The sequence below is a fragment of the uncultured Cyclobacterium sp. genome (genome assembly GCF_963977555.1).
Classification (GTDB): domain Bacteria; phylum Bacteroidota; class Bacteroidia; order Cytophagales; family Cyclobacteriaceae; genus Cyclobacterium.
The window spans coordinates 173,014-230,684 of the sequence record NZ_CAXBPD010000002.1; the positions used below are offsets into that span (position 1 = coordinate 173,014).

General features: G+C 37.3%; 45 protein-coding genes and 1 pseudogene (2 of these 46 only partly in view). 25 read left to right on the forward strand and 21 right to left on the reverse strand.

The features are described from left to right. The 9 genes and pseudogenes from AAC073_RS03040 to AAC073_RS03080 all read left to right on the forward strand — a co-directional run. Positions 1–406 carry the final stretch of a nitrilase family protein gene (locus tag AAC073_RS03040; protein WP_339922360.1) on the forward strand. The gene continues 548 nt to the left of window position 1, outside the view, so the window shows 406 of its 954 coding nt (coding positions 549–954); the start codon falls outside the window, past its left edge; it ends in the stop codon at positions 404–406. A gap of 2 nt (positions 407–408) precedes the next feature. Then, positions 409–831 carry an NUDIX domain-containing protein gene (locus AAC073_RS03045; RefSeq protein ID WP_339922361.1) on the forward strand — a complete coding sequence of 141 codons (423 nt, stop codon included), beginning with the start codon at positions 409–411 and terminating at the stop codon, positions 829–831. 366 nt (positions 832–1,197) lie between these two features. Next, a complete protein-coding gene (locus AAC073_RS03050; RefSeq protein ID WP_339922362.1) occupies positions 1,198–2,499 on the forward strand; it encodes an aminotransferase class V-fold PLP-dependent enzyme in 1,302 nt (433 codons plus the stop codon). A gap of 223 nt (positions 2,500–2,722) precedes the next feature. Beyond that, a pseudogene (locus AAC073_RS03055) lies at positions 2,723–2,911 on the forward strand (FAD-dependent oxidoreductase); the annotation flags it as partial. Positions 2,912–3,005: 94 nt separating this feature from the next. Continuing rightward, positions 3,006–4,874 (forward strand): tetratricopeptide repeat-containing sensor histidine kinase, encoded by a 1,869-nt coding sequence (locus tag AAC073_RS03060; protein ID WP_339922363.1) that lies wholly within the window; start codon positions 3,006–3,008, stop codon positions 4,872–4,874. Between the two features lie 774 nt (positions 4,875–5,648). Continuing rightward, complete coding sequence (locus AAC073_RS03065; protein ID WP_339922364.1) at positions 5,649–6,065, forward strand: OsmC family protein; 417 nt, start codon at positions 5,649–5,651, stop codon at positions 6,063–6,065. After that, entirely contained in the window at positions 6,062–6,301 is a 240-nt protein-coding gene (locus AAC073_RS03070; RefSeq protein ID WP_339922365.1) for a hypothetical protein, read from the forward strand. Before AAC073_RS03065 ends, AAC073_RS03070 begins: the two co-directional genes overlap by 4 nt. A gap of 26 nt (positions 6,302–6,327) precedes the next feature. Next, positions 6,328–7,338 carry a cysteine protease gene (locus tag AAC073_RS03075; protein WP_339922366.1) on the forward strand — a complete coding sequence of 337 codons (1,011 nt, stop codon included), beginning with the start codon at positions 6,328–6,330 and terminating at the stop codon, positions 7,336–7,338. Then, a complete protein-coding gene (locus tag AAC073_RS03080; protein WP_339922367.1) occupies positions 7,328–10,231 on the forward strand; it encodes an ATP-binding protein in 2,904 nt (967 codons plus the stop codon). Before AAC073_RS03075 ends, AAC073_RS03080 begins: the two co-directional genes overlap by 11 nt. Here AAC073_RS03080 and AAC073_RS03085 read toward each other — a convergent pair. The 6 genes from AAC073_RS03085 to serA all read right to left on the reverse strand — a co-directional run bounded on the left by AAC073_RS03085 (position 10,224) and on the right by serA (position 18,074). Next, positions 10,224–11,489 carry a dihydrolipoamide acetyltransferase family protein gene (locus AAC073_RS03085; RefSeq protein WP_339922368.1) on the reverse strand — a complete coding sequence of 422 codons (1,266 nt, stop codon included), beginning with the start codon at positions 11,487–11,489 and terminating at the stop codon, positions 10,224–10,226. The two genes, AAC073_RS03080 and AAC073_RS03085, sit on opposite strands and share 8 nt — an antisense overlap. A gap of 81 nt (positions 11,490–11,570) precedes the next feature. Further along, positions 11,571–12,830 (reverse strand): competence/damage-inducible protein A, encoded by a 1,260-nt coding sequence (locus AAC073_RS03090; protein WP_339922369.1) that lies wholly within the window; start codon positions 12,828–12,830, stop codon positions 11,571–11,573. 102 nt (positions 12,831–12,932) lie between these two features. After that, positions 12,933–13,436 (reverse strand): dihydrofolate reductase, encoded by a 504-nt coding sequence (locus AAC073_RS03095; protein ID WP_339922370.1) that lies wholly within the window; start codon positions 13,434–13,436, stop codon positions 12,933–12,935. 25 nt (positions 13,437–13,461) lie between these two features. Next, positions 13,462–14,427, reverse strand: a complete 966-nt coding sequence (locus AAC073_RS03100) for a DUF4412 domain-containing protein (protein ID WP_339922371.1) — start codon at positions 14,425–14,427, stop codon at positions 13,462–13,464. 82 nt (positions 14,428–14,509) lie between these two features. Then, complete coding sequence (locus AAC073_RS03105) at positions 14,510–15,433, reverse strand: universal stress protein (protein WP_339922372.1); 924 nt, start codon at positions 15,431–15,433, stop codon at positions 14,510–14,512. A 748-nt stretch (positions 15,434–16,181) separates the two neighbouring features. Beyond that, entirely contained in the window at positions 16,182–18,074 is a 1,893-nt protein-coding gene (gene serA / locus AAC073_RS03110; RefSeq protein WP_339922373.1) for a phosphoglycerate dehydrogenase, read from the reverse strand. Positions 18,075–18,335: 261 nt separating this feature from the next. Here serA and AAC073_RS03115 point away from each other — a divergent pair, with 261 nt between their 5' ends. From AAC073_RS03115 to AAC073_RS03145, 7 genes are all read left to right on the forward strand, one after another. Then, positions 18,336–18,539 carry a hypothetical protein gene (locus AAC073_RS03115; RefSeq protein WP_339922374.1) on the forward strand — a complete coding sequence of 68 codons (204 nt, stop codon included), beginning with the start codon at positions 18,336–18,338 and terminating at the stop codon, positions 18,537–18,539. 14 nt (positions 18,540–18,553) lie between these two features. Continuing rightward, positions 18,554–18,937, forward strand: a complete 384-nt coding sequence (locus AAC073_RS03120) for a DUF983 domain-containing protein (protein ID WP_339922375.1) — start codon at positions 18,554–18,556, stop codon at positions 18,935–18,937. A gap of 112 nt (positions 18,938–19,049) precedes the next feature. Further along, positions 19,050–19,727 (forward strand): TetR/AcrR family transcriptional regulator, encoded by a 678-nt coding sequence (locus AAC073_RS03125; protein WP_339922376.1) that lies wholly within the window; start codon positions 19,050–19,052, stop codon positions 19,725–19,727. Further along, positions 19,720–21,432 carry an ATP-binding cassette domain-containing protein gene (locus tag AAC073_RS03130; RefSeq protein ID WP_339922377.1) on the forward strand — a complete coding sequence of 571 codons (1,713 nt, stop codon included), beginning with the start codon at positions 19,720–19,722 and terminating at the stop codon, positions 21,430–21,432. Before AAC073_RS03125 ends, AAC073_RS03130 begins: the two co-directional genes overlap by 8 nt. A gap of 4 nt (positions 21,433–21,436) precedes the next feature. Continuing rightward, positions 21,437–22,792 (forward strand): biotin/lipoyl-binding protein, encoded by a 1,356-nt coding sequence (locus tag AAC073_RS03135; RefSeq protein WP_339922378.1) that lies wholly within the window; start codon positions 21,437–21,439, stop codon positions 22,790–22,792. Next, positions 22,789–24,186, forward strand: a complete 1,398-nt coding sequence (locus tag AAC073_RS03140; protein ID WP_339922379.1) for a TolC family protein — start codon at positions 22,789–22,791, stop codon at positions 24,184–24,186. The genes AAC073_RS03135 and AAC073_RS03140 overlap by 4 nt, the downstream gene beginning before the upstream one ends. 2 nt (positions 24,187–24,188) lie before the next feature. Next, a complete protein-coding gene (locus AAC073_RS03145; RefSeq protein ID WP_339922380.1) occupies positions 24,189–25,229 on the forward strand; it encodes a phosphatase domain-containing protein in 1,041 nt (346 codons plus the stop codon). 124 nt (positions 25,230–25,353) lie between these two features. Here the strand turns inward: AAC073_RS03145 and AAC073_RS03150 are convergent, their stop codons facing one another. The 3 genes from AAC073_RS03150 to AAC073_RS03160 form a co-directional block, all read right to left on the reverse strand. Then, complete coding sequence (locus AAC073_RS03150; protein ID WP_339922381.1) at positions 25,354–25,728, reverse strand: response regulator; 375 nt, start codon at positions 25,726–25,728, stop codon at positions 25,354–25,356. A gap of 211 nt (positions 25,729–25,939) precedes the next feature. Next, a complete protein-coding gene (groL, locus tag AAC073_RS03155) occupies positions 25,940–27,568 on the reverse strand; it encodes a chaperonin GroEL (RefSeq protein ID WP_339922382.1) in 1,629 nt (542 codons plus the stop codon). Positions 27,569–27,621: 53 nt separating this feature from the next. Beyond that, positions 27,622–27,900: a co-chaperone GroES gene (locus AAC073_RS03160; protein WP_020890459.1), complete on the reverse strand. Its 279-nt coding sequence runs from the start codon at positions 27,898–27,900 to the stop codon at positions 27,622–27,624. A gap of 227 nt (positions 27,901–28,127) precedes the next feature. On the opposite strand from AAC073_RS03160, the gene AAC073_RS03165 reads away from it, so the two are divergent. Beyond that, positions 28,128–28,841 (forward strand): hypothetical protein, encoded by a 714-nt coding sequence (locus AAC073_RS03165; RefSeq protein ID WP_339922383.1) that lies wholly within the window; start codon positions 28,128–28,130, stop codon positions 28,839–28,841. Positions 28,842–28,892: 51 nt separating this feature from the next. On the opposite strand, the gene AAC073_RS03170 is transcribed toward AAC073_RS03165, so the two are convergent. The 6 genes from AAC073_RS03170 to miaB all read right to left on the reverse strand — a co-directional run bounded on the left by AAC073_RS03170 (position 28,893) and on the right by miaB (position 34,633). Next, entirely contained in the window at positions 28,893–29,870 is a 978-nt protein-coding gene (locus tag AAC073_RS03170) for a sterol desaturase family protein (protein ID WP_339922384.1), read from the reverse strand. 159 nt (positions 29,871–30,029) lie between these two features. After that, positions 30,030–30,395, reverse strand: a complete 366-nt coding sequence (gene secG, locus AAC073_RS03175) for a preprotein translocase subunit SecG (RefSeq protein WP_339922385.1) — start codon at positions 30,393–30,395, stop codon at positions 30,030–30,032. A gap of 14 nt (positions 30,396–30,409) precedes the next feature. Beyond that, positions 30,410–31,285: a hypothetical protein gene (locus AAC073_RS03180; protein WP_339922386.1), complete on the reverse strand. Its 876-nt coding sequence runs from the start codon at positions 31,283–31,285 to the stop codon at positions 30,410–30,412. A gap of 40 nt (positions 31,286–31,325) precedes the next feature. Beyond that, the gene (locus AAC073_RS03185) at positions 31,326–31,859 is read right to left on the reverse strand and encodes an LptE family protein (RefSeq protein WP_339922387.1); all 534 of its coding nucleotides are present in this window, start codon (positions 31,857–31,859) and stop codon (positions 31,326–31,328) included. Beyond that, complete coding sequence (locus AAC073_RS03190; RefSeq protein WP_339922388.1) at positions 31,846–33,159, reverse strand: sigma-54 dependent transcriptional regulator; 1,314 nt, start codon at positions 33,157–33,159, stop codon at positions 31,846–31,848. The genes AAC073_RS03185 and AAC073_RS03190 overlap by 14 nt, the downstream gene beginning before the upstream one ends. Positions 33,160–33,169: 10 nt before the next feature. After that, entirely contained in the window at positions 33,170–34,633 is a 1,464-nt protein-coding gene (gene miaB / locus AAC073_RS03195) for a tRNA (N6-isopentenyl adenosine(37)-C2)-methylthiotransferase MiaB (protein ID WP_339922389.1), read from the reverse strand. A 292-nt stretch (positions 34,634–34,925) separates the two neighbouring features. Between miaB and AAC073_RS03200 the strand changes: the two genes are divergently transcribed. The 3 genes from AAC073_RS03200 to AAC073_RS03210 all read left to right on the forward strand — a co-directional run bounded on the left by AAC073_RS03200 (position 34,926) and on the right by AAC073_RS03210 (position 43,889). Further along, the gene (locus AAC073_RS03200; RefSeq protein WP_339922390.1) at positions 34,926–36,437 is read left to right on the forward strand and encodes a catalase; all 1,512 of its coding nucleotides are present in this window, start codon (positions 34,926–34,928) and stop codon (positions 36,435–36,437) included. Between the two features lie 107 nt (positions 36,438–36,544). Continuing rightward, positions 36,545–41,569, forward strand: coding sequence for a translocation/assembly module TamB domain-containing protein (locus AAC073_RS03205; protein WP_339922391.1), 5,025 nt, complete (start codon positions 36,545–36,547; stop codon positions 41,567–41,569). Continuing rightward, the gene (locus AAC073_RS03210; protein WP_339922392.1) at positions 41,556–43,889 is read left to right on the forward strand and encodes a BamA/TamA family outer membrane protein; all 2,334 of its coding nucleotides are present in this window, start codon (positions 41,556–41,558) and stop codon (positions 43,887–43,889) included. The genes AAC073_RS03205 and AAC073_RS03210 overlap by 14 nt, the downstream gene beginning before the upstream one ends. On the opposite strand, the gene AAC073_RS03215 is transcribed toward AAC073_RS03210, so the two are convergent. From AAC073_RS03215 to AAC073_RS03235, 5 genes are all read right to left on the reverse strand, one after another. Further along, positions 43,886–44,080 (reverse strand): hypothetical protein, encoded by a 195-nt coding sequence (locus AAC073_RS03215; protein WP_339922393.1) that lies wholly within the window; start codon positions 44,078–44,080, stop codon positions 43,886–43,888. The genes AAC073_RS03210 and AAC073_RS03215 overlap by 4 nt on opposite strands. Positions 44,081–44,346: 266 nt before the next feature. Beyond that, a complete protein-coding gene (dinB, locus tag AAC073_RS03220; RefSeq protein ID WP_339922394.1) occupies positions 44,347–45,423 on the reverse strand; it encodes a DNA polymerase IV in 1,077 nt (358 codons plus the stop codon). An 8-nt stretch (positions 45,424–45,431) separates the two neighbouring features. Further along, positions 45,432–46,781: an NADP-specific glutamate dehydrogenase gene (gene gdhA, locus AAC073_RS03225; protein WP_339922395.1), complete on the reverse strand. Its 1,350-nt coding sequence runs from the start codon at positions 46,779–46,781 to the stop codon at positions 45,432–45,434. After that, a complete protein-coding gene (locus tag AAC073_RS03230; RefSeq protein WP_339922396.1) occupies positions 46,782–48,062 on the reverse strand; it encodes an anthranilate synthase component I family protein in 1,281 nt (426 codons plus the stop codon). Between the two features lie 84 nt (positions 48,063–48,146). Beyond that, on the reverse strand, positions 48,147–48,869 hold the full coding sequence (locus AAC073_RS03235; protein WP_339922397.1) for a YceI family protein: 723 nt from the start codon (positions 48,867–48,869) through the stop codon (positions 48,147–48,149). Between the two features lie 690 nt (positions 48,870–49,559). Between AAC073_RS03235 and AAC073_RS03240 the strand changes: the two genes are divergently transcribed. Next, positions 49,560–50,075 (forward strand): gamma carbonic anhydrase family protein, encoded by a 516-nt coding sequence (locus tag AAC073_RS03240; protein WP_339922398.1) that lies wholly within the window; start codon positions 49,560–49,562, stop codon positions 50,073–50,075. Between the two features lie 88 nt (positions 50,076–50,163). On the opposite strand, the gene aceK is transcribed toward AAC073_RS03240, so the two are convergent. Next, positions 50,164–51,891 carry a bifunctional isocitrate dehydrogenase kinase/phosphatase gene (aceK, locus tag AAC073_RS03245; RefSeq protein WP_339922399.1) on the reverse strand — a complete coding sequence of 576 codons (1,728 nt, stop codon included), beginning with the start codon at positions 51,889–51,891 and terminating at the stop codon, positions 50,164–50,166. Positions 51,892–52,106: 215 nt separating this feature from the next. Here aceK and AAC073_RS03250 point away from each other — a divergent pair, with 215 nt between their 5' ends. The 4 genes from AAC073_RS03250 to AAC073_RS03265 all read left to right on the forward strand — a co-directional run. After that, positions 52,107–52,748 carry a CoA pyrophosphatase gene (locus AAC073_RS03250; RefSeq protein WP_339922400.1) on the forward strand — a complete coding sequence of 214 codons (642 nt, stop codon included), beginning with the start codon at positions 52,107–52,109 and terminating at the stop codon, positions 52,746–52,748. A gap of 50 nt (positions 52,749–52,798) precedes the next feature. After that, on the forward strand, positions 52,799–53,998 hold the full coding sequence (locus AAC073_RS03255) for a DUF819 family protein (RefSeq protein ID WP_339922566.1): 1,200 nt from the start codon (positions 52,799–52,801) through the stop codon (positions 53,996–53,998). A gap of 12 nt (positions 53,999–54,010) precedes the next feature. After that, positions 54,011–54,259 carry a (2Fe-2S) ferredoxin domain-containing protein gene (locus AAC073_RS03260; RefSeq protein WP_339922401.1) on the forward strand — a complete coding sequence of 83 codons (249 nt, stop codon included), beginning with the start codon at positions 54,011–54,013 and terminating at the stop codon, positions 54,257–54,259. A gap of 325 nt (positions 54,260–54,584) precedes the next feature. Next, positions 54,585–57,671, forward strand: the 5' portion of a protein-coding gene (locus AAC073_RS03265) for a PAS domain S-box protein (RefSeq protein WP_339922402.1). It continues 867 nt past the right edge of the window; only the first 3,087 of its 3,954 coding nucleotides appear in the window; it begins with the start codon at positions 54,585–54,587; its stop codon lies off the right edge, out of view.

The following is a 57,671-nucleotide window of genomic DNA, read 5'->3' on the forward strand; positions in this document are numbered from 1 at the left end:
TGCTGGATTTGTAGCCCCTGAGCTATGGCACAATAGAAAGAAAGACCCAACTTCATTGAGGTTAGAATTTGATGGGATGAAAGGAAGGCAATGGCTTATGAAATGGCTTCCTGCCCGCGCTTATGACAATGGTATTTATGTGGTTTTCTCCAACCCGATCGGTATGGACGATGACCAGCTGAAGAATGGCTGTTCAATGATCCTAGATCCTTTCGGAGATATCATTGCTGAATGTAGGAAACTCGATAACGATGTGGTTATTGCAGATTTGTCAAGAGAGAAACTTAAACTGGCTGGGGGTTATCGCTATAGGAATGCCAGAAGACCAGCTCTTTATAAGGATATTATAGGACAGGAACATAATGCCACCCAGAAGGTGGCCTGGCTAGGCAAAGAAGATCAATAAATATGGAAAAGCAAGTTCCGGAATGTTTTTATAGACTGAGCGTTAAAGCATTAATTCGTGATGAAGAAAATCGGTTTTTACTGGTTAGGGAAGACAATGGTTTTTGGGAGTTACCAGGAGGAGGGTTGGATTTTGGGGAGTTTCCTTTGGACGGGCTTAAGAGAGAAATTTGGGAGGAAATGGAATTGAAAACCAACCACATTTCCACTCAACCAGCCTATTTTTTCACAGTGAAAAACCACAATAATGTATTCATCGCCAATGCGATGTATGAAACCCGTTTAGAGAGTTTTGATTTTGTTTCTACAAACGAATGTAAAGAAATTCGATTTTTTTCACCTGATGAAGTATTTGCAGAAAAGTGCGTTTACCCAAATGTGATCGCCTTTGCTGAACTGTATCAAAAAGAACCGTTAAACCATTGATCTACTTACTAAATGATGGATATTTCATGTTTAATGAAATCCCCAAAAAATAGAGAATCCTATTAGCAGCTTTAATTTTTTAGCTGAAACCACTTCATAACCAAGAATTGATTATTACCTACTACAATCTTCCAACTTTTTAAATGTCCTAATGCCTTGATTTTATTTGGATTACACCTTGTTTCAGTAAATGGAAGGCGAAACTATGGGTCAATTTATTACCTAATATAGGATAAGTCTGGTATTTATAAATCCCTGCATTTTTGGATTAATTATAGTATTTTGCACTTCTGAACCGCCCAGAAGCCTATTAACTTTATTCAGTATGCCCCGGAAGATGATTCTTCCGGTATTTAAAAGAAAAACATGAGAAATAGTCCCAACAGAAGAAATTTTTTTAAAAAATCAATTGTACTAGCCGGCGCATTTTCATCAGGAAGCTTGTTTAACGAACTTCATGCGAAAGACTTTGAAGATAAAGCCATTATTTATAAAGATCTAAGTGCTGCGGAAATTGCAAGTAATGAGGATTATTGGTCGTTTATTCAACAGGCTTATCCAGCAAGTTCTTCACCTATATTAAACCTTAACAATGGAGGCGTTTCCCCAAGTCCCCAACTGGTTCTTGATGCGGTAGACCGGTACAGTAAAATGTCCAATTTGGCACCATCCTATTATATGTGGCGGATTTTGGACCAAGGAAGGGAGCCTTTAAGAGAGAAACTTGCGCAATTGGGGGGCTGTGACCCTGAGGAAATAGCAATCAACAGAAATGCAACAGAAGCCCTTAATACCGTTATCCATGGTTTGGATCTGAATAAGGGAGATGAAGTCATCGGAAGTATTCAGGATTACCCTAACATGATGAATGCCTGGAAACAGCGTGCCTTGAGAGAGGGGATCGTGTACAATCAATTGTCTTTCGATTTTCCAATAGAAGATGAAGATTTTATTGTGGACATGTACCGGCAAGCGATTTCTCCAAAAACCAAAATAATTCATGTTACTCATGTGATCAACTGGGTAGGACAAATCATGCCGGTCAAGAAAATCTGTCAGATGGCGCATGAAAGAGGGATAGAAGTAGTAGTGGACGGAGCACATTCTTTTGGTTTGCTGGATTTTGACATTCCAGACTTGGAGGCAGATTACTTTGGTACTAGCCTTCATAAGTACCTCTCCGCACCTATAGGGACAGGTATGATGTGGGTGAAAAAAGAGCATATTTCTAAAGTTTGGCCTTTATTCTGTGACCAGGATCCGACCAGAGGAGACATCAGGAAATTTGAGACGTTAGGTACCAGAAGTTTTCCAATAGAACAGGGGATTGGTGAAGCGATAAACTTTCACAATGGAATAGGGAGAAAGCGCAAAGAAGAGCGAGCGAGGTATTTGAAAAACTATTGGGCAGAGAAGGCCAAGGAAATCCCAGGGGTAAACATTCACACTTCATTAAAAGATTCTTTTAGTTGTGTGATAGCCGGTGTATCCATAGACGGGATGACGCCAAGGGTGTTAGAAAGTACTCTTTTAAAAACCTATAAAATTCATACTTCACCTATCAGTTATGAAAACATAGATGTTGTCCGCGTTTCTCCTCATGTTTATACTAAGCCATCTGAATTGGACAGGTTAGTTAAGGCACTAGGTGAATTGGCAACGAAATAAAGTTGTAGAAATAATTTAATTAAATGGTGGAAAAAAATTATGACGCAATAGTCGTTGGTTCAGGCCCAAACGGCTTGGCGGCGGCTATTGTGGTCAATGATCTCAATGAATTACCCCAATCGAAAGCAATATTGTTTGATGTAAGTCCTAGAAATTTGCAAAAAATAGCCGGTGATCAATTTTCTAAATTGTATAAATGCCAGCTTGGTAGGTATAAGTATGGGGTGGGGATATTAATGCTGGTGTTCAGGACATTACTCAGATCTTTACCCGCCCGGCGATGAGGGTGTCTCCCTACAGGGCTTCTGCAAAAGGTATTTATATCTGCTCTTCATCTACCTCACCTGGTGGTGGAATGCATGGGATGTGTGGATTTTATGCTGGAAAGCAGGTGATTAAGGATTTATTTTGATGGTTGTTTTAGTGATTTGTTTATCTTTAAAAGATTATGCTTTTTAATATTTGAATCAGTTTTTGTGAAAAGTTCACTCCGTAATTGTAAAGTAATGCCCTATTTAAATATTGTATTTTTTTTTGCTATTGTAATTTTGCCATTTCAGGGGCTATTTGGGGCTGATTTAAAAGACATTGACTCCTTACTGCATGAATCGATGTCCGCTCAATATGATCAAAAGGAGATTGCAATCGCCCATGTAAAAATGGCAAAGGAGTTGGCTAAGGATCTTGATGATCCCAAATTAATGGCTCGTATAAATAATCAGGAAGGTACTGTTTACTATATTTCAGGTGATTACGAACTCGCGCTTAGAAATTTTTTGGAGGCTTATGAATACGCAATTAGGGTTAATTCCATTCCTGAGAAAGTATATGCGATGAATGGGAGAGCACTCGTTTTGATGGTGGAAAGAGAGTTTGATGTGGCGAAGGATTTATTTGAGGAGTGTATACGGATAAATGCCACAAATAACGACAGTGTAAAACTAGCAAAAAATCATTTTAATTTGGGGATTCTTTATAATGAACAAAAAGACCTTGATGAATCAATGAGGCAACTAAATACAGCGCTGGATTTTTTGACAAATTACCCGAAACAAGGTTTGAATTTAATGGTCAATAATAGAATGGCCAAGGTTTATCATGAGATGGGGGAGTATGAGAATGCCCTGGTCAAGTACAATGTTGTTTTACAAGATAGCCTCTCCCTTACGAATTGGGAAAAAACATTTGCCCTCACTGGCTTGGCTCAATTGAAGTTTGAAACTGGGCATACTAAGGAAGCATTGGCACTCGGGAAGGAAGCATTTAATACGGCTAAGATTCATGGAGCAAATTGGGATTTACAAAAAATCACAGAACTTCTAAGTGTTATTTACAAAGAAGAAGGGTTATTCCAGAAAGCGTATTATTTTTTGGAGTTAAGCCAATCCTATAGGGACAGTCTTTATAATGAAGAAAAAAGCAGGCAAATTGCAAGGCTTCAGTTGAAAATATCTCAAGTAGAAAATGAAAAATTAAGAGCCGAGAGTGAAAAGGACCAGACTACTTTAAGGCAGAACAACAGACTCTTCATCTTTCTTACCCTTCTAATATTTTTTCTTGGGTTTACCATTTATTTTTACCGCAAAAGCATAAAGCTAAAGGAGAAGTTTAATAATTCTCTGAAGAAGAAAAACAGGGCGATTCAAAAAAACAAAAACCTCATTGACCAACAAAACAAAAATTTAATCGAAATAAATGCCGTTAAGACCAAGCTTCTTAGTGTTGTCTCCCATGATCTGAGGTCTCCCATTACCTCAATAAAGCAACTTTTAGAAATGAGAGGTAAAGGTTATTTTACCAAGGAAGATGAAAACGAAGCCTATGACCACCTGACAATCCAGATTCAAAATACCGAGACAATGCTAAATGATCTACTAGAATGGGCAAACAGTCAGTTGGATGGTTTAAAATCAAATCCATCTACAGTGGTGCTTTCAGAGGTGGTTACTGAGGTTTTGTTGGGGTACAGTTTTCAGGCTAAAACAAAATTTTTAAATACGGAGCACCAAGAAAATCAAAGCATACAGATAGAAATCGATCGGGTTCAATTAAAGATTATCCTTCAAAATTTATTAGGAAATGCAATAAAGTTCACCCCCGAATATGGCACTATTAAAGTGTACTATGAAGTAAAGAATGCCTTTGTAATTTGTCATATTGAGGACTCAGGCGTCGGAGTTGATGAAAATTACCATGACTTGATCAATAGTGGGGATTACGCAAGAATTCCATCTATGATAGGTACATCCAATGAGAAAGGAACTGGTTTAGGTATTCTGCTGGTGAAGCAATTTCTTGACCTAAATGGAGGGAAGTTACAGATGGAAAGTGAGCCTGGACTTGGTACACACTTCATTTTGTACTTTAAGCGATAGTGGAATTGATTCATGCCCAACTCTAATCTGATCTTCTTTACTTCATGCGCCCTTCGGTACCGGTTTTTCCCAGAAAGGTAAGCAAGTCCGTAATAGGTTATTAGGCAATGAACATGCGAGCAAGTAGTGACAACGCCTTCGTCATGCTTTAAAAAAGGAGCAATTGGATTTGCACATTACCCATGGTTCTGGGCATTTGATTGTTGATTTGAGTAATTACCATACGGGGGGTATCCACTGCAGGTCTTTCCACACCCACTGATTCACCCAGAAACAATAGGCATTGGGGTCGGGTAGAGAAAAAATGGTATTAGTTACCTCTATTGGCATTACGTTTTTTAAGCTCAAGTTTCTTTTAACCATGAAAATTGGTGCAGTTCTAATTCCGAAAGTTTGACGGTTTTCAAAAAGGGTATTGCGTAGCTTTATAGAAGTGTATTTTAAGTTAAATTTGTTTCGAATACGTTAATATTTATTAATTCTGATTTCATTTGTTTCCATAAGGAGCTATTTTTTTAATCTTGGAGTTGTAATCCTTTATTATAAGTTTATCGTTACTTACTTTTGTTGCTTTGCCCCGAATGCTGCAATTGGATCTCCAAAATCTGTATTTAGTTTTTCAATCCAAATTAATCGGTTCATTGAAAACTTTGTTATAGTCCCCTTTTAGGGAATGAAAATTAGTTGTAAAATGATTTCATGGCAGGATAGAATGTTTAATTCAAATTTCGGGTTTTAATATTGAAGTAATTATTAATCACCAAATCAAATACAATGAATAAGAAAGAGATAACACTTAGGATGATTGCTGACAGGGAGTACGAAACCGTTAATCCTGAAGGGAATAAAGTTCAAATGGACATGTACAATGGGGAAGACAAGAAAAATCAAAGCCCAATGGAGTTATTGCTATCTGGATTAGCTGGATGTTCGGCTGTTGATGCGGTCCTGATGATGAAAAAGAAAAGAAAGCTTGTTGAGAATTTTGAAATAAAGGCTGAGGGATTAAGAAATGAAGGAACACCTGCATTCTATAAGTCAATTCACTTGCATTTTATTCTAACCTCCCCTGATGCGACAGAATTGGAGTTTGAAAAAGTTATTAAGCTGGCGGTAGAAAAGTATTGTTCAGTTGCCTCAAGTCTGAAATCAGACATTACTTATTCCACGGAAATAAAAAAGGCTTTATGAGGGTAGTTAGAGAGAGCAGTAAAGAAGGAATCAGAATCAGCTTATTTGAGTGGAACAATAAGTATATACTAAAATTCGAGGCTGGTAATTTAGAACAAACTTATAAGGTTCCAGCGATGGATGTCCTTGAAGAAAAAGATTTAGATACCTTAACGGAGGGGGATTTTTACCAAGAAGTGAAAAAAAGGTTTGATGAAATGCATCAATCACTTCAAATTGCTACAAAAAATTTCTAAATTTGTCTTAATTTAATTATTTAAAGATGAAATATTTATTTTTTGTATTGATTTTGATATTTTTGTTATCTTCTTCTTGTCAATCGGATGTTAATGCGCCGATTGATAATCATTTATTATTATTAGATTCTATAATTCGAATTGTTGAAGCTGAATTATCTCCTTTAGAAGATGATATTACGAAATTAGCAGCCTTTTCAACTTTTTTATATGAACAGGAGTATAATAAATCATTACCAGTACAAAATTTAAATTCAAATAAATATGTAACACTTCAGAATGGTTTTATCTACAACCCAAATCCAGAAAGAGAGGTAAGTACTGTTTTTGTCTCTCTCTCCTCAGAAAATAAAGATTTATCCATCAAGGAGGTGTATTTGACAGAACAGATGGATAGTGTATTTAAAAGTATTATTGAAAATCGCCATTTGGTGAGTCAGGTTTACTTTAATTCAACTAATAGATTCACCAGGCTATATCCTTCCAATGATTTGAATACGATTGATCCTGCTATTGACCTTACGTCATTTAATTTCTTTTACCTTGGGGATGCACTCAGGAATCCAACAAGGAAATCAGTTTGGGTAGAAGAGGTTTATGTTGATCCTCTAGGAAAGGGTTGGATGCTTTCATTGATTCAACCTGTGTATTTTGAGGATGAGCTAAAAGGTGTTTTAGGTTTTGATATAACAATATTGGATCTGATGCGTAAATTCTTAAACAATTCAGATAAGAAATTAATCATTATAGATGGCCAAGGTAGCATTGTAGCAGGAGGGGAAGAGGTCATTAAAGCGCTAAATATGCCCCCACTTAAGAATCATGCTTATATTCAAACGGTTAACTCGGAAAGCTTCCGAAAGGAAGACTTTAATCTGTATAAAAGTAAAAGCAAAGAGATTCGTAGAATGGCCTCTAAATTTTTATTGGAGAAAGTGAGTTATCAAAGCTTTGAAATGCAAGGTAAAGTATTCGAAGCTTACAGTAGGAAAATGGATGTTTTGGGCTGGTACTTATTAGATATTCATGACGAATAGAAATTATAATCAAGACGATGATGTACAAGTGCCAGCTAAGCCAAAGAGGCTTTGGTGGCTGATAGGACTTGGGTGTGGCGCGATTTTAATCACCCTGACCTTGGCCCTATTTTTTTATAAATCCATTTCCAATAACCAGATAAACAATCGAAATTTTTTTCTAAACAAACAACTCGAATTTGCAGCAAATGAAGCGCAAGGTTACCTAAACAATCTAAATGAGGATTTAATCTTTTTTGCCAACAGTCAGGAAGTCAATGCACAGAAAAAGACAACGATTGGTACCGCTAGGGAATTAGATGAACTAAGGGCTAGAAAATTGCTGAACAATTACATGGATTTGATCGATACTCTCATTGTAAGAAAGGGAGATTTCGAAAAACTGTATAGTGTTAATGAATTGGATCAGCTGAATGTCAATTCATCGAAAACGAGTCTGATCGAGCCTAAGCATACAAATGAAAGTTTCAAAGTGGTATCAGATAAAGGAGATGTTGAAATTATTATCAAACTAAATCTCAATAAGTATTTCAATAGGCTTTTAGATAACTATTACCTGGGATCAAATACATATAAATTGGTCTATATGGACAATGGTTTTTTCAAGATCAATGAAGAAGGCCAGGTATTTTTTCTAGACGAGTCTTTTAAGACTAAAATCATTGATGAAATTGATGGAGGTATAAGAGGCGATTATTCTGGTTTTATTTCCGGTACTATTGATGCTAAAGCAAAAGAATTTCTTCTCGTACAGTACCCATTTAAATTGGTGCATTTGAATGAAAACTATGCCTTTGCTTTTGCTCAGGAAAAGACCACCATTGATTCAGCTATCTTCGAAAATTACTTTCACTTGTTTTTAGTTTTATTTGCCTTGTTGGCTTTAGTAATCCTTTTTATCTATAAATACTTTAAAATCACAAGTGAGAACAATCGGTTTCTTGAGGAGAAATCCAGGCATCTTAACCAACTTTTAAAACAACAAACCATACTGCTTCAACAGTCTAAAGGATTTATCTACTACCAAAATGCAGAGGATACAATTTATAAGGTTAGTGAAAATGTGAAAGAGGTGTTGGGCTTCCAACCCAATGAATTGGTAAAGCAAAACCTAAGTAATTTTATAATTGGAGGCAGCGAAGATTTTTCTGAGACAAGAGGGGATTGCATTGAGCAGAAAAAAGAGGTTTACGCGTATGAATTTAACTCTGAAAAGAAAAATGGGGAATCCATTAGGGCGAGGATTTTCGAGAAATTAATCTACAAAGAAGATTTAACTTTTGAAGGTTCAGTAGGGATTTTTACTGATATCAATGATAAATACAAAGCGGACCAGGAATTGGTTAAAAGTGAAAACAGGCTTCGGTCAGTGTTAAATTGTTTGCCGGATATAATTTTCATATACAATAACGAAGGAATATACCTTGACTATTATGTTCAACATGAAGAGTTGTTATTTGCTTCTCCTGAAGAATCCATGGGCAAGAAAATAGATGAGGTGTTATCTGGTCAGGCAGGTGAAAAGGCCATGCGCGCATTTAATAAAGTCATTTTGACGGGCAAAATGCAAACCGAGGAACTTGATTTACTTCTTGATATTGGTAGAAGATATTTTGAGGTGAGGTTTTTTAAATTGGATGAAGACCGGGTAATTTCTGTAGGGCGGGACATTACAGGTCAAAGGCTTTGGGAAAGAGGACTTAGTGAAGCCAAAGAAGCAGCTGAATTGGCAAATAGAGAAAAATCCAGCTTTTTGGCCAATATGAGCCATGAGATCAGAACCCCGTTAAATGGTCTATTGGGAATAACAGGGCTGCTGTTCAAGACACCATTGTCAACAAAGCAACATGAACTACTTTCTATCATTGGAGATTCTGGTGAATCACTTTTAAACATAGTTAATGATATTCTTGATTACTCAAAAATTGATGCGGGTAAAATGGAATTGGATCCTGTAGCGATGAACTTTGCTTCTGAAATGGAGAAAATTGTCAATGTCTTTTCAGGGATGGCAATCCAGAAATCTTTAAAAATTAATTTAGAAATAAAAAAAAGTGTTCCCAGGACCATTATTCTAGATAAAGATAAACTGGCTCAGATCTTTTTCAATATCATTGGGAATGCCGTCAAGTTTTCTAAAAAAGGTGGCCGTATTGATATCGCTATTAGTGGTGAATTTATTTTTACCCAAAACCTAATACTGACATGTACAGTAAAGGACAATGGAGTAGGCATCTCCCAGGATAAGATCCCTCAATTGATAAAACCTTTTACGCAGGCAAGTGAGGCTTCAAATGGTGATTATAAAGGCACAGGTTTAGGTCTTGCCATCGCCAATAAGCTAATTGAGTTAATGGGAGGTGTGCTCCACATTGAAAGTGAAATTGATCAAGGATCTACCTTTACCTTTGCGCTTATTTCTCTAGCCAGTGAAGAGGAGTTAACCATTTCAAAAAGCACTTCACATGCAGCTGAAAATCTAGCCATTGAAAATTTGGCTGATAATCATCCCCTTGAAATTTTGCTTGTCGAGGACAATGACATAAATCTGAAATTCATGGTTATGCTTTTATCGCAAATGGGCTATACTCCTGACGTCGCTTTAAATGGAGTTGAAGCAATAAAAGCGGTGGAAAAAAAGAAATTTGACCTGGTTTTTATGGACAATCAAATGCCTAGAATGAATGGAATGGATGCCACAAAAGTAATCAGAACCATGCCAAATGGTAAGAAAATGATGATCATTGGTTTGTCAGCGAGTGTGTTCAAGGAAGATATCAAACTGGCGATGAACATCGGAATGAATGATTACCTGACCAAACCCGTAAGAATTCAACAGATCGTAGAGAGAATAAAGAAATGTATCTTGTTAAAAGAAAAGGCAGTTAAATAATCGTTTCTGTATCAAAGGACTCGAGATAGTCTGCAACTTTTTTCACAAACATTCCTCCTAATGCTCCATCTACCACCCTGTGGTCATAGGAATGGGACAAAATCATTTTGTGACGTATCCCTATCATATCCCCAGTTGGTGATTCTATCACAGCAGGTTTTTTAGTAATTGCTCCTACTGCCATAATGGCCACTTGAGGTTGTACTATGATAGGAGTCCCCATAATATTTCCAAATGACCCTATGTTTGATAGGGTATAAGTACCCCCCTTCAGCTCTTCTGCATTCAATCGGTTTTCTCTTGCTCTCAGTGCAAGTTCATTGATTTTTTTGGATAACTCAGCCAGGGTCAATCGATCTGCATTTTTGATTACAGGAACAATCAGGTTCCCATTTGCCAAGGCTACAGCAACGCCGATGTTGATGTTTTTCTTTTTAATGATTTTATCTCCTTCAACAGAAATATTCATCATTGGATAGTCTTTCAGGGCCTTAGCAATCGCTTGAATAAAAAACGGGGTAAAGGTGATTTTTTCGCCTTCTTTGGCTTGAAAATCATCTTTGATTCGGTTCCTATAAAACACGATATTGGTTAGATCGGCCTCCATGAATGAGGTGACATGCGCTGAAATGTTTTTCGAATCCAGCATCCTTTGAGCGATCATTTTCCTCATCCTGTCCATCTCCAGGATTTCATCATTCTGATCACTAGGAGAAGACACCAAAGGTGCTTTCCTTTTTGAAATATACGCTAAAATATCTTTTTTAGTAACCCTTCCACCTTTTGCACTTCCAGCTATTTCTGCTAATTCTGAAGAATTTACATTCTCTTGATTGGCAATACTTTGAACCAACGGGGAATAAAATCGTTTTTCCTCAATGCCTACTGGTTCTGTATTGGATTCTTTTCCTAGGATTATAGAAGTAAATTCGGGGACGTCCTGAAAAAGCTCTTTTCCATTTCCTGGAGAGGGCTTGTTCGGTAAATCAGTTGCCTTAGACTCCTCCATGTTTTCGAGTTTTACCTCTATAATGGCGATAGGCTTACCAACTTCTATTATTTCTCCTTCCTTGGCTAGGATCGTTTTTAAAACGCCAGAGTGTGTGGCAGGCACTTCAGTGTCTACTTTATCAGTAGCTACTTCAAGTACAGATTCATCTTGGTCTATTTGGTCTCCTTCTTTCTTTAGCCATGAAAGAATAGTGCCTTCCATAATGCTCTCTCCCATTTTGGGCATCACCATTTCCACTGTTGCCATAGCTTTTGCTTATTTTTTTAAACTCCCTAGCTATAAAACTAAAATTTAGTAGCTGGTTTACAAAAGGAAAATCCCTAAATTTTATTTTCTATTGTATAAGATTGTCTCTCTCAATAGGTTTAAAGAAGCGGTACTTGTCAATTGAATATTGATTAGCCGATCTTTTGTGAGCTGCAACATACGCGTCCAGCATTTTTCACCATCATGACAAGCGATCCACACCATTCCCACAGGCTTTTCATCACTTCCTCCTCCAGGACCTGCTACTCCACTTGTTGCCAGGCCATAGGTGGAATTGAATTTAAGCCTCACTTGTTTGCTCATTTCAATAACTGTTTCCTCACTCACGGCTCCTTTTAAAGCAAGTGTTTCAGGACTTACACCAAGCAAGTGCTCTTTAAAGGTGTTGTGATAGGGTGTAATTGATCCATTGAAATAATTACTTGCTCCCGGGATACTAGTAATAACGTGGGACAAATATCCTCCTGTACAGCTCTCCGCTATGGCAATGTTTTCATTTCTTTGATTCAACTCCTGACCCAATGCGGATGCAATTGTATCTGTATTATAACCATAAATGTATTTAGCGATTAAAGGTTCCAATTTTGCTATTTGTTCATCTACTTCCTTGACAATAGGAGGAAGTGACACTCCAAAACCAGTTAACCTCAGCTTCACTTCTCCCAATGATGGCAAATAGGCCAAGCGTATATGGGGAGGCAGTTGATCTTCCCAATCTGAGATGATATCTGACAACCAACTTTCACCAATTCCTATGGTCTTTACAAGCTTGTGATAGATAACAGGTAATTTGTATTTCTCTTTAATTTTTGGAATCACGGCATTTTCCATAAGGTACTTCATTTCGTGAGGTACCCCTGGCATTGACATCCAAACTGATCCATTTTCCTCAAACCACATTCCAGGTGCTGTGCCTACAGCATTTTGAATATAGGTACAATTGGAAGGTAAGTAAGCCTGACTTCGATTAGTGGGGGATAATTCTCTACCTCGGCTTTCAAAGAACTTGCGTACATCTTCAAGTGCATTAGGAAATAGCTTCATTGATGAATTGAAAAAATCTACTAGTACATTTTTCGTCAAGTCATCCTTAGTAGGTCCTAGCCCTCCAGTCATTAGGATAATGTCTGCTTTTTTTGAGGCTGATTTAAAAGCTTCAATCATTGCTTCCGAGTCGTCACCAATAGTGGTTTTCCTTACCACTCTCACCCCAATCTTGTCCATCTCTTCACTCAACCATTTACTATTGGTATCAAGGATTTGGCCATAAAGTAATTCATCGCCTATGGATATGATTTCAGCTGTAACAGGTTTATTCATGTGACAAAGTTTTAATCTTTCGGAAATTCAAAATTAAAAGTTTCCTAGTAGCAATCTTGAATAAGGAGTAAAAATTATAATTGAAATGATAAAAATATCACTCTAGGGAGTGGTTTTTCTTTTGTAGGTCACAAAAGCATAGTCAAATCGGTTATTCTCGTCTTTATTATGACTGCTAGTATCCGTAATCTCCCAGTTCTTAGTGTCAAATATAGGGAAGAAGGTGTCAGCATCTGGCATTGCATCTATTTCGGTAATGATCATTTCTTGGCTGTAGGGCAAAGCTAATTTATAAATTTCTGCCCCACCCAAAATAAAAATTTTCTCCAATTTTTTTTTCATTCCTATAGCAAGCGCTTCTTCTAAGCTATGGACTACTAGATGACCATCGGGAACGGTATAATTTAAATTACTTGTAATTACAATATGAACCCTGCCAGGCAAAGGTTTATTCAAAGATTCAAATGTTTTTCTACCCATGATCACATGGTGACCTGCTGTAGTGCTTTTAAAATGTCTAAGGTCCGCAGGAAGTCGCCAAGGCAAATCGCCGTTTAGACCTATAGCATTATTGGTCGCCTTGGCAACAATGATAGATGTAATCAATTTTGGTACAGGTGTTTATGGTTTATTAGTTAGCTGCTTTCATCGGGTTAGGATAGTCAGCTAATTTATAGCTTGTGCTTTGTGAATTGTCGATTTTTATTATTTTCATCTCTGAGGAACTTTCGTCCTCTTTGCTTTTAAAAGTCATTTCCATAATATTTCCTTCAGGGAAATTACCAAAAAAAGTACTGTTTTGCTCTTTCATTTTCTTAGTTACGAATGGACTGTTTTTACTCCAAAAGCCTTCCAGGCCTTCAACGGACTCTTCGCTTATCCAATACGTCCCTTCACCATCTTCAGACGCCATTCGAAATTCTTCGCAACTGTATCCATGAATGTCTTTTTTGTTGCCGGTTTTTTCAAATGTCATACTTTCGTAGGGTTGGTGGGCTGCAGTGTCAGCATAAGTATCAAGCATTCCACTCCAATCCATCCCAAATGCCATGCTTGATTTTTCCTCCTCATTCTCCATCAACATGACGGTGGCTTTATTTTTATGGTCCATGATAATAATGGACTTTTCATTTGCATCCTTTCTATCTGGATCAATGAATTCCATTCCAAAATAATCGGGATTCTCAGATAAAAAGGAATTGAATAACACTGGGTCTTCTTCTTTTCCCTTTTTACTAGTACTCTTGATCTCCATCACTGCCACGCCAGAAAAGTTGTATTCACTTTCCGTATCCACATTCATGTTTATGGAACCCATGATTTTAGAGATGTCATAAGACTTGCCTTGTTGGTTTGTGCTATCTCCATCAATGTTACCACTATCATAATCTCCGTAGAGGTTTTCGAAAGCCTTTTCAAGCTGCCTTTCCGTGGCTTTCTCCATTTGTTTAGCAACTGTCTTTTCTACAGCTCTAGATACACCTTGTGAGACACCCTCGGATGCAGCCCTTTTTAATTTTCTCAATAACTGACATTCGGCATCAAGACTTAAAAAGGACAGCGCAATTACCAATAAAAATAATGATTTAACTTTCATTTCATACTTAATTTTAGAGAACATTTAAAGTTATGAAATATTCATAAAAAGTCCTAAACAATATTTTTGTGTATGTAAAAACCTAAATATCAAGTATGTATTCAATTATACCAGCATTTTTACCCTTCGGTCTTGTGACTAAAAGAGGAACCTTATTGTTAGTTTGAATGAGCCTTTCTGCTAAGCTACCTATGAACAGTGCGGTGGCGGCTGTTCTTCCTTTGGCTCCTATAATAATTATATTTGCTTTTATTTCTTGCGCCTTGTTGATGATGTCTATGACTGGATCATCATCTTCATCTCTAGTGTATAGTGGGGTGATTTCATGCCCTTTAGTATCTATCTTTCGGATGAATTTTTTGTAGTTAACCTTCGCATGCATCAGCATGATATCACTAAACTCATCATAAGATTTTCCTGTGAAATGATAACCAGAAGGAACAGAGAAAACATTTTGGCAAATAATTTCTGATTTCCCGTCGTATTTTTCTGTTATTTCAATGGCTTCCTCCATTGCGTCTTTGGAATAGTCTGAAAAATCACTAGGGACAAGTATTTTTTTAATTTTTGGGAGACTGTTTTCTGGGACAATTAAAAGAGAGCAGGAGGCTCTTCTTGCCAACCGCTGAGTAATAACGCCTGACCCATTGATGGTTGTTTTCTTCCCGACAAGAATTAAATCAGCGGATTTTTCACTGGCCAGTTTGAGTATTTTTTTTGAAAGTTGCCCTTCCCTTACTACAAAGGTTGTACTTATATTCAAATCTGGATCTAGGTTTTCTTTTACAACCTGTTTCATCTGACTTTTTCGTTCCTCTACCATATTATCGATAAGGTTTGGGAACTCAGCCAAAACATCTTTAGGAATACTTAAGTTTCTAATGATATTTGTAAAGTAAATTTTTTTGGACTGGTTGCTCTTCGCTATAAAGGTGGCAAATTTCACGAGCGTTTTGTCCATCTCTGATTGATCAAGGCAAACAATTATTTTTTTGATTTGATACATTATGTAAAATAATTATAGATTCTATCCGATAAAAGCTGTTTAACCTGAATATGTAATAGGATTCGTGATAGCTTTTTCCAGTCCTTGTCTGGAAGTGATTCTGTCATGGAATAGCGTCCTACCGCCTATTTCTATTTTTTCTATTTTTGACGTCTAACTTTAATTGCCTACAATTTTTAAATTAGCAAAATAATTTCTTAATACAATTTTTTGCTTTCTCTTTTTGGAAAGATAGACCATCCTATTTTCAATTTATTTTTTTCAAATGCTTACTTTTTCTTTTTTTAAGAAAATGTTGTAATCCCAAGGTAACAAGCCATTTAGAGAATAAAGGAGTATACTAGTGCAGAGTAAGAATTTAGCATTGAAATCGCTGATTTTGACGTAATTCCATCATGAAATAGAATGGCTATAGGAGCTGAGGTGATAAAGGGATTTTGGGTTTCAAAATTCAAATACAGTAAGATGAGGTTTGAGGTTTCCTCATATTGATTGTATATTTACATTGTGGTTCGGGTCAGCGACATGTTCAAACTTCACAATTTAATTAATATACCGAGTGAAGCACATTTTCAAAACCAGGCCTCATCTTTCATTTGGAAGACCTCGTAGCTTTATTGATGCAGGATAACAGTGGAAGGTTGCGAGAAAGGTGCAGCTCAAATCTTGTTTTACCGGAGGTTTGTAACACTCCATGATTCGGACCATATTTTAAGGGGACTGCTAGTCAGTCCCCTTTTTTTGTTTCCTAGTACAATACTCTAAACCTGATCGTCCCGTGAATGGCTTTCAGTTCGTCTATCACTTTGCTGCTGTAGGCTTTGTCTATATCAGTGATGACATAACCAATTTTCTCGTTTGTTTTAAGGTATTGTCCCACAATATTGATGTCATAATCAGCCAATATTTTATTGATTCTTGCCATTATTCCTGGCTCATTTAGGTGGATATGGATCAACCTGTGCGCATCATGCAGGAAGGGCAATTGGATATTAGGGAAGTTGACACTATTATAGGTGTTACCAGTATTGATGTATTCAATGATCTTACCCGGCACAAATTGGGCAATATTTTGTTGTGCTTCTAAAGTGCTTCCGCCAATATGAGGAGTAAGGATAGTATTGGGAAGTCCCCTCAGTTCTGATTCAAATGGCTCTGTATTGTTTTTTGGCTCCTTAGGAAATACATCTACACCAGCACCAGCCAGGTGCCCTGATGTCAAAGCGTCCCGAAGTGCAGGCACATCCACTACATGTCCTCTACTTAAATTGATCAAATAAGCCCCTTTCTTCATTAAGGCAATCTTTTCCTTATCAATCAATAACTCATTTTCTTTCCTTCCATCAACATGAAGAGAGATGACATCACAAGTTTCAAGTAATTCATCTAATGAATCAATTTTGGTGGCATTGCCTAAAGCAAGTCGCTCTATTACATCATAGTAATAAACATTCAGGCCCATGTTCTCAGCCAAAACTGACAATTGAGAGCCAATATTACCATAACCTATTATACCTAATTTTTTACCCCTGATTTCAAAGCTACCATTGGCACTTTTATCCCATTTACTATCATGCATACTGGTGGTTTTATCAACCATTCCACGCATTAAAAAGATTATTTCAGCAATGGCAAGTTCTACAACTGATCGGGTATTGCTGAATGGAGCATTAAAAACAGCGATTCCTTTCTCCTGGCATGTTTCCAAATCGATTTGATTGGTGCCGATGCAAAAAGCCCCTATGGAAATTAATCTGTTGGCATTTTCTAAAACTTTTTTGGTAACCTGAGTTTTAGATCGGATGCCAAGTACAGATACTTTTTTTATTTTTTCTGCCAATTCTTCTTCAGAGAGTGCTGAACTAATCACTTCTACATTGTAGCCCTCAGCTTTCATTAATTCAACGCCAATAGGATGTACATTTTCCAATAATAGTACATTGATACGGCTTTTTGGATAGGAAAACTTTTTGTTCATCTTATTCACATATAAAATTTCATCCAGACTTGGTGCAATGTGATCCGCCTTAGACGATACCGCAGGGCGGTGGATATTTTCTGTAAAAGCGTAAAATTTATTGGCTACTCCTGAGGCCTTGATCTCATAATCAGTATATCCATCACCAATGACATAAATGTCACCGCTTAGGTTTAATTTCTTTATGGTATCAGGCTTCCCATTGTTTTGTGAAAGTGGGTTTTCTTTGTTAAAGCCAGTGATTTTGCCGGATTCATCGTAAACGAACTCATTGGCAAAAACATTTTCAGGCTTGATTCCAAAACTTGTTACTATAGGTGCTACAAAATCTTTGAAACCATTAGAAATAATATAAATGTCATTCCTGTTTTCTAGCAAAAACTCTTTGTTCCTCTGGAAAGAATCCGACACTTTCTTCATCAAAGCAGTAATCAATTCTGAAATTTGATCCTTATTGGCATTCAAAATTTCTACCCGTTGAACAAGGCTCTCCCTAAAAGTGATTTTACCTTCCATTCCCTGGTCAGTTATGTCCTTTATTGATTGTAGCTTTTCAACTTTTAAAGGGTCATCCTTTAAACTAATTTCACCTAAAATATCCAAAGCTTCAACCTTGGTAAAAGTGCTGTCAAAATCAATAATAAACTTTTTGGTGGCAGTCATTCTAAAGCAATTTTTATGAGTTGCAAAATTAATAGATTATTGGGGAATTTGAAGGTATTGATATAAAATAACTCAATTACAGATTTAAATATTTTAGAGCATCAGGGAATTCAGTGGGAGGTAACTTTAAATTCAATGAAATGACAAAGGTTTTGAGCTCCAAGCGGATTTTGAAGATAAAACAAATTAACTTTGGACTCTTTAAGGGCAAATTCTGATTTACTGTTCAAAAATAATATTCCTAATCAATATAAATTCCGTATGCCATTAGCAATAGACAATATAAGGGTAGGCCGTGTTTACAAGCTTGTCAATTATGGGGAAATCAGGTTTTTAGAAGCCATGGAAAGAACCGGAAGGGAAAACTTTAAAATGAAGGATTTGGATACCTTGGAGTATTATGAAATTGATGAGCTATTACGGTGGGGGAAAGGTAAAGATTATGATTTGGACGAAGTCCGTTAATAAAGTAAAATGGTATGAATGAAAAAAACAGTTTAGCAGGTGCTATTCTCAAGGCTCAATGCCCTAAATGTAGAAAGGGAAATATTTTCCCGGTTTCCATTATTAGTTTTAGAAAATTAACCCAAGTAAATCAATGCTGTCCCAATTGCGGTGTCGAACTTGTCCCTGAACCAGATTTCTACTATGGAGCGATGTACATCAGCTATGCATTGTCAGTGGCATTGTTTATTAATGTAATGATCATCCTCAATTATGTCTTCGATGACCCAGAACTGGTGGTTTATATTGTCTCAGTAGTGTTTTTTAACATAGTATTACTGCCTGTGATGCTGAGGTACTCCAAGGTTTTATACCTGTATGGTTTAGGTAAAATTTCCTACGACCCTAAGCAAAAATAAGGGAAACCAGCCTCAAAAACCTTAAAGAAAATTTTTTATTTTTTTTCAGTTAGTAAAACTTACTGTTATTTAGTTCGTATAACATAAACATTATACTTACTTTTCTTTTGTCATGCACCGTATATTGAATAACACTATTATTCCTGTCAAGCCAGGTATTTTTATCAAGGATCCTTTAAGTTCCGATTTAGGAAAAAAGGTGCTTGAAGAAAGCCTTGTCTTGATAGATGAGCTTGGAATGGAAGCTTTTAATTTCAAAAGACTTTCTGCACATGTTGGAAGTACGGAAGCCGCCATCTACCGGTATTTCGAAAACAAACACAAAATATTATTGTATTATATAAATTGGTATTGGGGATGGCTCGAGCATAATCTCGTTTATGGTACTGCCAATATGGATAGTCCCAAAGACAAAATAAAAATGGCGGTAAATCTATTGGTAGTAGGACCTTCGTTTCATAAAAACTTATATCTAAACATAAGTTTGCTTAGAAGAGTTGTCACTGAGGAATCATCCAAAGCATTTATGACCAAAGAGGTTGATAGCGAAAATAGCAATGGTTTTTTTGATCAATTCTATAATTTTAGTGAGCGAGTGGTTAACATATTCCTGGAATACAATCCCAATCATCCTTTTCCAAAGGCCTTTGTATCCACGCTCATCTGGTCAACGCTTCTTAACTCATTCTGTTCTAAGCATGTACCAGATTTAATTGAAGATGATTTCATTGGTCAAGATAAAGTGGACTTTTATTACAATTTGGTTTTTAATTCGCTTATAAATGAATGAAAATTTAATAAATACACCTTTAAAAAGGTTCTTCGGTCTTTTAAAGAGTGAGAAGAAAGAAATTTATGCGATTTACTTTTACGCCGTTCTGAATGGACTTGTATCGCTTTCCTTGCCTCTGGGAATACAGGCAATTCTTAATTTTATTTTGGGAGGTAGGCTTACCACCTCCTGGGTGATTTTGGTGATTATTGTAGCACTCGGGGTTATTTTTGGTGGTTTTTTACAAATTAGCCAGCTCTATTTATCTGAGAAGTTGCAACAGCGTGTATTTAGTAATTCGGCCATTGAATTTGCTTATCGTCTTCCTAGGTTGAAAATGGAGTCCTTGCGCGGTAAATATGCGCCTGAGCTGGTCAATAGATTTTTTGATACAATTAACTTGCAAAAAGGGTTGTCTAAATTACTGATTGATTTCAGTACTGCATCTCTTCAAGTTTTTTTCGGTTTGATTTTGCTGGCGATTTACCATCCGTTTTTTATCATTTTCTCCTTTATATTGGTACTTACCATCTACCTCATCTTTAAGTATACAAGTCCAAAAGGGATGAAAACCAGTTTAAAGGAATCCTCTGCAAAATATGAAATCGCGTTTTGGTTGGAAGAGATTGCGAGGACATTAGAGACTTTCAAGCTTTCAGGTTTTTCTCCTTTACCTTTTAAGCGTGTGGATGAATTGGTGAAAAAGTATGTATCCTTTCGAAATGCTCATTTTTCGGTATTAATATTTCAATACAAGGTCCTAATAGTTTTTAAAGCACTTATAGTGGTTATATTATTAGTAGCAGGAAGTTTATTATTGATGAACAATGAGATCAGTATTGGTCAGTTTGTAGCGGCGGAAATCATTATTGTTTTAATCATCAACTCAGTAGAGAAAATCATCCTAAGCCTTGAGACGGTATACGATACCCTTACAGCCACTGAAAAACTTGGGCTTATAATGGATATGGATTTGGAGAGGTCCACTGGAAAGGTGAATGCTTTAAAAGAAGAAAATTCAGGATTGTCCTACACCTTTAAAAATGTATCTATTTTCTCTGAAGACAATGATAAATCTATACTCAATAATTTCAACCTTGAAATACAGGAAGGTGAGAAAGTCATCGTCACTGGTGAGAGTGGGGCTGGTAAAAGCACATTATTACAATTGATGGCAGGGTTGAAAGAGGAATATGAGGGAAAGGTGATAGTAAATAAATTGCCTATGGATACTTTGTCTTTGGAGAAATTAAGGTCTTTGATAGGGGATAGTTTGTCTAGACAATCTATTTTTCATGGGACCATCAGGGAGAATATAACTGTAGGGAATGAGGAGGTTTCCGAAGCCATATTAAGAAATGTTTTGGAAGTTGTTGGTTTAAACGATTATGTTTACAGACTTAAGGATGATCTTGAAACAACTCTTTTGCCAGAAGGAAAAGGCCTTAATAATTCTTATATAAGTAAAATCATTTTGGCGAGAAGCTTATGTTTTTCCCCAAAATTACTTTTGCTTGAAGAGGAACTTAATTACCTAAACCAAGAAGAATCAGACAAAGTATTTGATTTTATTTTTTCAGGTCCATGGACAATGGTAATGGTATCAACTCAGGAGTCTCTTTTGAGAAGAGCAGACAAAATTGTGGTGATGAAATCAGGAGAGGTTGCTTTTGAGGGTGATTTTTCAAACTACGAAAGTTACAGAAACCAGAATAAACGTTAATCCAATGTTAAATATTTCTAGAAATTCGATCAAAAATTTAATTGATATCGATTCTTTCGAAAGCTATCACTTGACACGCTCAAGTAATCAAAGCCGTAGGAGGATTAGAATTTTACTGTATTTATTAATGACTGGGTTTGTCTTCCTGTTTTTACCATGGACTCAAAATTTCAGGTCAAAAGGAACCATGACGGCTTTAAAACCCGAACATAGACCCCAAACCATACATTCGGTTATCCCTGGAAGGATTGAGCAGTGGTTTGTTCAGGAGGGTGATTTCGTAACCAAGGGAGACACCATCCTATTCCTTTCTGAGGTCAAAGAACAATACATGGACCCAGATTTGCTTAGTAGGACGCAATTACAAGTTGATGCAAAGGAATTGTCAGTAAAATCGTATGAGGCAAAGATCAAAGCACAGGAACAGCAGTTGAATGCATTGAAAGAAAACAATACCTTGAGAAAGGAACAGGCACAAAATAAACTGAAGCAAGCAAATTTGAAAGTGCTTTCCGACAGCATTATGTTAGAAGCTGAAAAGGTTAGTTTTATGGTGGCGGAAAAGCAGTTTCTCAGGATGGAGAAATTATACAAGGAGGGATTAAAATCACTAACTGATCTGGAAACAAGAAAAATAAAACTTCAAGAGTCTCAGGCAAAGGCATTGAGTGCGGAAAATAAATTGCTTGGCAGCAGAAATGAATCCATCTCGGCCACCATAGAGTTAAATGCCATTGACAATGATTTTAGAGACAAATTGGCCAAAGTAAGTTCTGAAAGATTTTCGGCACTTTCAGGTCAATATGATGCTGAGGCTGGAGTAAATAAAATGAAAAATGAATTAACGAACTATACTGTAAGATCCGGAATGTATTATGTGTTGGCCCCTCAGTCGGGTTATATCACCAGGGCTATTCAGGTAGGGATAGGTGAAACCATAAAAGAAGGAGCGGAAATAATTAGCATCATGCCTCAGAATTATTCCTTGGCGGTAGAAATTTATGTGGATCCAATAGACCTTCCATTGGTCAAACTAGAAAGCAAAATCAGGTTTATCTTTGATGGCTGGCCAGCTATAGTGTTTTCAGGATGGCCTGAATTGTCAAATGGTACCTTTGGCGGAAAGGTATTTGCCATTGATAATTTTACCAGCGCAAATAATAAATACCGGGTGTTGGTAGTCCCTGACCCTGATGAAGAACCATGGCCAGAAGCATTGAGAATTGGTGCAGGAGCTGACGGAATTGCATTGCTAAATGATGTTCCGGTTTGGTATGAGATATGGCGGCAAATGAATGGTTTCCCGCCAGATTATTACACGCTTCAAGAATCTAAGGAAATAAAAAGTCAAGCAAAATGAAATACTATATTGGTTTTCTTGGACTAATCCTTGTATTAATATGCACACCCCTTAGCGCCCAAGAAAAAAACCTTTCTTTTGACCAATTTATGTCGTGGGTGCAGCAGTACCATCCAGTTGTTAAACAAGCGGACTTGTATTTAGCTTTTGGAAAGCAAGAGATGAGAAAGGCTAGAGGAGGTTTTGACCCTTATTTATATGGTGGCATCGACGAAAAACATTACGATGAAAAAGAGTATTACAATAAGCGGGAAGGAGGAATATTAATTCCTACGGTAGGTGGAGTTGAGTTACAGGGGATTGTGGAACAAAACAGAGGCACCTATCTCAATCCAGAACAAAATGTGCCAAATAATGGGGTTTATGCAGTAGGGGCAGCAGTCAATATTGGAAATGGGTTATTAATCGATAAGAGAAGAGCAGCACTCCGACAAGCTGAAATTTATAATTTGGCATCTGTTGAAGAGAGAAGACAGCGACTAAATTTGTTGTATTATGATGCCACTGTTGCGTATTGGGAATGGGCAGGTTCATATGCTGATTTACAAGTGCATGAAGAGGTACTAAGACTTGCCAATATAAGATTTGAAGGAGTAAAAGGTCGCTTTGACCAAGGTGACCTACCTGCCATTGATACTTTGGAAGCTTATACGCAAGTGTTAAATAGGAGTATAAAATTACAAAAGGCAGGTTATGTCTACTTTTCCAATACCCAGGAATTGAATGTATTTCTTTGGGATGAAGAGGAGAAGCCTATAGAGCTGGAGCCATTAACTTTTCCTCAACCGCTTATTAAGTCAGCTTCTCAGGAATTAATCAAGGAAGATTTTTATAAATCCTTGCTTGATCATCCTGAATTGCGCCTAATTGATTATGATCTTGACTATCTAGATATTGAAAGAAGGTACAAAGCGGAACAATTGAAACCTAAAATTAAACTTAAGTATAACTTCTTGACAGAAACATTTGGGGGATTAGAGCAATTTGGCTTCCTGGAGAATAATTATAAATTTGGAATTCAGGTCGCAACGCCGTTATTTTTGAGAAAAGAAAGAGGAGACTTGGGTATTACCCGAACAAAAATTGTGGATGTAAACTACAAGCGTGATTTAAAATATGAGCAGCTTACCGCCAAACTGAGGAAAGTCTTTAACGAATATGAGGTCTTAAGTCGGCAGTTAGCCATTTTCTCTCAAAATATTCAAGGCTTAGAAAGCTTATTGAAAGGTGAAAGAATCAAGTTTGATTTAGGCGAAAGCTCTTTGTTTTTAATTAATGCCAGGGAAACAGGCTTGTTTGATGCCAATATAATCAATAATGGCTTATATGTGGATCTAATTATTGCTTATTCAAAGATCAGAACAGCAGCTGGCTTGGGATTTGAAGACTTATAAATATGAAATACATTTATCTTTTCAGGTGGCTCACATGGCCTATTCGTTATTTTTTTTCTTTAATCAAAAGGAAGTTAGGTAAGCTCGACTTATTGCGCGTAGAGGTGTTTGTTGTTTTAGGAAATAGTTCACATCTCTTTGTCAAAGGCAGGGTGGTTGAAGCATATAAACAAAGCAGGCCTTCAGATAGAAACACCACCTTGCATAATATACTTGCTACCCTGAGAAGGTATGCTGGCAGTAGTGTACCAGATGCAAAGGTTGAACTAACGATAGGGAGTCAGAAAAAAACATTAATTACGGATGAAGAGGGCGTTTTCGAAGGTTTATATGAACTTAATGGAGAAGTATCTAAATCCATAAAAGCGGTTCAATTGTCTTTGCTAGCTGAAGAAGGTCTGAAACCGGAAGTGGCCTCGCTTACCAAAGATATATTGAGATTTGAAAATAAATATCCCCGAGCGATAATTTCAGATATCGACGATACAATTATTGTTTCAAAAGCGACCAACATCCAAGAAAAATTTTGGCTTTCTGTCTCCAAGAATGCCTACACCCGACGGCCTTTTCCAGGGGTTAGTGATTTATATAGCCTGCTTTCGGCTGATGGTGATTTTCCTGTGTTTTATGTTTCCAGTAGTGATTGGAATCTTTTTGACCTGATCCAAGATTTTATGAATTACCGGAACATCCCTTTGGGACCAATTTTGCTGAAGGATCGACACATGAATTTAAGAAATATTTGGAAATCTGGAGGTGGAAGCCATGAGCATAAAGTGCAAAAAATCACTTTTCTAATGAACTTTTACCCTGAATTAAATTTCGTACTTATAGGTGACAGTGGCCAACATGATCCTGAGATTTATGCAGAAATCATTGGTAAATTTAAACACAGAGTGGAAGCCGTTTACATTAGACAGGTAGGGGCAATAGACCTGTCCAGAGAAAAGGAATTAAACGATTTGCTTCCAGAAAATAAAATAGCTTGGGTCAAAAACTCCACCGAAGCTATCGATCATGCAAAGACTTATTTACCACTATAACCCAGTCAATAGGGATTACTTAAATATGAACTGGCAGGCTTAAAGTTTCGCGTTTCCTAGCAAATAAGACTTTTAAAAGCCAAGAAATAAGAGAATTCTATGTTGGATGCCAAAATACAAGGACTTATAATAGAGATTCTAATTTTTCATGTGTGAGCGGTTTTTCGATAAAACCACTTACAAAAGGAAATTCTTTTGATTTTTGTCGGTCTTGAAAGTCTATTGAACTGGATAGCATAATGATACGATCCTTCCTGTCATTTTCAAGTTCCAAATACTGGCTTAAAAAATCCCAACCATTCATTACAGGCATATTAATATCGACAAGGATCAATATCCTTTTTTCCAAATCTGGATCTTTAAGGTATTGTAACGCAACCTCAGCCTCTAAAAATTCGATGGTCTTAGGCGATAAATTTAATTTGTTGATTAACCGTTTATTGATCAGATTGTTTATTGGGTCATCATCAATTAAAACAATTAAATCGAATGGATACATTGACTATTAAATAATAACTTTTCTCTCTCTCGTTCTCTTACGCCTGAAATTTAACACTATAATTCCACTATTAAAATAAAGTTTTAAATTTTCGCAGGTTTGATTTCATTAAAGTTTAAACTAAGCAAGTAGGATTTGTTTTAAGATTGGTAAAAAACAAAAAAAGGGAAACCATTACGGTTCCCCTTTTCAGCGTTTTATATGAAATGAATTACATCATTCCACCCATTCCTCCGCCACCCATTGGTGGGCCTGCAGGGGATTCTTCTTTAATGTCAGCTACTACACACTCTGTAGTTAGCAATAACGCAGCTATAGATGCAGCATTTTCCAATGCTAGACGCGTTACTTTAGTAGGATCAATTACACCAGCTTTGAACAAGTCTTCATACTTGTCAGATCTCGCATTGTAACCAAAATCTGCTTTGGAGTCTCTGATTCTATTAATTACTACTGATGCTTCTCCACCTGAATTGGAAACGATTGTTCTCAAAGGTGCTTCGATAGCCTGTTTGATGATGTTGATACCAGTATCTTCATCTTCATTTAGGCCTTTCAATTTTTCAAGTGCTAAAGCAGCCCTGATAAGTGCTACACCACCACCTACTACTACACCTTCTTGTACAGCGGCTCTGGTTGCATGAAGTGCATCATCAACTCTGTCTTTTTTCTCTTTCATCTCCACTTCGGTAGCTGCTCCTATGTAAAGGATAGCAACACCGCCAGATAGCTTGGCTAATCTTTCTTGAAGTTTCTCACGATCATAATCAGAAGTAGTTTTTTCAATTTGAGATTTGATCTCATTGATTCTAGCTTCGATTGTGGCTTTTTCACCAGCACCATTAACGATGGTAGTGTTGTCTTTATCGATATTGATTTTCTCTGCAGTACCTAAGTAATCTACAGTTACATTCTCTAGTTTATAACCTCTTTCTTCAGATATCACAGTACCTCCCGTAAGGGTAGCGATATCTTCCAACATGGCTTTTCTTCTGTCTCCGAATCCTGGAGCTTTTACAGCGGCAACTTTCAGTGCACCTCTGATTTTATTTACTACTAAAGTAGCAAGTGCTTCTCCGTCAACATCTTCGGCGATGATTAGCAATGGTCTTCCAGATTGAGCAACAGGCTCTAATATTGGAAGCAATTCTTTCATTGCTGAAATTTTCTTATCGTAGATAAGAATGTAAGGGTTTTCCAATTCAGCTTCCATTTTCTCCGTATTGGTAGTGAAATATGGAGAAAGGTAACCTCTGTCAAACTGCATACCTTCAACAGTTCTAACTTCTGTTTCAGTACCTTTAGCTTCTTCTACAGTGATAACCCCATCTTTGCCTACTTTTTTCATGGCATCAGCAATCATTTTGCCGATTTCCTCGTCGTTGTTAGCAGAAATTGTAGCTACTTGTGCAATTTCTTTAGACGTAGAAATTTCTTTAGATGAAGCTCTTAATTGACCAACGATTGCTTCTACAGCTTTGTCGATACCTCTTTTAAGATCCATTGGATTTGCTCCAGCAGCCACATTTTTAATGCCTACAGAAAAAATTGCCTGAGTCAATACTGTAGCCGTAGTAGTACCATCACCTGCATCATCAGCAGTTTTGGAAGCTACTTCTTTTACCAACTGAGCACCCATGTTTTCGATAGGGTCTTCTAATTCTATTTCTTTAGCTACAGTTACACCATCTTTAGTAATAGAAGGTGCCCCAAATTTTTTATCCAAAATTACATTTCTTCCTTTTGGACCTAATGTTACCTTTACTGCATCAGCAAGAGCATCGACTCCTTTTTTCAGGCGATCCCTTGCGTCGGTATTGAAAAATAATTCCTTAGCCATTTTTTAAACTTTTTTGAGTTTTAATTGATTAAACTTGATTATAGGACCTTTAATTAAAGGATAGCGAAAATATCCGCTTCTCTCATGATCAAATAATCAGCACCTTCTACAGATAGCTCAGTGCCAGCATACTTACCATACAAAACAGTATCGCCAACTTTTACAGTTAATGGCTCATCTTTTTTGCCATTACCGATTGCGATTACGGTACCTTTTTGTGGTTTTTCTTTGGCAGTATCAGGGATATAAAGACCTGAGGCCGTTTTTTCTTCTGCGGCAGCGGGCTCTACCAAAACCCTGTCTGCTAGAGGTTGGATGTTAACTTTAGACATGTGATTTAGTTATTTTTTAAGTTTAATTTCTGTAATACATAAGCTTATTTACACTTTCTATGCCAATCGTATTATTGACATTTTTACTGACATAAAGTCTTAATTACTTATCAATACTGACAGATTAATCTAGGAAAAAATACAGTAGACCTGTCAATTTTGCGGTGAGGAATTGGTAATTATGTCACATTTACGTACTTTATAACTGTAATTTAATAGGATGTTTTATGAGAAATTTATCGGATAATTGGATTGCTGAAGGTTGGGTCGATTTTGAATATAAAAAGTACCTCCTTTTGGCCTATTTGAAAGAAGTAGAAAAAGAGTTTAAATCAGTTAAACTTTATCCCCCTTTAGCAGAACTGATCAAACACCATCAGAAGCTTGAAGAACTAAACAAAAATAGCCATCAATTGAAGGCGGCTTTTCCTAGGGAAATTGACAGTATAAATTTTAAAAAAGCAGCCATTAATTATAAGGACAAAACCCAAGAGGATGAAGTAATGAAACAATTAGGGGAAATCATAGCCTATGCCTTGCCGCAGATTAAAAAACAAATAGATGAGGGGAAAAGTATTTATGATTTCATAGAAGATCAAATGGAAATAGAGCCTGTAGGGCTTTCTGCAATTTATCAGAAGGAAGGCTATGCCTTGGTTTCCAATGGGTCTTCAAAAGACATTCTGGTTTACCGTTACAAAGTTGATTTATTTCAAAATAACCTGGATAAATATAGAGGCATTGTTCTCAAATATATTGCCGCTTTTAGAAAAAGTCTTACGACTACCTGTCACCGGATTAAACTTGATTTGATTAAAAAATTTAAGGATCTACCAAATCCATCCACATGGCAGATTAATTCAAAACACGATGTCCCGCTGCAAGAGAGCCTTTTACCTATAAGCAAGCGATTATTGCTAAGACACATTGTTGTTAAATAAAAAAGGGAAGATTTAAATCTTCCCTTTTTTATTTAACACTTGAGTTTATTTTCAGTCCTCTTTTTTCAATAATGAATTCTCGTTGGAAACCAATATAGGCGTTGGACTGGTAGGTACTTCGCTTTTAAGTTCCGCAGTTTTCTTTTCTGATAGTTCTCTGATTTCTCGGTTTTTAATAACCTCATCACCTGGTTTACCAAATAGGATCTGATATACTTCTTTACCATCTTTTGCTTTTTTGACGTCGCTCACGATATCCGCCCATTCATGGAAAACCAAATAAACGGGGTTATAAGAAGTAACTGGCTTGGTGATGCCATACGTTGGTCTTCCTTCCTCTGCTTTAAATGTTCCGAAAATTCTGTCCCAAATGATAAAAGTAGAGCCGTAGTTTTTGTCCAAATAATGGGCATCACTTCCATGGTGTACTCTATGATGAGATGGTGTCACAAAGAAATATTCAATAGGCTTAGGAAGCTTTTGGATGTATTCAGTGTGAATCCAGAACTGATACAATACAGCTACCTGGTGACAAATGAAGAAGACGAAAGGATTAAAACCCATCAACATCACGGGTACAAAGAAGATAATCTTTATGTGCTGTGTCCAACCTAAGCGAAAGGAAACAGAGAAATTGTACTTCGCTGAGTTGTGGTGAGTAATGTGAGTTGCCCACCAGAAACGTTGCTCATGCGTAACCCTATGTGCCCAATATCTTGCCAGGTCTATAGCGAAGAAACAAAATATGAATGACCACCAGGTTGGAGGCACTTTCCAAGGAACAATATTCCAGCAAAACAGGGCTATTCCAAATGTAAAGGCTTTGATTAAGGCGCTAATTCCTACATTCACAAGTCCAATTGTAGATGCAGCGAGGAAATCTTTTTTATCGTAAGTATCTTTTTTTTGGTATAAGCTGATTCCCCATTCAATAAATACCAGTAAAAACATCACAGGAGCGGCCCATAAAATGACATTTGGCCATTTGTCCGCACCTAAATCTTCCATACTTAAATGATTTTCAAACATAGATATTAACTTTGGTTGTTTTATTTAGGATTTTAAAACGTCAATTTAATCATATTCCAGCTCTTCTTCAATTTTTGATAACTTAAATAATATTAAAATATTAAATAAAAAAGGCCTGTTGATTTCAACAGGCCTTTTTTATCATGCTTGCATTTTTTGTTATTCTTCTGTATCTGGAGCTGTTTCCAGTGGAGTCTCTTCCTCATTTCCTTCAGAAGGTAGAATTGATTGGTCATCAAAAGAAGGAGTGAGGATTTGTTTTTGTGCATTTTCTACATTCGGAGAGGTAAACCCCGAAGAATTACTTTCATGAAAAGCTGAAGAACCTAGGCACAACACGAAAATTGCAATGGCTAGAAACCAAGTAGCTTTTTCTAAGATATTACCAGTTTTGGTGACTCCCATGATTTGTGAAGCACTGCCACCAAATGCTGCTCCTGCACCACCTTTAGAGTTTTGGCCTAAAATGACCAAAATTAACAATATGGCTAAAACGATAATGATACTGATGATTACTACAAACATGCTTGTTATTTATTTTAATCTTTTAATTTCTCAATTTGATCTGCAAAGAAAGCCTTTTTCTTTGGAAAGTTCAATATTAATTTTTGATATATTTCAATCGCCTCTTTATTTTTGTTCTGCTTGACAAGTAATTTGGCGTATGATTCCGATACCATGCTGCTATTTAATAGGGTGCTTTTTTCGGATAAATCTGGTAATTCCACGATCTCATCCATTTTTTCCCTTTTTAAACGTATAGGCTTCTCTTTAAATTTATCTAATAATTCTTGTTGGTCTTTATTGAGTTTTTTAGAGATTATTTTTTCGGGTGACGTAATTGCCATACTGCTTACAGTACCTTCTTCTTCTTTATTTATATTTTCGGGTAGGTCCTTTTTTTTTAAATCTTCAGTACCCTCGCGGTTGGTAGGGGCTACTTTATTTATTTTTTTTAAATTTTCTTCCAAACGCCTCAGTATTTCATCTCTTTTAGGCCTGGAAATATTTTCTGAAGTTTTTCCCTCATTAGGATTTGGTTCCCCTATTGGTAGGGGAGTATTGCCCGTTGAGTCATCATTATTTTCCTGCGCTGGCTGAACAATTGGTTCGACCGCTGTGATTTCAGTAATAGGTGCTTTAGTGATTTCTTCTTCTGCTATTGATGCTGGAACGATGGGAGATGTGCCAGTAAGTAAGCTTTTTAACCTTTTCCTTTCGGGGCTCACCACAGCAGCCCAATGAAGCAAAGTTTGAGATTCACCTGAGGCTTTATCCCATTCATACTTGGCGGCAAGTACTTTTGGTGCCAAAAAGTAAGGAAACTTCTCTTGAAGCTTTAATGCTTTCTTTAAATCAGCATTGTCAAGATTGTCGGCTTTATTTATAAGTTCTAAAAATGCTTGAGCGTTCACAGTATCAATATTTAAATAGGTTCTTTAAATATAACAATTTTTACCAATTGGCGACAGTAGATGTGAAAATATCCTGAATGATGCTTTCAAAAATCTCCTCTACCAATTCAGTTTCCACTTGTAATAAAGTGGTGGCTCTTGGGTCGTAATCTTTAAAGAATGAAAATGATTTTTTTGCATTTTCTTCTTCATTCGATAAATTGATGAACTCTAATTCTACCGCTATTGTGATGCGCATTTGACCTGCCCTGTCTGGTTGATTGCTGTTAGTGCTGGACACGGTTGCTTGAGGACTAATTGTATACCTGGTGATGGCTCCTAAAAATTGGATGTCCCCATTGTTCTGAATCAATTCCAACTGGGTATTTCGTTGAAAGTAATCTTTCAGTTCTTCTGTGAAAACCTGTCCCATATTGGCTGGACCTCCTCCCGAATCGTTGAAAAAATTGTCTACCGAGAAAGTATTGGTAACATTATAATCGAGGGTGGTGCCTGTAAAACTGTATTCAATTTTGCAAGCTGAAACCAAGCAAATTATGCCTAGTACCATTATTAGGGTTCTATTGAATATCATATTGCTTGATCTTCCTATAAAGCGTTCTTTCAGAGATCCCCAAATCCATCGCAGCATACTTTCTCTTATTATGGTGTTTTTTTAATGCTTTGGTAATCAGTTCTTTTTCCTTTTTTTCCAAAGAAAGTGAATTGTCGTCTTCTTCATGGATGATGTCTTCAATGATATCATCCTCGTAGTTTTTTCTTGTACTATCCTTTTCTTCCTTCTGTTCTTTCTTTGCACCTAGGGATTCCAATACCAATGGTAGGTTCTTAGATGGATTAGGGCGCTCCTCATAATGAGAAGAGGACTCCATATCTTCAAAAAGATTTTGGTGCTTTTCCATGATATTTTGATCCAAGCCGCCTGAATGATAAGACTCTAATATGAGTTTTTTCAAATCGGTCATGTCCTTTTTCATATCAAAAAGAACTTTATACAAAATTTCACGCTCAGAAAAATCCGAAAAAGCATCCTGCTTGTCATTGCTTCCTTTGATTGAAGCAGGTAAACTGCTTTTTTCTTCAGGAAGATATCTGAGTAAAGTTTCCACATCGACCTCTCTTTCCTGCTCCAATAACGAGATTTGCTCTGCTAAATTTTTTAATTGCCTGATATTTCCAGGAAAAGGAAATTTGAGAATAAGTTTTCTCGCCTCATCTGAAAGAGTAATGGGCTTAACCTGGTACTTTTCAGAGAAATCAGTCGTAAATTTCCTAAACAGCAAAGCTATATCATCCCCTCTTTGTCTCAGGGGAGGGACAAAAATGGGAACCGTGTTTAACCTATAATACAAATCCTCTCTGAATTTGCCTTTTTCTACAGCTTTCAAAAGATTTACATTGGTAGCAGCGATTACCCTAACATCCGTCTTCAAAACTTTCGAGGAGCCTACTTTGATAAATTCACCATTTTCCAATACACGTAATAGTCTCGCCTGGGTTCCCAAAGGCATTTCACCTATTTCATCTAAGAAAATAGAACCGCCATCTGTTCCTTCAAAGTACCCCTTTCTTGCCTCGTGAGCACCGGTAAACGAACCTTTTTCATGACCAAATAACTCCGAATCAATCGTTCCTTCTGGTATGGCGCCACAGTTTATGGCTATGAATTTCCCGTGTTTACGACGGCTAAGTGCATGGATGATTTTGGAAAAAGATTCTTTACCACTTCCACTTTCACCAGTAACCAATACAGTCATTTCTGTAGGTGAAACTTGCATGGCTACTTGAATGGCGTGATTGAGCAACGGACTGTTTCCAATTATTCCAAACCTTTGCTTAACGCTCAATATTTCCGATGCACTTATAGAGATCATGTTTTAATATTTATTGATTGACAATTTCTCCGAATAGGGTAGCAGATGTACAATCTGTAATCCTAACCGTGACATAATCCCCAATATTTAAATTGCTTTTTGGTATAATCACCACCTTATTGGCAGAATTCTTGGCCTTTAATTGATCGTTGGACCTTTTGGACAAGCCTTCTACCAAAACTTCTTGTACCTGCCCAACTTCTCTTTGATGTCTTATAAGGGAAAGGGCACCTTGCTTGTCAATGATCTCTTGGAGTCTACGTTTTTTGACAGCCAACGGAATATCATCTTCGTATTTCTTTTCTGCCAAAGTTCCTGGACGCTCGGAATAATAAAACATATAGGAAAAATCAAACTTAACAATGTCCATTATACTCAAGGTGTCTTGATGCTCTTCTTCCGTTTCCGAACAAAATCCTGCAATCATGTCCGAAGAAATCCCACAATTCTCGCCTAATATTTCGCGAATTTTTTTGATGCGGTCCAAATACCATTCCCGGTCATAGGTCCTGTTCATCATCTCCAATACCCGACTATTCCCACTTTGAACCGGTAAGTGAATGTAATTACAAATGTTCTCGTATTGCTTCATCGTTTCCAATACCTTGTCGGTAATATCCTTGGGATGAGAAGTAGAAAACCTTACCCTAAGTTTTGGATTTACCTTAGCTACCATCTCGAGTAAATCAGAAAAATAGACAATTTGCGATACTTCGTTCTCTTTTTTATTTAGACGTGCTTTGTTGTTCTCCTCAGAAGACCATTTATAACTGTCAACATTTTGGCCTAAAAGGGTAACCTCTCTATAGCCTTGATCAAATAACGCTTTGGCCTCTTTGGTGATAGAATGTGGATCACGACTTCGCTCTCTGCCTCTTGTAAAAGGAACTACACAAAAGGAACACATATTGTCACAGCCCCGCATGATGGATATGAGTGCACTTACTCCGTTTGAGTTTAGTCTTACCGGAGAAATGTCAGCATAAGTCTCCTCCCTTGACAAAAAGGTATTTATTCCTTTTTGCCCATCCTCAGCCAAACTTACAAGACCAGGTAAATCTCGGTAGGCATCAGGACCAACAACTAAATCCACCAATTTTTCTTCTTCTAAAAGCTTTTCTTTTAAACGTTCTGCCATACAACCCAAAACACCAATCTTTAATTCGGGGTTGGCTTTCTTGACTTGATTGAACTGACTTAATCTTTTGCGTACTGTCCGCTCTGCTTTGTCTCTAATAGAACAAGTGTTGAGTAAAATTACATCCGCATTATTGTAATCAGAGGTAGTGTCGAATCCAGTTTCCTTCATGATAGAAGCGACTATCTCACTGTCAGAAAAATTCATTTGACAACCATAGCTTTCGATGTATAACCGCTTCGCTTTACCTGTATTTTCTTCCACAGTTACCCTAAAGTCACTATTCGTATCCTCTTCACCGCTGATGATATCGATATCCTTAATAATATTTTCCATTGGCTGACTATATTTCAGATCGCAAATTTAACAAAATACCGACATATTGACAGTAGTTCACTTTATTATTCTGACATTATTCAGGTAAAATTGTGTAATCAATAGATAAACTTCAAAGGTCAATTGTTTTTTTGTAGTTATTTGAATGGATAGGGTAAAAGGATAGCTTGTATCATGTGTTATAGATTATAACTATCAGTTTATAGAAATAATCAATTTTTACTATATCTTTTTTCCACTTACCTTTATTTTATCGAAGCAATAGCGCAAACCTAAATTAATAAGTAGCATCATGTCAGAAGAGAAAAACCATAATAAGTTAACGACAGCATCTGGTAGGATATATGTCGAAAATGAAAATTCTAAGACGGTTGGTCCCAGGGGCCCCATTCTTCTAGAAGACTATATTCTTCATGAGAAAATGGCTCATTTCAATAGGGAGAGAATACCTGAAAGAATTGTTCATGCTAAGGGATCAGGAGCATTTGGCACTTTTACAGTTACCGATGATATTAGCCAATATACAAAAGCCAAGGTTTTTAATAAAATAGGTAAAAAGACAAAAGTATTTTTGCGATTCTCTACTGTTGGTGGTGAAAAAGGATCAGCTGATACAGAAAGAGATCCCAGAGGATTTGCGATCAAATTTTATACAGAAGATGGTAATTGGGATTTAGTAGGGAACAATACGCCGGTATTTTTTATTAAAGACCCTAAAAAGTTTTCAGACTTTATACACACTCAAAAAAGGGATCCTTACACCAATTGCAAGTCACCGACAATGATGTGGGACTATTGGTCTTTGACGCCAGAATCTTTACACCAAGTTTTAATTTTAATGAGTGACAGAGGAACACCTGTTGGCTATCGACACATGAATGGTTACGGTTCACATACTTTTTCAATGATCAACGCAAGAAATGAAAAAGTATTTGTGAAATACCATTTCAAAACCGCTCAGGGGATTAAAAACTTTACTGACCAGGAGGCAGCTCAGATGAAATCAAAAGACCTTGATTATGCTCAAAGAGACCTATTGGAATCCATAGACAAGGGTGATTTCCCTAAATGGAATGTTAAAATTCAGGTAATGACCATTGATCAAACCAGAAAGGTAGATTTTAACCCTTTTGACATTACCAAAATATGGCCCCATTCCCAATTCCCTTTAATTGATGTAGGTGTTTTGGAATTGAATAGAAACCCTGATAATTATTTTCAAGATGTGGAACAATCTGCTTTTGCTCCTGCTCACTTAGTGGATGGTCTCGGATATAGTCCAGACAAAATGCTTCAGGGCAGGTTGCTTTCCTACCCGGATGCACATAGGTATAGAATCGGGGCAAATTATGAACAAATTCCAGTAAACCGTTGTCCTTTTGCTGTAAACAATTACGAAAGAGATGGCAGTATGAGGGTGGACGGTAACGGCGGAAAGAAACCCAATTACTGGCCTAACAGTTACGATGAGATTGAAATTGACAAGACTTATCAGGAACCCTCAGAGCAACTAGAAGATACGATTGCAGACTGGTATGACCGAAACAGTAAAGTTGGGGACAATGACCACTACTCCCAGCCAAGAAGTTTGTTCAGAGATGTAATGAGTAAAAGTGAGCAAGACAATACCATCAACAATACTATAGGTGCGATGAGTGGTATCACTGGCCCAAAAAGGGATGTAATTATTAATCGCCAACTTTGTCATTGGTTTCGAATGGACGATGAGTTTGGTAGTCGAGTCGCAAAAGGCTTAGGGGTAGACATTAATGCGGTTATGTCTGGCTTTGCAGGGGCCCATTAATGGAATTGGTATAATAATTGATATTTAACTATTATGAACCGAATACTGAAATTTAATAAAAGAGTGGATTGTTCATCCGCTCTTTTTTTTGGTAAATAAAAACGACATTGACGCAATCCTTAGGTAAAAGAATTTTTAAAATTGGAGGGTGGGTTATACTTGGCCTTGGCTTATTAGTGGTCCTTATTCTACTTTTTGTCCGTAGTCCTTTCGGCCAAAAAATAATAGTTAATAAGGCTACTCAATATGTGTCAGAAAAAACGAATACTAAAGTTAGTCTAGACAGGTTGTTTTTGACCTTCAGAGGTAACCTTTATCTGGAGGGGCTTTATTTAGAAGACCCAAAAGGAGATACGCTTATTTACAGTCACAAACTTGAGACAGGGCTGGCCTTAATCCCTTTTATTAGAAACAATAAGATTAATATTTCCAGACTAGAATGGGAGGGGTTGACGGCTAATATTCAAAGGGACAGTACGGGCGTGTTTAACTTTAATTATCTTATTGAGGCATTTTCAGGTGGCGGGACCAGTACTGATACTACTTCTGTTGATACAGCTTCATCGACGTCGAGTGCCTATCCTCAAATTAGTGTGGGCCCCGTTAATGTGGAAAACTGGAATTTAAATTTCACTGATGAATTATTGGGATTGGAGGGAAAGCTCGATCTCGGAAAGTTATTGATTCAGATCGAAAGTCTCGATTTAAATAAAATGGATTTCCATGTCAATAGTATTTTATGGGAAAATTCCTCCATCGTCTATCAGCAATTCAAACCATTTCCTCCAAGTGAAGATACTACTAGCAGCTCGGTTCCAATGCCACTGTTGATATTAGAAGAATTATCCTTAAAAAATATAAACATCGATTATTCCTCCTTGCCTGATGGTATGGACGTACAGTCTACATTGGGTGAATTGCTATTGGAAATGCCTGAAGCAGATCTTGAAAAGCAACGCATATTAATTAAGAATTTTTCTCTCCATGATTCTTTTGTTGCTTATAAAAGCAAGGAAAGCAATCCGGAAAGTACTGTAACTGAAAGTGAAACGAAAGCTGACCCATTTAGCTGGCCTCAATGGGAAGTGGAACTATCAACATTGAGCCTTTCCAATAATACTGTTAATTACCAGGTAGATGGTGCCCAGGAGGTTTTAAATGGGTTTGACCCAAATGACGTAGGTATAGAGAACTTTAACCTAGAGGTCAATAATCTATTTTTTAAGCCAGAAAAAGCAGGCCTTGCTTTAAATAAATTTGCCTTCATTGAAAAATCCGGATTTAAGCTAGATGATTTTCAATTACAATTGGCTTTAGACAATGAATCTTTACGTTTAACAGATTTAATTGTAGCTACAGGAAATAGCAATTTGAAAGGAAGTGCAATTATGCAATTTCCTGGCCTGGCTGAGGTAATGGAAAACCCTGATAATGCAACTTTAGATTTAGCACTCAATACCATAAATGTTGGTGTTCAGGATGCTTATTATTTTTCTCCTACCCTTAAAAATAACCCTTATATAAGGACATTTGCGAAGAAAAAGCTTAATGCAACATTATTTGCTTCGGGTAAATTGGACAAAGTAAACCTGGAAAAGCTTTCTGCAAGATGGGGGAATTCCACTCGCCTAGCGGTTTCTGGTTCGGTGAAAAACCCTATAGACTTAGACAGGGTTTCTTGGGATATCAATGATTTCTCTTTTGTTTCAAGTGAGAAGGATCTTAATCTCTTTGTCCATGAAGACAGTTTAGGTATAAAGTTCCCCAATAATCTTGACCTATCCATAGCCTCGTCGGGTTCACTTGATGAATTCAGTCTTAAGTCAATTCTCAAGGCTTATGAGGCTTCGGTTCAAGTTAATGGCGAAATAGCCAGCAAAGAAGGAACCTACCTTTATGATTTAAAAACAACGATCGCCGGATTGCCTTTAGGAGAAATAATGGGTGACACGATTAACTATGGTGATCTTGATATGAAGTTGTTAGTAAAAGGCAATACGGGTCCGCTAGATAAACTTGATTTTAAAATGGACTCAGAAGAAATCAATTTGACATACAATGGGCACAATTATAAAGGGCTAGAGCTGGATGCTGAAATTATTGATGGAGATGGAACATTCAGTTTAATTCATAAAGACGAACTTTTGGATTTGGGCTTGCTGGCAACAATATCTCTCGATACTGCTAATTACAAAGTTGGCTTGGATTTGGATCTTAATGGGGCCGATTTATATGGGTTGAACTTCAGTGCTAAAAAGTTGCGGACGCAATTTTCCATGAATGCGACTTTTGAAGGCAATTCAGAAAACTTTGAACTCCTATCAAAATTATCGGATGGAACCGTAGTTTTGGAAGACCAGGCCTACCCCATGGGAGAATTGGATTTGGACTTAAAGGTTTTGCCCGACTCAACCGATTTTAACATTCAGAGCAATATCTTAGTAGGGCAACTAAGCTCCAACGTTAGTCCGGGAGAAACCTACGAAGGGATCTCTCGCCATTTCAATCGGTACTTTCTTGACAGTACATTTCAAACCCTTGCTAATACTGAAAGGCCTGTCAATGTCAAAATGGATTTTACCATACCATCTACATTGCTTTTGCAACAGGTGATTTTACCAGGATTAGAAAGGATGGATGATGGGTCAATCCAATTGGACTTTGATGAAAAAAAATCTTCTTTAAAGGGTAGAATAAATTTCCCTTACATTTCCTATGCCGGAGCTATAGTAGACAGTTTAGACCTTAATGTGGAGAGTGATTCTTCAAATTTCACTTTTGATTTCGGAGTATTGGGTTTGTCCTCAGGACCGCTTGTGGTCGGACCCACCTATTTTACGGGTGAAGTCCTCGAAAACTTACTTTACGTCAATTTTAATTCACGACATGAAACCGAAGTTTTAGCAAATATTAATTTTGATTTGGGTATCGATAAGGACTCTTTGCAACTACACATCTCTCCGGACAGTGTAATTTTTAATAAAAAGAAATGGGAGGTACCAGCAGACAATGCCTTTACATTAGGTTCAGATTGGCTGTCATTTAAGGATTTTGAATTTTCACGCGGTAATCAACTTATTTCCTTTAGCAATGATCCTGGAGAGAGCTCTTTTGACCTCACTTTTAATGATTTCAGGTTAAGGACTTTTACCAGTTTATTGAATCCTGAGGACATATTAGCAGCTGGCATTGTCAATGGTTCGATTAAGGTGGAAAACCCTTTTGGAGCGATGGGCTTACAAGCAGGAATAACAGTGAAAGAAATGGAATTGCTTAAAGTGCCTTTAGGCAATTTGTCTCTGGATGCTACTGGTAATGATCAAAAGAATTATGACTTTGATTTAAAGATAAAGGACCAAGGAATAAACTTAGACCTAACAGGCGGATTCACAGCAGACCCTCTAGGTGCGAAGTTAAATTTGGACCTTGCTTTAAACAAATTTGAGCTAAGTGTTTTAGATGGGCTTTCTGCAGGAGCCATTAGTGGAGGAAAAGGGTTTATTTCTGGAGATTTCAAAGTAGAGGGAAGTACAGCAGAGCCTATTTATAAGGGTAATTTGGTGTTCAATGAGACATCATTTACGATTGCAACCTTGAATTCTAAATTTGCTTTGACAAATGATGAAATTAAGGTTGATAACCAAGGGATTTATCTCAACCAATTAACCATCAATGATGAGCAAGGCAATGATTTTGTTCTTGATGGGGACATTATTACCGACGATTTTATTAATCCCAAATTTAACCTGTCTTTAATTGCAGAGAATTTCAATGTATTGAACTCCACAAAAGAAGACAATGATTTATTTTATGGTGATGCCATTATAGGTGCAAATGTTACGATTAAAGGTGACCTCAACTTACCTATTGTAGATGCCAAATTAAGTGTGGATAAGGGTACCAATTTAAGTGTTGTCGTTCCTGAAAGCCAATTGGATATTGTAGAGAGAAATGGGGTGGTGACTTTTGTGAACCGAAAGGATCCCGAGGATATTCTGACCAAAAGACTAGCCGAAACAAGTAATACAGGGTATACCGGATACAAGGTGGCGATGCTTTTAGATATTTCTCCGGAGGCGGTGTTTAACCTGGTAATAGATGAGCGATCCGGAGACAACCTGATGGTAGAAGGTGCTGCCGACCTGCGTCTAAATATGGATCCAAACGGAAGGATCACCCTAACCGGGATTTATGAGTTAACCAAAGGACATTATGAATTGAGTTTATACAACCTGGTAAGCAGAAAATTCGAAATTCAAAGTGGAAGTACCATCACTTGGGCAGGAGATCCCATGGATGCCAATATGAACATTACAGCGATATACCGTATCAAAACTTCGGCTTCAGATCTCATGACAGCGACAGCAGCAGGAGGATCACTTGAGACCATGACAAAATACCGCCAAGAATTACCATTTATTGTTTACCTGAATATAGATGGAGAATTGCTTAGGCCACAAATTTCATTTAGAATGGATATGCCTGAGGATCAGAGAGGAGCAATTGGCGGCGCTGTATATACTCAGGTGCAACAATTAAACAATCAGGAAGGTGAACTGAATCGGCAGGTTTTTTCACTTCTGGTATTGAACAGGTTTTTCCCTAGCGGGGAAAGTTCCAGCAGTGGAGGTACTACTGCCATGGCCAGGTCAAGTGTCAGTCAGTTGCTTTCAGGACAGTTAAATACCTTTACCAACAGTATAGTAGGGAATAGCGGGCTAGAGTTGGATGTGGGCTTGGATAGTTTTGAAGATTATGAAGGCAGTTCACCCCAAGCCAGAACGCAACTCAACGTTAATGCAAGTAAACGCTTCCTTGATGATAGGTTGGTGGTACAGGTAGGTAGTCAGATTGACATAGAAGGAGGTTCTTCAACTGAAAGTAGCAATTCCCTTTTAGGGAATGTAAGCGTGGAGTACTTGCTATCCGAAAATGGACGATATAGAATAAGAGGCTTTAGAAAAAATCAATTTGAAAGTTTAATTGATGGTCAATTGGTTGTTACAGGTCTTTCTGTGATTTTCAATAGGGAGTTTAATAAATTTGAAGACCTGTGGAAAGGGATAGAATCCAAAAGGAAAGAAAGAACCACAGATACAGATGCAGGAGAGAAGACAAATGAGAAAGAATAGAGGTACATATTTGCTCGGATTTTTGAACATTAGGGCTATAAGTGCCTTGATGCTACTTGTGCCATTTTTGGGATTGGTAGGTTGTAATGTTACCAAATATATTCCTGAAAATGAAAAATTGTATACTGGCGCCACCTTAGAAATTAACAGAGACTTTTCGGTTAAAGGATTTAAGGAGCTCAATGCTGAGCTAGAAGGTTTACTCAAACCTGAACCAAATAGCAAAATTCTCGGTATGAGAATAGGCCTATGGAGTCATTATAAGGTACAAAAGGAAAACCCTGGATTTATTAACCGGTTTATTTATAAAAAAATTGGAGAAGAGCCGGTTTATTTCAGTAGTGTAGAAATGGCGAAAACCCAGAGCTTGATCCTAAATAGGTTGGACAATAATGGCTTCTTTTTTTCAGAGGTTGATGCTGAAGCAGAAGAGCAAGCAAAAAAGGCATCTGCCATTTATACAATTGATTTGGCCCAGCCCTATCAGTTGGGTACTTATAACTACGAAAGAGACAGCTTACCGATAGACCGAAGTATAAAGAAATTGCTAGCCTCTACAGAAATTGCTGAAGGGGATTATTTTTCTTTAGAAATGATGAAAAATGAAAGGACCAGGCTAGATGAAGGCCTTAAAAATGAAGGCTTCTATAATTTTAACCCTGATTTTTTAATTTTTGAAGCAGATACCAATCAGTACGATAAAAAGAAATTTGACCTTTTCCTCAGGCTCAAGCAAAACGCTCCCGAAAAAGGAATTGTACCTTATGAAATAAAAAGCATACAGGTATACCCGAATTACTCTTCGGATGAGTATGGTTCAGGGACAGATACCACCACTATAGAGAATATAGACTTTATACAAAATGGCCTGTCATTCAAACCCGATCTCCTTCATCAATATATTTTGATCGAAAAGGATAGTCTTTTCAATGCAAAGGACACCAAGTTAACCAGTAGCAGATTAACAGGTATTGGCAATTATAGGTTTGTGAATTTAAGGTACTTAGAGACGGATACCACTATTCATGATGGCAAAGGGGCTTTAAATGCGAACATCTACCTTACGCCTCTTGAAAAGCGATCACTTAGGGCAGAAATTCAAGGGGTTTCTAAGTCAAATAATTTTGCGGGACCAGCTTTATTGCTGAATTATAGGAACAGAAACCTCTTCTATGGTGGAGAAACTTTCAGTCTTACAGGACAAATCGGTTACGAAAGTCAAATAGCTTCTGGTGATAGAGAAAATTTAAGTGCTTTTGAGGTTGGGCTTAAAGGGGATTTGATTTTCCCCAGGGTTGTATTTCCCATTGCAATAAAAGAAAGGTTTGCTTACTCGGTGCCAAAAACCAAGATTAGTTTGGGTACTGAGTACCAAGATAGGAGAGGGTATTACAGGCTAAATACAGTGTCGGCTTCTTATGGGTATTTTTGGAATGCCAACCGTTTTGTATACCATGAGATCACTCCTATAGCCCTAAACTTCGTAGATCTGTCCAGAACGTCCACAGAATTTGATGAAATATTAGACAGCAATCCTTTTTTAAAGCAGAGTTTTGAGCATCAATTTATCGCAGGGCTCACCTACAGCTTTGCCTTTAATAAGCTCATGGATAAATACAGGGAACATAGCATTTATTTTGGTGCCAACCTTGATTTGGCCGGGGGAGGAATACGGTTGCTTAACAATGTGCTTAGTAGTGAAAACCAAAATACCTTCTTGGGTTTCAATTATGCACAATACAATAAAGGAGACATTGATTTCCGTTATTATTGGCGATTTACTGAAGAAAAATTACTTGCCTTTCGTTTATTTGGAGGCATAGGATTGCCTTATGGAAATTCTGTTTCCCTACCCTTTGCCAAACAGTTTTTTTCTGGAGGGCCTAATAGTATCAGGGCTTTTAGCATAAGATCATTGGGGCCTGGTTCTTATTCCCCAGCTACCGAAAGCACAAGTAACTATTTTGATCAGGCTGGAGACATCAGGCTCGAAGGGAATTTAGAATTTAGATTCCCGATTGTCCCTTATCTTAAGGGGGCAGCATTTGTAGATACTGGTAATGTATGGTTGGTTAATGAAAACGAGGCTTTACCAGGCGGTAAGTTTGAGCAGGATTGGTACCGAGAATTGGCAGTTGGGGCCGGGATTGGTCTGAGGGTAGATATTGAGTTCTTTGTAATCCGATTTGATTTGGCCACTCCCCTCAGGAGTCCATTTTTACCTGAAGGAGAGCGTTGGGCCAAAGAATTTAAATTGGGAGATAGTGAATGGAGGGGTGATAATTTAGTGTTTAACTTCGCTATTGGTTATCCATTTTAATTTTCTGACTCGGGCAGCTCTTTCACCTTAATCAGACTGTATAAATAGCCCAACAAAGCTGGCGTTGCAATAGAGAAAGTAATTAATTTTCCAAGGCCACTTGATTTTTTCATGGCCAAAGTTGCTGTTATGATGGCCAATGGAATCCCATATTTTAAGCCAAACTGTTGGTATTTTTTTTCAGTATTCATGGTTTTTCTATTTAGTTTAAATTTTTAAGGCTTGGTTTTGAGATGGATTTCCTCGATTTCTTAGGGTAGTAAATCCATTGTTTAACCCAAGCATTGAAGTTATAGAGGCAATTTTAATGCCGTAATTTTTTTATACTTTAATAGCGTATTTTTGGGCATACAATTAGGTCTTTTATTTCCAAAACCAGGTTTCTGACGGATGAGACCTAAAGGTAAATGGCTGGTATGAAATACAGAACAGGAGTCATTGAAATAAAAAAAATAGTTTAGTAATCTATCCTAAGTTGTTCTCCAAATGGGTTTTCATGGTCTTTTGAAACCAGATTGGATAAGCTTACACCAAGGAGTCTAATCGGTAAAATCAATGGTTCTTGATCAAGCAGTTCATTGACGATGTTTTCCATATTGGAAATGAGAATGGGTGACAAAAGTGTTTTACTTCGAGTGTGTAAGGTAAAGTCGTTGTATTTTATTTTTAGAGTAATTGTTCTACCGTAGGCACTGTTACGTTCCAGTCTTCGGTAAAATTCGGGCAATAATTTCTCCTTTAAAGTAGCTTTAATTTCGGAGGTTACTATCAAGTCTTTTTCAAAGGTATGCTCTACGCCGAGGGATTTCCGTATACGATTGGGTTTGACTTCGCTCTCATGGATACCCCGGACTATATTATAAAAATGAAGACCTGATTTACCAAATCTACTGGTGAGAAATGGCAAAGAATACTGCTTTAAGTCGTAGCCATAATAGATGCCAAAGGCATTCATTTTTTTGGCCATTACTTTGCCTATACCAAAAAACTTTTCAATGGGTAATTTCTCCAAAAAGGCTTCCGCTTTCTCAGGTGTGATTAAAGCCTGACCATTGGGTTTGTTGAGATCAGAGGCTATTTTAGCTAAAAATTTATTGTAGGAAATACCCGCAGATGCATTTAATCCTGTTTCTTCCTTGATCTTTTGCCGTATCTCTTTTGCGATCAGGGTGGCAGAAGGAAGGCCAAAATGATTGACTGTGACATCTAGAAAAGCCTCATCTAATGACAAAGGTTCTACCAGATCTGTATAGGAAAGGAATATTTTCCGAATTGCCTGAGAAATCTCTTTGTACCTCTCGAATCTTGGAGGTACAAAGATTAAATCCGGACATTTTAGTGCTGCCAGTTTTGAAGACATGGCTGATCGAACGCCAAATTTTCTAGCTTCATAACTGGCAGCAGCTACCACCCCTCTTTCTTTATTACCTCCAACAGCCAGGGGCTTGTTTTTGTATTCAGGATGGTCCAATTGTTCTACCGATGCGAAAAAAGCATCCATGTCTACATGTATGATTTTCCGGTAGTTTTCCATAATTTACCTTAAACTGTTCCTTGGGCATGCATTGCTTTTGCAATCTTTTCGAAGGCACCAATATTCGCCGCATTGAGGTAATCTTGCTTTTCTAGATCATGTTTGTTAATAGTCTCCAGACATTTCTCATGTATGTCTTTCATGATAGTTCTCAATTGCTTTTCAAGATCACTTTTGGTCCAATAACGCCCCATTCTATTCTGAGTCATCTCCAACCCTGAGACAGCCACTCCTCCTGCATTAGAAGCTTTTCCAGGGCCATAAAGTACATTGGTTTTTTGTAAATAATTAATGGCTTTTGGTGTACAAGGCATATTTGCCCCTTCTGCCAAAAGAATAAGGCCATTTCTCTTTAGAAGTTTGGCGTCTGATTCATCCAGTTCATTTTGAGTGGCACATGGGAATGCACAATCTGCAGGAATAGACCAAAGGTTTTTATCTCCTACGGCTGTAAATTTGGCGGAGTCATATTTTTCAGCAAAAGCAGCAATACTTTTTCTCTGCCCATTTTTTACTGTTTTTAAGTAATCTAGTTTTTCTTCCGTCATTCCTTCAGGGTCATGAATAAACCCAGTGGAGTCAGAAAATGCTACTACTTTCGCTCCTTCATGAAGTAATTTTTCGATGGCAAATTGAGACACATTGCCAGCTCCGGAAACAAGGCAAACTTTATCGTTTAAATTCTCATCGATTTCCGTTAGCATAAAATGGGCAAAATGAACAAGTCCATAGCCTGTGGCTTCAGGTCTTAAAAATGAACCACCCCAATCTTTTCCTTTACCAGTGAGAACTCCCTGAAACTCATTTTGAATTTTTTTGTAGGTCCCAAACAGGTAGCCAATTTCCCTTTCTCCCACGCCAATATCACCAGCAGGCACATCAGTAAAATGACCAATGTGGCGATAAGCCTCCATCATCCAGGACTGACAAAATCGCATCACTTCTCCATCTGATTTCCCTTTAGGATTGAAATCCGCGCCCCCTTTTCCTGCACCTAGCATTAATCCCGTTAATGCATTTTTGAATACCTGTTCAAACGCCAAAAATTTCAGAATACTTTGATTAACACTTGGGTGAAAACGCAAACCTCCTTTATAAGGCCCCAATGCACTGTTCATCTGGATTCTATACCCTTTATTTATTTGTACTTTTCCTTGATCATCTGTCCAGCAAACTCGGAAAGAAATAATTCTTTCTGGTTCACAGATTCTTTCAAAAAGTTTTTCATCAACATATAAATTGTTGGCCTTAAGGACGGGGAGGATGCTTTCAAAAACTTCCTCTACTGCTTGGTGGAATTCAGCTTCGTTGGGGTTTTTATCAGTGACGGATTTTAAGATATTGTTCAGTGTTGACATTTAATTGGGGTTATTAATAATTGTATAGGTGTTTTTTAAAGTTTTGATAATTGAGGAGGCTTTTAGCAAGCATTCCTCGTATTCGTTTTGGGCATCGGCATCTATGGTAATGGCACTTCCAACTCCAAAATAAAAGGATTTTTTGGTTTGATCCATGATTAGGCTTCTAATAATCACACAAAAATCAAAATCTCCATACTCATCTATGTAACCAATACTGCCTGAAAACCAAGCTCTTTTAAAATTTTCATAAGCCTCAATTAATTCCATGCATTTTATTTTTGGCGCCCCTGTCATGCTTCCCATTGGGAAGGTGTTAGGTATTATCTGCTCAAAATTTTCAGAAAGAGGCAATTGGCAGCTTATGGTAGATATCATCTGGGTAATTTGCCTAAAAGAATAGATGCCAAACAATTCTTCTACCTTTATTGTCCCAGTCAGGGCCATTCGGGCAAGGTCATTTCTCATCAAATCAACAATCATCAGGTTTTCTGCCCGCTCTTTTTCACTCTCTGCCAGCTCTCTTTTTAATGCTTCATCTTCTTGTATAGTATTGCCCCTTTTGATGGTCCCTTTAATAGGTTGAGCTATTAATTTTCTCCCTTTTTTCTTAAGAAATCTTTCAGGTGAGGAACAGCAAAGGTATAAATTTACAGCTTTGAACAAGGCACTAAATGGCATTGGTGAGTTTTCGCATAAGTCAAGAAATATGCCTATAGGTTCCATATTGGATACCTCACCATGAAAATCCATGCAGTAATTTAATTCATAAATATCTCCTGCCAGAATATGGTCTTGAATGCTCTTGAAGGTATTTCGATAACTTTCTTCATCATGAGAACAGTGGAGGCTACAGTTACCATGATTGATAGCAACTGGTAATTTAGTGTCTAAAATTTGTTTGTAGCAATCTTTAGGCGCTTTGCTTTGAATCGTAAGCTCTTCCTGGTTAAAAGAAATCGTTAAATCAGGACTGAAAAATAAGCTGTCTGGGCATTTTATTATTTCGCTATTATTGCTGGAAAGCTTTTCGTATTTGTTTTTTTGATCGTAACCGAGGATTCCTATTTTCGGCTTATTATTAGGTAATTGATTGATCTTCTCTAGGCTTACGGCATGTGAACCAGCATAAAATACATGCTCAAACCCTCCAGAAGGATAGTCTATTTCATGAGAGGTAAAATAGCCAAAATAGGCAAAATTCAGATTGGCCCATTCTAGCATTTTAGGTATCCAGTCGGAAGTTTTAATAACCGTAAGCTTGCTTTCCATAGATGACATTCCTACAAAAATAGGGAAATGACATGAAAAAAGGGGGATATATTTATCCCCCTTTCAAATAAAAAATCAATAACTTAATTTGTTTTAGTTGGCTTTGATGTCAAAATTCACACTTACAGTGTTGTAGATGAATTTATCCTTGGCCTTGTCCACTGCTGTTGCTTCGTCGCCATAGGCAAGTCCCCATTCAGTTCTGTCTATGTTGAAGCCTGCCTGAGCAGATACCATTCCATTGGCAGAAGAAACAGCTGCAGGGAATTTGATGTTTTTGGAAGTTCCTCTGATGGTTAAGTTACCCTTGATCCAATGGGTAGGGGTAGCTGGAGCCAATTCAGATTCGCTTTGTGGCGTATTCTCAGTTTCAAATTGTTCCTGATCTTCTATGCTGTCATCTGATGTGTAGGGAGAAACTTCAGTGATGACAAATGTAGCACTAGGATGATTAGCAGCATCGAAGAAATCGTCAGATTGCAAGTGATTCCATAATTTACCATGATTTTCACTTCCTTCCTCTAAATCGTGAACTTCAAGGCTTGTAATGTCAAAAGTAAATTCTCCAGAAGTGATGGCATCACCTTCCACAGATATTTCTCCATTAGTTACAGGGATTATTCCGTGATGCTGACCTGTTGGCTTGTAACCTCTCCAGTTAACAGTACTGGCATTGGTATCCAATTGTAGGGTTTGGCCACTTGCTTGTGCTTCTTCTTCTGCCTCAGTCGTCTCAACTGTATTACTACTCTGTCCACAAGAGAAGGTTAGTAAAGCTGCAGCGAGTAAAAAGCCTGATAATTTAAATGTTTTCATAATAGTGATTGATTAAATAAGTTTAAGATTGGTTTCGTAATTATATGTATATACACTTAAACTAAATGTAAATAAAAAAGTTCAATTATTCGAAATTAAATTGGATAAGATTTAAGTACGGTTCGAATTAAGCTGAATTATGCAATTTTATTAACGAGGAATACCATAAAGGTAAGTAAATCAGTAGGCTTGGCCTATTTACAACAGATTCTTATTTTGAGTTTGCCCAAAGGTTACAATATGTTTTCTATGAAAATAAGAGGTTTCTAAATAATAAAAAAGGCATCAATTTACTGCTTCAGCTAAAAGGAAATATTTGACAACATTACCAGGACAAAAAGGCTGAATGTTTTTTTGAATGCTTTAGGAGAAATTTTGGCAAGGAATGGGTTTCAAACGCACATCTTATCCCCGAAATCACTACAACCATGGTTGAAACTAAGTTGCTACCCTCGTAACTTTATTTTGGATATAGCTGAAGGTAACCTAAGATTATGTTTTGAATTTCAGAGAAGCTGTTGAAATTGCAATTGAATCAGTTGGGTTGCCCAAAGTGAATTTCAAAAACACCACGATAAACTGATTTTACATGGATTCCATTTTGAGAAAGCTGGTTCATTAGCTATTGCATATTCGGAGCAAATTTTACTTAATGAGTTACAACACTTAAAAATTAAAAACATACAAAATATGGCGCTAATAAAAAAAGTAAATGACAAATCTCCAAAATGGGGCAAAGACTGCTGGCTGGCCGACAATGCAACCCTTACAGGAGATGTGGTAATGGGAGACAATTGCACTGTCTGGTTCAATGCTGTGATCAGAGGAGATGTTCATTATATTAAGATTGGTAATAATACCAATGTTCAGGACGGTGCGGTTATTCATTGTTCTTACCAGAAATCACCCGTAAATGTGGGTTCAGAAGTATCCATTGCTCACAATGCGATTGTTCATGGTTGTACGATTAAGGATAGGGTAATGATTGGCATGGGTGCCATTGTCATGGATGATGCCATTATTAATGAAGGAGCAGTTATTGCTGCCGGAGCGGTGGTTCTTGCGGGAACAATTGTAGAAAGCAATACCATTTATGCTGGAATTCCAGCCAAGAAAGTAAAAGATACTGGGGAGGAAATGACTGCAGCCATTTTAAGAATCGCCTCCAATTATCCCAAATATGCAAGCTGGTACAAAGATGAATAAATTGTTATCCCGGGCTGATGTCAAGCCCGGGATAACAATCGTTTGAAGGTGAGGATTCATAAAAGAAATAGCGGTTTTCTATTTCGGTTTAAACCGTTTCATCAGGTCTGAATCTCAAGGATTCAGGGTAAGGGAAGGCGTGAATCATTTCACCTTTTCTCAGTTTATCCTGAATGGCTGACCAATATTCTGGATCAAATAGCTCAGGGTTGGAGGCAATAAAATAGGCCCGTACATCCTGCCTACCTATCATAAATCGCTTGAAATCTTCTGGAAACACATCGTTCTCGTTGATCTCATACCATGGTTTAGAAGCATAAATTTGATCATAAGTTTCAGGCTTTGGCTTGATACGGAAATTCATTCGATCGAGAAATTCTATTTCATCGTAATCATAAAAGATGACCCTTTTTTGACGGGTAACCCCAAAGTTTTTGGTCATCATGTCTCCTGGAAAAATATTGGCCTGAGCCATCTGAAGGATAGCTTTGGCATATTCATCTACAGCATGTTTTGCTTCTTCGAGGCTACATTCCTCTAGATAGAGGTTCAATGGACGTAGTCGCCGCTCAATGTACATGTGCTTTATAATGAGCGTATCCCCCTCAATGGATAAAAGAGAATTAACATTCATTTTTAATTCCTTCATCATAGCAGGATCGATTCGATTTAGGGGTAGTCTGAAATTCTCAAACTCATGGGTGTCAGCCATTCGGCCAACCCGATCATGCAGACCTACAAGCTTGTATTTTTCTTTAACTTGTTGCCTAGTCATGTCTTTTGGAGGCTCAAAATGATCCTTTATCAACTTAAAAACAACATTGTAGGAAGGAAGTGTAAAAACGGTCATTACCATGCCCTTGATACCTTCAGCGAGAATGAAGTTGTCGCTACTTTGCTCCAGGTGATTTATAAAATCTTTGTAAAAAGCTGTTTTACCATGTTTATTAAAACCTATGGCGTTGTATAGTTCATAAGGTCTTTTGTGATGAATGACAGATTGGAGGAAATTAACTGTTTGTGCAGGGATTTTTATAGGAGCCATGAAATAAGACCTGGTGTAGCTAAAAATCCCACTCATAATATTAGGGTCAAAAATCAGGGTGTCAGCGAAGACTCCTTTTTCGTTGTGTAGAAAAGGAATAATAAATGGCATCCACTTATTACCCAAATAAGTTCTACCAATTAGATAGGCAGCCTTGTTGCGGTAAAAAACGTCTCGCAATACTTGTGTAGTTGTTTCATTGGTGGCTCTGTACCTGCTCAGAATTACCTTTTTGACACTTTCTACTAAATGATTAATGTCATTTTCTTTCTGATAATAAGGAACGCCAAAATCAAAATCTGCCAATATCCTCGCAAAGGCTTCCTGGAGATCAATTTGTGCAGGGTAATTGCGAAACAAGGAATCATCGATTGCTCCAGAGTCCAAAGTGCTAGGTAAATTGTAAAACATCAAGGCTTCGTGAATTACCTTTCCAGGAAAAACTTTTCTAAACACCGAATTATAAAAAGTCCCAGCCAATTCCCTGTCCGCATTTGCAAGAATGGCATCTTGATAGGAAGTTTGAATTTTTTGCCAGAACACCTGATCTGCTTCTTTATCCTTAAGAAGTTCCTTACATGTAATAACTATATTTTTGAGGTGATCTTTGTACAAGCGCAATCTTAGTCTGTGATTGGCATGCAGTTGTTGCCAATCCTGATCCCGAAAATTCTCAGGTATTCTTTGAGTAATTTGATTGAAATCGCTAATGTAGGAGCCATAGCCATTCAAAATAGTTTCAACAGTACGTTTAATAAGTTCATTTTCCATATTGGCCAATCCTATTTGAAAAGTATTGTTTTGAGGTCGATATTAGAATATTATTTTTTTATGGCAAAATATTAACCTTTGGTTTTGTAAATTTATTCGTTAATTTCGTTCGAGTTTATTCATTTATTGAATATAACACAATAGGTTTAATAGGTTTGATAAGTAAAAAAGGCCTGAATTTTATTCAGGCCTTTTTTAATGTATAACTACTCCATATGGATTTCATTAAATTGGTTAACAGCCTGGAAAGATCACTAAATGGCCCCTTACCAGGAAGGTCCGCTCAAGAGCGCATGGCTCCAATGCCCCTAGAAATGGAGCGTTTTGATGAGCAGCAAATGAGCAATGCAAGAAAGGGGGCAGTATTAATGTTACTTTGTCCCTCGGAAGATAGGAAAAGTATCATTGTCCCGTTTATCAAAAGAGCGACTTACGAAGGAGTACATAGTGGGCAGATTGCTCTACCGGGAGGTAAAAAGGATGTAGGAGATAAGGATTTAGGAGAAACGGCGCTAAGGGAGACCGAAGAGGAGATTGGTGTGTCAAGAAAGGACATTCAAATTTTGGGAAACTTATCCGATCTTTACATTCCACCAAGTAATTTTTCCGTTAGGCCATTTATAGGCTTTTCTTCGGCGCCCCCAGTTTTTGAAATTGATAAAAGGGAGGTGGATCGACTTATTATTTGCAGCTTTGATGAATTAACAAATGAGGCGATTATAAAGAAAAAGGGAATGAATCTGGCAGGTGGATATAAAATTCAGGCCCCTTATTATGAGATCAATGAAGAAGTAGTTTGGGGTGCTACAGCCATGATATTGAGTGAGTTTTTAACACTTTGGAAGGAAATCAAATAATTGTGGAAGGTGCACTGATAACAAATGATGCAGTAGTTTTTGGACTTTTGATGGGAGTGCTTGGATTTGTATTTTACACTTCAGCTAGTGAGCACCCTTTTTTCAAAGCGATGTATAAGGTAGTGCCTGTAGTGCTGCTATGTTATTTTATACCCGCATTGTTCAATACCACAGGATTAATTTCGGGAGAAGATTCGAGCCTATATTTTGTGGCCTCCAGGTATCTTTTACCTACCTCCCTGGTTTTGCTTACCCTGAGTATAGACCTGAAAAGCATTGCTAAATTAGGACCAAAGGCCCTAATCATGTTTTTAACGGGTACATTTGGCGTCATTATCGGCGGTCCCGTTTCCTTGTACCTTGTTGCTCAGTTTTTTCCAGAAGTCTTGGGAGGAATAGGGGCTGATCAAACATGGAGGGGACTTGCTACGATCGCGGGCAGCTGGATAGGGGGCAGTGCGAACCAAACAGCCATGTTGGAGCTTTTTGGGGCTAGTCCTCAATTGTTTAGCCAAATGATAGCAGTAGATGTTATTGTGGCCAATTTATGGATGGCATTTCTTTTGTATTGGGCGGGGAAACCAGCTTTTTTTGACAAAATTTTAAAGGCCGATACAACTGCCATAACCGCTCTTAAGGAAAAAGTGGAGGCCCAACAAAAAAGTAACCTTAAAATTCCGACTTTACCAGACACGATGGCTATTCTAGGTTTAGGCTTCGTAATTACTGGCTGCGCACACTTTTTTGGAAGCCATTTAGGTGATTATATAGGATCAAACTATCCAGGATTAAAAAGCTATTCTTTAGATTCCAGCTTTTTTTGGTTGGTAATTCTCGCGACCACTGGTGGGTTGCTATTGTCTTTTACCAGATGGAGAAAATTAGAAGGAGTAGGGGCATCCAGAATAGGGAGCGTCTTACTGTATGTATTAGTAGCCACTATTGGTATGCAAATGGATTTAGGAGCAGTCCTTGACAATCCAGTTTTTTTTCTAGTCGGTATTATTTGGATGGCCTTTCATATACTATTTATGCTTGTTGTTGCTTTTATTATAAAGGCACCTTTCTTTTATGTGGCAATTGGTTCTCAAGCGAATATAGGAGGTGCTGCTTCAGCTCCTATAGTTGCATCAGCCTTTCATCCCGCACTTGCTCCTGTTGGGGTATTGCTTGCCGTCTTAGGTTATGGAGTAGGTACTTATGGTGCCTACATCTGTGGAATACTACTACAATTTGCGTTCGGAGGTTAAACAGGTAAAGGTATGAAGCCAAGGAGGAAATTTATTTTTGTTTGTAGTGGGAAGGATTGTAAGAGAAATGACGCCAAATCTTTTTCTGAAGCCATAAAAAATACGATTAAGGAAGGTGAGTTCAAGGGTAATTTTAAGATGGTTAAGTCCAAATGCATGGATTGCTGTAAATCAGGCCCCGTGGCAGTTTTCAACAATGAACTTGTAAAAAAGGGAGACCATGAAAAATTGGCACTTTTACTAAAAGGGGATCTGGCTTAATAAATTTTCCTCAAACGGGTAAGGATCATTTTGTTAAGGGTTTTATTTCCCTAAAATTTTTAACAATAACTATTATTTTATGTTTCTTTAATTAACGTAGGGCTTAGGTTTATACGGCTGGTATTCAGAATGTTTCATTTAGTTTATGCGTTTTCTATACACTTGCTAAGTATAAAGTACATAATTAATCTTGTTTTTTTTACCCAATAATGTTAGAGAATTAATAATTGTTAGTAACTTATAAAATTAATCCTATACAACCTAAAGCCACTGGTTTTCAGTTTTTAATTTTTGCATTGTGACAGGTTTAGACCTGATTTTAATCATGGAAAAAGAGTTTGATAAAGACCTCTTTCAGGGTAATGAGAAGAGCCTTGATTTATTTTTGGTATTCGATTATAGCCAAGTGATATTTTCTTCCGACAATTGGCAACACCAATTTACGGAACAGAAATCGTGGGATACCTACCTTTCTGGATTTAGCGGTATAGTCAATGGAGTGCAGTCATTTTTTAACGATGGGGACCAATCTCAATTGAACCTATCTGCCTCACATGCCGACAATCCTGGATTTCAAATTTCCGTTGAAGGAAAATACGTTGAAGGTAAAGGGAAGATTTGCATAGTAAATGGGAAATACAAATTTGCAGGATCAAAAAAGGAAGAGGGTTTTTTGGTGGACAACGAACAAAGTATATCCTTAGGGCAGGAAGATGCAGCGGCCATTTTGAAAAGAAAAATGGAATTCGACCAGCAAATCAACGAGGTGTCTACCGCTTTTTTAAATGCCTCAGAGGAAGATTGGGACAAGGTTTTCATGACAGCACTGTCCATGGTTGTTAAATCTCAAAATGCGGAAGTCGGCAATTTCTTTTATGTAAATCATGAATTGCAACAACTTGAATGCTTTTTCGAATACAATGAAAAGGCTGAGATTGGGGCAATTAAAGAATCTAAAAATATCTCTTTAGAGGGACAAAGTGATTTTTTAAACAACTTGAAAGCCTCGGGCTTTATTGCTGTAGGTGATCTAAGAAACCTTAAAAACAAGAACGCTTTTGAAGCCATTATTGCCGAAAAACTTGGTTATCTAGCGTATATTATTGTTCCTATTTTTGCTGATAATAACCTCTTAGGTTTATTTACACTCAGCAATTCCATACCGCAGCCCAACTGGAATACCAACCATACCAACAGATTTGGTATCAAGCAATTAGCAGACGTGTTTGGGGCTGCGCTCATTAACCGTTCTACCAAATCCAAGCTGTTTCGGAATGAGAAATTACTTAGTTCTACGGAGGTTTTGGCCAAGTCTGGCTCTTGGAGATTGCAAAATTCAGGAAGAAAAATATTCCTTTCTAAGGGAATGAATAGGATTTTTAACCTGGATTCATCCAATGATGTAATAGAAATAAGTGATTTCCTGAATCTGATTCCAGTTAACGATCGGAAATTGGTAAAGGCTAAAGTCCAAGAAGCCCTAAAAAATCGAAAATCTGTTTCGGGTGAGTTCGTATTTTCCAATGCCAATGGCAAGGAAAAATATATCTCTTATGTCATTCAAGTCAACCAGCTTACTTCCCAAAGTAATCTGGAGATTTTTGGCTACTGCAATGACATTACAGAGAAAAAGACGGTGGAGCGAAGGTTGCTATTTGAATCGCAAATTCTCGCTCAGGTGAATGAGCCAATATATGTTACAGACCTTAATCTTAAGGTAATATACATGAATGAGGTAGCAATATTTGAAGGAGAGCCAAATCAGAATGGGCATGGTGGGAAAATCAGTGATTTTTTCAAAATCACCAATGAGCCTCCCATATCATTCAAAAAATTGGTGGACAAAGCTTCGGCTTCTGGCATATGGGTGGAAGAAGTTCAGATATTGGATAATTCAGGTCATATTCAACCTTATGAAGTGTCCGTTAAACCCATTCAAAATGCTGAAGTAGAAAAAATAGGTTACTCTTTCTTGGTAAGAAACCTTACTACCAGAATCCAAGGGGAGAGAATGGCGAAAAAAGCCAAGCTGATAATCGAGAACAGCGCAGCAATACTTTTTGAAGTAGAGCCAAATCAAGGATTCAAGATTTCTTACATCACAGAAAATATCAATCAATTTGGTTATGTTTCTGAAGATCTTGTAAAGGATTCAGTTAGTTTGATGGATTTTATCCATCCAGATGACCATTGTATTTTCGAGAAAGAATTGATTTCTCCTGAAAGGGCACAATTCAGTAGAGAGTATAGGATCCTTTCTTCAGATGGCAATTACAGATGGGTAGAGGATAAAATTCGTCCTGTTTTTGATTCAGAAGGGAAGGTTGTTCTTTACGAAGGCATCATGCAGGATGTAACAGAAAGAAAGAAGGACAGGCTAGAAATTGAAAAAATTCAAGACAGGTACCGAGTGTTAGCATCTAATATTCCTTTTACCAATGTTTTTTTAATTGATAAAAATTATAGGTATCTGGTGGCCGAAGGGTCAAATTTTACCAATTGGGGTTTTGACAAGTCCTATTTTGTTGGAAGAACAATAAAAGAAGTTCATACGGTTACCAAGAAGGTAGTGGAGCCATTAATTCTTGAAGCCGTAGAAAAGAAAAAGACCCTAACTGACTTAATTACCTATCTTGAACGGGTTTATGAATTGACGGCAAAGCCCATTTTTAAGGAGGGTAAGCTAGAGTATATTCTGGGGATTGTCCGAGATATCTCAGAGGAGTATTTGGCTAAGAAGGAATTGAAGAAAAGTGAAATTAAGTACAGAAGTCTTGTCGAAGAGTCCACTGAAATCATTTTTTCCATAACAGCACTTCTTGAGCTAAGCTATGTTTCTCCAAATATCAAGCAATTTTTAGGTTATGAAACCTATGAGTTTACCAGCGGTGACTTTACAGACTACCTTCATCCTGAGGATGCTCAGGTTTTGCAGGACGGCAATTCCAGTCCTATAAAATATTTTCAAGACCACCCAAATTTTGAATTTAGATTAAAACATAAACGTGGGCACTATCGGGTATTTAGTTCTAGTGGAAAGGTAATTCGGGACGAAAATAACGAGATAAGGTACTATACAGGAATAGCAAGAGACATTACCAAATTAAAAGAAACGCAGAAGGAATTATTTAAAGCCAAAGAAAAAGCCGAAGCTGCCCTAAATGCGAAAAGCCAATTCTTGTCCGTCATGAGTCATGAGATCAGAACACCAATGAACGCAGTAATTGGACTTTCTCACCTTTTGATTGAAGACAAACCAAGAGAGGACCAGCTTGAAAACTTACGCACATTACAATTTTCAGCAGAAAATTTACTTGGCCTAATCAATGATATACTTGATTTCAATAAAATAGATTCAGGCAAGTTGATCTTGGAAAAGGTTCCTTTTGAACCGAAAAACCTGATCAACAGA

What these genes read in the sequence shown, in the direction of transcription:
- AAC073_RS03045 (WP_339922361.1), top strand. Translation starts at nt 409, where the DNA reads ATGGAAAAGCAAGTTCCGGAATGTTTTTATAGACTGAGCGTTAAAGCA.
- AAC073_RS03050 (WP_339922362.1), top strand. Translation starts at nt 1,198, where the DNA reads ATGAGAAATAGTCCCAACAGAAGAAATTTTTTTAAAAAATCAATTGTA.
- AAC073_RS03060 (WP_339922363.1), top strand. Translation starts at nt 3,006, where the DNA reads ATGCCCTATTTAAATATTGTATTTTTTTTTGCTATTGTAATTTTGCCA.
- AAC073_RS03065 (WP_339922364.1), top strand. Translation starts at nt 5,649, where the DNA reads ATGAATAAGAAAGAGATAACACTTAGGATGATTGCTGACAGGGAGTAC.
- AAC073_RS03070 (WP_339922365.1), top strand. Translation starts at nt 6,062, where the DNA reads ATGAGGGTAGTTAGAGAGAGCAGTAAAGAAGGAATCAGAATCAGCTTA.
- AAC073_RS03075 (WP_339922366.1), top strand. Translation starts at nt 6,328, where the DNA reads ATGAAATATTTATTTTTTGTATTGATTTTGATATTTTTGTTATCTTCT.
- AAC073_RS03080 (WP_339922367.1), top strand. Translation starts at nt 7,328, where the DNA reads ATGACGAATAGAAATTATAATCAAGACGATGATGTACAAGTGCCAGCT.
- AAC073_RS03085 (WP_339922368.1), bottom strand. Translation starts at nt 11,489, where the DNA reads ATGGCAACAGTGGAAATGGTGATGCCCAAAATGGGAGAGAGCATTATG.
- AAC073_RS03090 (WP_339922369.1), bottom strand. Translation starts at nt 12,830, where the DNA reads ATGAATAAACCTGTTACAGCTGAAATCATATCCATAGGCGATGAATTA.
- AAC073_RS03100 (WP_339922371.1), bottom strand. Translation starts at nt 14,427, where the DNA reads ATGAAAGTTAAATCATTATTTTTATTGGTAATTGCGCTGTCCTTTTTA.
- AAC073_RS03105 (WP_339922372.1), bottom strand. Translation starts at nt 15,433, where the DNA reads ATGTATCAAATCAAAAAAATAATTGTTTGCCTTGATCAATCAGAGATG.
- serA (WP_339922373.1), bottom strand. Translation starts at nt 18,074, where the DNA reads ATGACTGCCACCAAAAAGTTTATTATTGATTTTGACAGCACTTTTACC.
- AAC073_RS03115 (WP_339922374.1), top strand. Translation starts at nt 18,336, where the DNA reads ATGCCATTAGCAATAGACAATATAAGGGTAGGCCGTGTTTACAAGCTT.
- AAC073_RS03120 (WP_339922375.1), top strand. Translation starts at nt 18,554, where the DNA reads ATGAATGAAAAAAACAGTTTAGCAGGTGCTATTCTCAAGGCTCAATGC.
- AAC073_RS03125 (WP_339922376.1), top strand. Translation starts at nt 19,050, where the DNA reads ATGCACCGTATATTGAATAACACTATTATTCCTGTCAAGCCAGGTATT.
- AAC073_RS03130 (WP_339922377.1), top strand. Translation starts at nt 19,720, where the DNA reads ATGAATGAAAATTTAATAAATACACCTTTAAAAAGGTTCTTCGGTCTT.
- AAC073_RS03135 (WP_339922378.1), top strand. Translation starts at nt 21,437, where the DNA reads ATGTTAAATATTTCTAGAAATTCGATCAAAAATTTAATTGATATCGAT.
- AAC073_RS03140 (WP_339922379.1), top strand. Translation starts at nt 22,789, where the DNA reads ATGAAATACTATATTGGTTTTCTTGGACTAATCCTTGTATTAATATGC.
- AAC073_RS03145 (WP_339922380.1), top strand. Translation starts at nt 24,189, where the DNA reads ATGAAATACATTTATCTTTTCAGGTGGCTCACATGGCCTATTCGTTAT.
- AAC073_RS03150 (WP_339922381.1), bottom strand. Translation starts at nt 25,728, where the DNA reads ATGTATCCATTCGATTTAATTGTTTTAATTGATGATGACCCAATAAAC.
- groL (WP_339922382.1), bottom strand. Translation starts at nt 27,568, where the DNA reads ATGGCTAAGGAATTATTTTTCAATACCGACGCAAGGGATCGCCTGAAA.
- AAC073_RS03160 (WP_020890459.1), bottom strand. Translation starts at nt 27,900, where the DNA reads ATGTCTAAAGTTAACATCCAACCTCTAGCAGACAGGGTTTTGGTAGAG.
- AAC073_RS03165 (WP_339922383.1), top strand. Translation starts at nt 28,128, where the DNA reads ATGAGAAATTTATCGGATAATTGGATTGCTGAAGGTTGGGTCGATTTT.
- AAC073_RS03170 (WP_339922384.1), bottom strand. Translation starts at nt 29,870, where the DNA reads ATGTTTGAAAATCATTTAAGTATGGAAGATTTAGGTGCGGACAAATGG.
- secG (WP_339922385.1), bottom strand. Translation starts at nt 30,395, where the DNA reads ATGTTTGTAGTAATCATCAGTATCATTATCGTTTTAGCCATATTGTTA.
- AAC073_RS03185 (WP_339922387.1), bottom strand. Translation starts at nt 31,859, where the DNA reads ATGATATTCAATAGAACCCTAATAATGGTACTAGGCATAATTTGCTTG.
- AAC073_RS03190 (WP_339922388.1), bottom strand. Translation starts at nt 33,159, where the DNA reads ATGATCTCTATAAGTGCATCGGAAATATTGAGCGTTAAGCAAAGGTTT.
- miaB (WP_339922389.1), bottom strand. Translation starts at nt 34,633, where the DNA reads ATGGAAAATATTATTAAGGATATCGATATCATCAGCGGTGAAGAGGAT.
- AAC073_RS03200 (WP_339922390.1), top strand. Translation starts at nt 34,926, where the DNA reads ATGTCAGAAGAGAAAAACCATAATAAGTTAACGACAGCATCTGGTAGG.
- AAC073_RS03210 (WP_339922392.1), top strand. Translation starts at nt 41,556, where the DNA reads ATGAGAAAGAATAGAGGTACATATTTGCTCGGATTTTTGAACATTAGG.
- AAC073_RS03215 (WP_339922393.1), bottom strand. Translation starts at nt 44,080, where the DNA reads ATGAATACTGAAAAAAAATACCAACAGTTTGGCTTAAAATATGGGATT.
- dinB (WP_339922394.1), bottom strand. Translation starts at nt 45,423, where the DNA reads ATGGAAAACTACCGGAAAATCATACATGTAGACATGGATGCTTTTTTC.
- gdhA (WP_339922395.1), bottom strand. Translation starts at nt 46,781, where the DNA reads ATGTCAACACTGAACAATATCTTAAAATCCGTCACTGATAAAAACCCC.
- AAC073_RS03230 (WP_339922396.1), bottom strand. Translation starts at nt 48,062, where the DNA reads ATGTCATCTATGGAAAGCAAGCTTACGGTTATTAAAACTTCCGACTGG.
- AAC073_RS03235 (WP_339922397.1), bottom strand. Translation starts at nt 48,869, where the DNA reads ATGAAAACATTTAAATTATCAGGCTTTTTACTCGCTGCAGCTTTACTA.
- AAC073_RS03240 (WP_339922398.1), top strand. Translation starts at nt 49,560, where the DNA reads ATGGCGCTAATAAAAAAAGTAAATGACAAATCTCCAAAATGGGGCAAA.
- aceK (WP_339922399.1), bottom strand. Translation starts at nt 51,891, where the DNA reads ATGGAAAATGAACTTATTAAACGTACTGTTGAAACTATTTTGAATGGC.
- AAC073_RS03250 (WP_339922400.1), top strand. Translation starts at nt 52,107, where the DNA reads ATGGATTTCATTAAATTGGTTAACAGCCTGGAAAGATCACTAAATGGC.
- AAC073_RS03255 (WP_339922566.1), top strand. Translation starts at nt 52,799, where the DNA reads ATGGGAGTGCTTGGATTTGTATTTTACACTTCAGCTAGTGAGCACCCT.
- AAC073_RS03260 (WP_339922401.1), top strand. Translation starts at nt 54,011, where the DNA reads ATGAAGCCAAGGAGGAAATTTATTTTTGTTTGTAGTGGGAAGGATTGT.